The organism is Rhodopseudomonas palustris BisB18, from assembly GCF_000013745.1.
Lineage (GTDB): Bacteria > Pseudomonadota > Alphaproteobacteria > Rhizobiales > Xanthobacteraceae > Rhodopseudomonas_A > Rhodopseudomonas_A palustris_F.
In genome coordinates this window covers 113,483-169,409 of the sequence record NC_007925.1, presented here as the reverse complement: position 1 = coordinate 169,409, position 55,927 = coordinate 113,483, and the positions used below count along the sequence as shown (strand labels likewise).

The window sequence follows — 55,927 nt, the reverse complement described above, 5'->3', positions numbered from 1 at the left end:
TCGGAGACCATGATACCGCGGTGCTGATGCACAATGACGGCGTCGCCCAGGGCCTCAGCGAAGTGCCGTTTATGCAGCAGTTCGAGCGCTGGGGCGTCCTGACCATCGGCACCGGGCTCGGCAACGCCCGATTCACCAACCGCAAACCCAAGGTCAAGAAAGACAAGGACGTCGAAAAGGCCAAGGAGAAGGACAAAGAGGCCGACAAGGGGAAGAGCAAGGATAACGAAAAAGACAAAGACAAAGAGAAAAAGGACAAGAAAGACAAGGACTGAGGCCGGCCGCCCGCCGGCCGGCACGTTCGGCAACTGCGCTCGCCGGCCGCTCTCCCGCCACCGCGGCGTGCGGGACCACGGTGCGAGACCAGCCGGTGGCGACTCGGCGGAGGCCTGGTCGGGCCACTTATATCGCAGCGCTTCGGCGACCCGGCCACCGGCGCGGACCGGTTTCGGGCACGATGCACCGCCCGGCAGAGGACCTGCGAATTCCGTGGCCAGCAACGCGCCGTGAACTCGGTCCCGATCGACCCTCGCGCCGCGGGGCGGCAAGTTGGCACCGAAAACCGGCCGGATGAAAATATCCGGCTCACCCCGCCTTGTCTGTTCGGCTCCGCTCGCCTAGAACTCCGCGCGACTGCAGGCGTTCGCGCCTGCCCCTGCACCGCGGAGAGGTGGCAGAGTGGTCGAATGCACCGCACTCGAAATGCGGCATAGGTGCAAGCCTATCGGGGGTTCGAATCCCTCCCTCTCCGCCAGAACGCTATTTCAGCACATTCCATTTAATCCCAATTTCCGACACAAATCGCAGTAATAACAGCTATATACTAGAGCTTTGGCGTGCCACTCCGCTCCAGCGTGTATCGCCAAATCTCACGCCTAAGTGTATGTAGGGGTGTATGTAGATCTAAGGTGCCGGCTTATGGCGCGGGGATTCGGAAAACTGACCGTCAAGACGGTCGAGCATTTGTCTCGGCGAGGTATGCACGCTGACGGCGGCGGGCTTTATCTGCAGATCGCCGAGGGCGGCTCAAAGAGCTGGCTGTTTCGATACAAGCTCCACGGCCGCACACATTGGCATGGCTTAGGTTCGCTGCGTGACGTGGGCCTTGAAGAGGCGCGAGAGAAGGCGACCGGAGCGCGCAAGGTCCGCCGCAATGGCGGTGACCCCATCCAGGCAAAGCGCCAAGCGGAAGCCGCCGCCCGCATCGAAGCGGCCAAGGCGATCACGTTCGGCGAGGCGGCCAAGCGGTTCATCAAAGCCAATCGGGCCGGCTGGAAGAATGCCAAGCACGCCGACCAATGGGTGATGACGTTGCTAGGCGTCGACCAAAAGGGCAAGCCAAGCAAGAACGACTACTGCAAGACGATCCGTGATCTTCCCATCGGCGCGATTGATACGACGCTGGTCCTGCGGATCATCGAGCCGATCTGGGCAAGCAAGACCGAAACGGCCACCCGCATTCGCAGTCGCATCGAGCAGGTGATCGATGCCGCCAAGGCGAAGGGCGAGTTCAACGGCGAAAACCCGGCACGCTGGAAGGGGCATCTCGATAACCTGCTCCCGGCCACGTCGAAGGTTCGCAAGGTCCGCAATCATCCGGCGCTGCCTTACAGGCAATTGCCCGACTTCATGCGCAAGCTGCGCGAGCGTGATGGTGCCGCTGCGGCGGCTCTTGAGTTTCAAATCTTGACGGCCGTCAGGCCGGGCAACGCAGTGGCGGCAAAATGGGACCAGATCGATCGGCAGACATCAGTCTGGACCATTCCGGCCGCACTCATGAAGAGCGATGCCGAACACAGAGTGCCATTGAGCAAGGCGGCCCTCGCCGTGCTTGATCGCATGGAAGCCACGAAGGATGACAGCGAGTACATCTTCCCCAACACCAAGGGTAAGCCACTGAGTGACGCTTCGATGGCCGCGGTGATCGACAGGATGAATGAGCTGGAGCGGCGCTGGATCGATCCCAAGCTCGACCGCGAAATCGTTCCGCACGGCTTCAGGTCGTCGTTCCGCGATTGGGCTGCAGAACACGGCTATGACGATCCCGTCGCCGAAGCTGCGCTTGCGCACAAGGTCAGCGACGAAGTGGTCGCGGCCTATCGGCGCACGACGTTTCTCGACCTGCGCAACCGGATGATGGAGGACTGGGCCGACTATTGCGCCCGACCTTCCAGCAGCGGTGACACCGTCGTGGCGTTCCGAGCGTAGTCATGAAACCGGGGAAGCAGGGCGTCAGATAAAACGGGGCTATCCGAAGGTCGTCTACGTCGGCCACACGCCGGTTGTGTCCCGCGCTGAGGCCGTCCTGGCCGAAAGCGGTAGGAGATGAAGCCTCGGCATCATCGCGCTGCCCTACGTTTCGAACACGCCCGGTGGCGTGGAAAGACGGTTCTGGAAGTGGCAGAGATCCTGTCGATGGTGGCTGGCGCGCCGCTGCAAGGCCCGCGGACTTCCGAGCTTCGGGTTTGGTTGTGGAGCCTGACGGACCAGCGAGAAAATGGTACAATCACCGACCTCACCGGGCATTATCGAACTCGTGTTTCGGACGCCATGAGACGGGATCTGCGATCCAGCGATTGATTTCAGATTCATGCCAGCCTGCGCCGTTGACGCTGATCCTGATCTGGGCCGGGAATGTCCCCTCGGTGATCTTGCGGTAGATGGTGGATCGGGACAGTCCGGTCCGGGAAAGGACAGTTTTCAGACGGATGATACGATCTGGTTCGCGCATGGCCGCGCGGCCTCCTGCTGACTATTCCTGACCCAGACAGAGCAAGCGGTGACGCGCATGCAAGAGTATTTTGCGCGTCGCCGAAGCCGGGCGTAGAATCGGCGGCAAATACTTCTGATCGGCGTGATCGATGCACGCCGGCCAAAAGTGTGGCGGTGTTCTGGGACAACGACATGCATCAGATCAGAGCCCGATCCCTCGTCCTCTGCCGAGATCGATGCCGTGGGTGAACGCCAGTTCCTGGCCGAGCCGGCGGCCTGTTTCGAACGCGATGCCGAGTTGTTGCTTGCGGCCCGCGAGAATGGATTCAAGCTGCGGATCGCGCTCTAAGTTCTTGGCCATGTCACCCATCGCCGCCCGCGTTGATTTGTAGCCCGACATGTCGCCCGCCTGATACTGGTGCTGGCTGGTCTGATCGAGCTTCTGCCAACGCTCTACGAAGCGGTCGGCGCGGCGGCTTGGATCGGTCCGCAGCTCGGTTTCAAGTTGCAGGGCGCGGATCGCGCGGGCGGGATTGCCCGAAGCGGCTTGCTCTGCGAGATCCGGGTTCGTCTTGTAGGCGGCTTCGGCGTCGTGCGATCCATAGGGCCGCACCGCCTCGAACTCCTTGCGGGCCTCCTGCAATTCCTTCACCTGCTCCGAGCTGGCCTTGCCGCCCTGCTGCTGCATCTCGAAGATCGCATTCACGGCGCGGGCGTGGCGGATGAGCGCCTTGGTGCGAGCTTGACGCAGCGCCACGTCCGTGTCCGCTGCCACGGTCCTTTCCGGCGCATCCGTCGTTCGCCGGACCGCCGCCGTGGCGCTTTCCCTTTCCGGCGTTTCCCGCTCTGGCCTCCGTCCACCATCGTGGCCGGACACATCTCCAGGAAAGCGCAGGCCGTCAAACATACCGCGTAGCTTCTCCGGCACGAGTTTCTGGACGATCTCGGCGACACGCTCGCGGAAAGTGATGCCGCGCCGCTCGGCGTAGCCCTGAATCGGTTCGGCGCGCTCGTAATCCGACGCCATGTCCTTGGCCCGGGCGCGCGACAGGGCACGAACCAGCCGGTCCTGGCTGGCGAAGTCGTCACGGCCATAATGCAGGTCCGTGCTGTCGCGGTGACGCGATAGGGCGACATAGCTGCCGTGGGCATCCATGCCCGGCGTTGCCAGCACATGGGTCCGGTCCACCGTCATGCCCTGCGCCTTGTGGATGGTCGCGGCATAGCCGTGGTCGATGCGGTTGTAATCCTTCAGGTCGAATTCAACGGAACGGCCATCGTCGATGCGCGCCGACATGGACAGCGCGCTGACCTGTTCGACGGTTCCGAGCGTTCCGTTCTTCACGCCAAGGCCGCGTTCGTTTTGCAGGAACATGATGCGATCCCCGGTGGCGAAGCAGCGCGCGCCGCGTTCGACCGTGACACGCACATCCTCGCCGAGATCGCCCGCTGCTCGCATCCGCTCTCGCGCCCCCTCGTTGAGCGCGCGCACCTCGTCGTTGGTGTGGGTGAGGATAATGCGGCTGCGGTCCGGTGATGCCTGCCGGTCGCGGTCCCAGCGGTCGATCAAATCGTCGCGCGCCTGCTCGCGGGACGCCGCAGGATGCGCCATGCCGTTCTTGTCATAGGCATCGATCGCTGCGCCGGTCTTGCCAGTCGCCAGGTCGCGCGTGGCGTCGCGCTGCCAATCCTCGCGTTGGCGGCGCACCTCGCCGATCTCGACGCCGCCGTGGCGCTCATGAATCGAGCGGAAGGCCGCGCCCGCTTCGATGGATTGCAGCTGTTGCGGATCGCCGACCAGCACTACCTTTGCGCCAGCCTCGGCGGCATGGGACAGCACGCGCTCCAGCTGGCGCGTGCCGACCATGCCGGCCTCGTCGATCACCAACACATCGCGCGCGCTGAGCAGGTCGCGGCCCTGGCCCCAGCCATGTTCCATGCTGGCGATGGTGCGTGACGCAATGCCCGATCCGCCTTCGAGATTCTCGGCGGCGATACCCGAAAGCGCCACGCCCCGGACCTCGTAACCCGCCGCCTCCCATGCCTCCCGCGCCATGCCCAGCATCGTGCTCTTTCCCGTTCCGGCATGGCCGACCACGATCCCGAGATCGCGCCCGTCCGTGACATGCGCCAGCGCATCGGCCTGCTCGCCGGACAGGACAAGGCCGCGCGCTTCCGCACGCACGAGCGCCGCCTGCCTGTCCGCGTCGTTCACCTCATGGCGTTCCCGCTCGGCCATGAGTTCGGCAGCGCGGTGCAGGCGCTGTTCGGCCTCGATCATGTCGCGGGTGGTGAAACGGTCCTCACCGCGCCCGTCCTGTCCGAGTTCGACCAGATCGGGCGCGCCGCGCATCGCGCCCATCACTGCGTTGAACTGGTCGATCCCGTCGCTGTGCCGATGCGCAAACTTTGCCATGTCGCGCGGCGTGAAGGTCGATTGCTGATGCGTGATCGCGTCCAGTGCGATGGACGGATCGGCAATAATGCGCTCGCCGTTGCCGCGCGCGATCTCGCGGTGCATCTCCGCGCGGTCGGCGGCCTCGACCCCTTCGCCTTCGATCCGCTGCGCGGACGCGCCGATCTGGCTTTGCGGCTCCAGCCCGATCCCCTGCGCCTCGAAGCTGCGATGGTCGATGCGGGCGTCGATGTCGAGCTCGGCCAGACGTTTGTTGGCAAGCTCGGCCCACCGTTCGCGCCAACGCTCGACCATCTCCGTGCGGTTCCAATCCCGCACCTTCGGGCCGAAGCCATTCTCGTCCCCGTTGACGTTGATTTGCCGCATCGTCAGCATGACATGGGCATGAGGTTTGGGCATGCCGTCCTCGCCGATGTCCCAATGCACATTGAGATCGGCGATCATGCCAAAACCGACGAACTCCGACTGCACGAAGTCGCGGGCCAGTTCGATGCCTTGCGCTTGCGTCATCTCGCGCGGAATGGCGAACTCGACCTCGCGGGCAAGCTGCGCATCCTTGCGAACTTCGAAGGCTTCGACATCGTTCCAGAGCCGCTCGCGGTCGCTCCATGCCGCCGGCGCATTGTCCGGCAGCATCACCTCGGAATGGACGACGCCGCGCTTGGCGGAAAAGTCTTGGCTGCGGTCCAGGCGCTCGTCGCGCAAACGCGAGCCCGAGCGGTAGGCGGCCGACGCCACCGCGCTGGAGCCAGACTTGCGGCCAATGACCTTGACGTGAAGATGATAGATCGCCATCGCGACCAGATCATTGCCACGGCGGAGCGTACGTCGGAACGACGTATAAGCGCGCCCTCCCTCGAAAAAATCTCGTACGGGACTACGCCGTCTCAAACCGTCCCGGCAACATTAGAGCATTCTGCAGGCTGCTCAACTATCCTCGCTCCATCAACATTGCCGGAGAACATGATGCGCAAGCCGCGGGATTTTGACGGGGAACTGAAAGCACTTCATGACAAGGCGCGAGAACTGAAAACTCGCAAGGTGCAGCAACTCGGCGAACTGGTGATCGCCACCGGAGCCGACGTCCTCAGCGCCGACGAACTGGCGGGAGAACTAATCGTCCTGACTGAGACGAAGGACACCGGAAAGAGGGAGGCATGGGCCAAGCGCGGGTCCGCGTTCTTTCAGAGCCGGGCACGGCGAACTGCACCGGCAACTGACCACGACACGGACGGCGCTTCTGCGCAACCAAGCCGCGCACAATCGTCAACAAGCAGCAAGGGCGCGGCATGATATGCGCGCGTGGCAAGTCGAGCGCCGCAAGCGCACGCGGAATCTCATTGAACTCGGCGGTCTCGTCGTCAAAGCCGGCATCGTGGAGCTGACCGGCGATGATCGCGCCATCATCCTCGGCGCGCTGCTCTGGATGGCCAACAAGCTCAAAAGCGATCAGGCCGAACAAGCCCGAGTGCTGTGGGCCGCGAAGGGGAAGGAGGCATTCGCTGTGGACCGCCACAGATGCGCCACCATCTCCGATGAAATGCCACAGGACTGATCAGGCTGATCTCAGTGTGTTTCGGCGTGGAATAAGGGGTCTGACTCACATTTGGTGAAATCGCGGATTCAGCTCGGCTTCATTTTCGATTCGGAGCGGGGCCATGACTTCCTTCGATTTCGCCCGACTTGTGCCACCCGGACTCGCCGTCGAGGGTGTCGAGTATGGAGAGGCGGGCATGACCATTCTGACGCATCGGGAGCCCGCGCGAGGCCAGTGTCCAGACTGCGGAGCTGGCAGCGGGCGGGTTCATAGCCAGTACATCCGAAAATTGGATGACCTGCCTATCGGGGGGCGAGGCGTGCGACTTTTCGTTCGCGTCAGGCGCTTCTTTTGCGACACCGCCTCGTGCTGCCTAATGACGTTCGCGGAGCGATTGGACGGCGCTGTCTCACCGAAGGCTCGCCAAACTGCCGGCTGGAGGAGGTCGTGTTCTGTCTCGCCATTGCGTTGGGCGGCCGCCCCGCAGCCGCGTTGGCGAGACGAATCGAGATCAGGGTCAGCAACTATACATTGCTCCGAACCGTGCGACGTCGTGGTTCGTCGCCGCCAGTGATCAGCATCGACGACTGGGCTTATACTTACACTGAACCATAGAAGTAGTGTAGCATGCCACCTGAAGGCGAGAGATGAACGGGGCTGGGGATAGATGGCGACGCTTGGCGAGGGGTACATTCACTTAAACCCGTATCTGGCGTCCCGTGGCCGTCTGATAGACATCGGCGAATCAAGCCAAGCTGCTGCTGTTGAGATTGCCCAGCGGGTTTACGGCGGCGATGTCTGGCTCCAGGTACGGATCGAGGAAGGATCCGCTAAGGCGTGGTTTACGGTTGCCGCGAGCCTAGCCGCTGCCATTGCAGCGTACCCGAACCTACGAACCGGCACGATCGCACTGGTAAGTGACGCTCGGGAATTTGGCGGGTACGTCAATACGACCTTCCTGGAGAAGTCGAAGGCGAAGCCGGAACAGACCTTCCGAGCCGAACGACGGACGAAAACGCCGGGCAAGATCGCCCGCGTCATCAAGCACCTTGATGAGTTGAACGAGACTCCGGCCAAACCCGAAAAGCGGCGCCTGGAATTGGCAATGGTGCGGCTCGAACTCGAAGCGATCGAGCGGGACTTGCAACAGCAAGAAATCCAAGTGTTGCATGCCGGGCTCGTATTCGAGAATATTCCTCCGTTGTGGCCACAGCCGAATAAGACCGGGGCGTTTGGCCCGACGATAGGACTACCTCCGCGTCAGACCGGTGAACAGGAGGACTTTCTTGAAGGCCTCACGTTCGATGCGAATGCCCGAATGGCCGGAACTTCAAACAACCCCGTTGTGTACATAAAGACCGTGTTCGTTCCCCCGCGGGGTATTCGACTGACAGAGAACCAGACTCAGCCGGCGCTCAAAATGGAACCACCGTTAGAGCACTAACGCAAAGCGGCGCCAATTCAGCGCCGCTTCTCCACCAGGAGGATACCCAATGTCAGACAGCGACCAAGCCGGGGTTGGCGGGTACGACCAGGGATACGCGAATTGCCCGTGCTTCTGGGGCACGGAAGCGGGGTCGCTTGTTCGCGAGTTTTTGTCGGTCAACCCGAACGTCTCGAATCTCCGCGTCCTCGATCTTGGATGCGGCGAAGGCAAGAATGCTGTGGCTTTTGCCGGGCGCGGAGCTTCAGTCGTTGCAGTTGATTGTTCAGCGCAAGCACTGGCAAACGGCAAGAGCGCATTCCCGCACGACTATATCGAATGGGTTCAATCCGACGCGCTTGAATATCTGAACGACTGTAGCTTGTTCGACGTGGTCATCATGTATGGGCTTCCGCATTGCATGAAATCAGATAGCGCGGTTCAGAAATTGATCGAACTTGCGCTGGAGAAGACAAGACAAGATGGAATACACATTCTTGTCGCTTTCAATGACGGACCGCACGATCTCTCGGCGCATCCAGAGTTTCGCCCGACGTTGGTTTCGCATGAATTTTATTTGCAGTGCTATTCAACGTCCGAGATAAAGAAGCAGAGCAGTTCGTTGCTCCACGAAACTCACCCGCACAATAACATTCCGCATTTCCACAGTGTCACGCGATTGCTTGCGAGCAAGAAAACATGACGTGTCCCACAGAGCTTCGAAGGCTTTACCGCGAACGACGGGTTATTCCTTTCGTGGGTGCAGGAGCATCCATGTCAGTGTCTTGGGACGGCGGGAAGAAGCGCGGCCCATCTTGGGCAGCGATGGTGGACGAAGCGGCGAAGCTCCTAGGTTGCGACGAGCCCGAACTTTTGCGCCACCGAGGAAGCGACCTTCAGATTCTTGAGTATTTTAAAATCAGGAATCACACGCTCGCCCCGTTGACGAATTGGTTGTCGCAACAATTTTCAACCGCCACCGATGATGAAATCTTGGCGTCGCCTATTCAAGCCGCGCTGGTCGAGCTTGAAAAATGCAGCATTTACTACACTACTAATTACGACAACTTCATTGAACGCGCGCTGAATAAACGTGGCAGACCCTGTCAAATCGTCACAGCCGAACACACCATGAGCCACGATAGAAGCATGGTTGAAGTCGTAAAATTCCACGGTGACTTCAACAATCCGGATGACATGGTTGTTACTGAATCGCATTACATGGACCGAATGCGACTTGAGAGTCCGATGGACTTCAAACTACGCGGCGACCTTCTGGGACGCGCTGTTCTTTTCATAGGGTACAGTTTTCGCGACCCTAACGTGAATTACATTTTCCACGTCATCAATCACATCCTGTCTCACCTACCAAACTCCGCGACAGGTAGGCGCGCTTACATTATTTTGCCCGACCCATCCGAATTCGAACGGCAGCTATTCCAGCAGCGCAATATCGAAGTCGTCGCAATCGGCTCCGAAGACATTTCCAATAATGTGGCGAACATCATTTGCGAAATGGCGGCATAATTACATGGCAACCGGACCGATTAAGATCGTTTACTGCTCGTGGAGCTCCTTCAAGAAGGAAGAGTGGGCTATCGCCAAAGACCAAATTGCACTTCCAAGCGCAGGAAAACCGCTTGGCCATTTGTTTGATTGTCAATTTCGAGATGTCCACACCACCGAGCCGCTGTTGTGCGATTTGGAAGCGATGGTCCGTTTCAAAATCGCTTCCGCGTATCGAGCCGTGCAGGTCCCGTGCATCGTGGAGCACGCCGGACTTATTCTTGAAGGGTACGAGGACAAATCTTATCCGGGCGGCTTAACCCAACCGATGTGGGATTCACTCGGAGCCGAAAAGCTCGTTGCAAGTTGCTCGACGCTTTCTACGAAAGCAATTGCGCGAGCCGTCGTCGGATATTGCGACGGGCTTAACACCTACACCTTTGTCGGGGAAACTAAGGGCACGTTGTCCGCAACACCGCGCGGAGATCGGGACTTCTATTGGGATACGGTATTTTGTCCGGATGGCTTCGGCGGCAAGACGTACGCGGAAATCGTCGGCTCGGATCGAAAGGGCTTGATCGAAAAGTTGAAAGTATCTCAGTCCATTCGCGCGCTCCAAAAATTCATGGAGCACCGACTTAAGAACGAACCTTCACTCTTCCCGGCTCTATGACATGAACCGGCGCGATAGGCGTCTTTAGATTTAGTGAGACGAAGTCGTCGAGAGTTCGCCGGAACGCTTCCATGCCGAACGAATTGTAGACAATCGCGTGCGCCTTGCGGCCCAGACTTGTGATCTCCGATTCAACCGGAGCGTCATAAACCTTCAAGAAGTCTCGGTAGCTAAATGACAACGTGCCTTGTGCTTCTCGCGCGCGGTACATGTCAAACGCAACGTCAGGCGGCGTCTGGATATAGATCAATCCAATATCGCCGCCGTGATAAAGTGATTCAAGCTTCTCGAATGTTTGCAAATTTCGGACGCCGTCAACGATGCAAGGTCGGCCGCCGTTGTTCGTAACCTGCCTAAGGATCGCTTGCGCGAGTCTATTAGGACCGTTCGGCCCGGTGATGAATTCAAAAGCGCGCTTCTGAAATTCTTCGCGTCCAATTTCGGTAATCGATGGGGCGTTCATCAACGTGCGTACGAGTTCGCCAGTGCGGATTACTGGATGCGACAGACGCTCGCCCAGATACGTCGAGGTTTCGGATTTTCCTGAACCAACGCGCCCTGCCACGACAAGGAGGTGATCCTTGGTCAAGCGCGAGCTATTGAGAACTTGAAGACGCGCCTTCGCAATGAGCGTTGATGGATAAAACTTCCGCAAACACAACTGCGACCAATACTCAAAATCCGCAATGTCCAAAGTGTCTTTAGACAAGTCGATCCAGCTAATGCCCTTGATCGAAGAATCACCCTTCATCAACTTCTTGGCGACGTTCCAATCAGAAATCCAAGCGCGATAGACTACAGCGACGTGTCGGCGTCCAACCTCCGACGAGTCGTCGTTCAAGATACCGAGCCGCTCAAGAGGAACGTCTTGGAAGAGGCGTATGGTCGCGCGATTGTTTGCCACTTGGTTTGCAGAACGATCTTGCAACGAAATTTCTTCTGCCAACTCGCGACGCGCACATGCCGCAAGACCATAGTCTTCGCGCGACCACATATCGACATCGGCCGCGCTCACGTGACCGCCAAAGCCAATGCATTTCGAACCGCGCAGAAATTCGGCGGCGCGGCTTAGGTAAGATCGCCTAAAGAATAAAAGCCGCTCACCGCACTGAACGAGCACGTAAGTGATGAATTGCTTTGCGTCGTCGCGCGTCTCAGCCTCAGTTCGCGCAATGTATGTGGGTTCGTGCGAGGTCAATATGCGTTTGAGAATTGAAGCCGAGTCCGGATCGATACCTTGGAACGTCAGAACATCGCGGAAATTCGCTTCAGGCGCGCAAAGCACTTCTTCTTTGGGTAAATTCAGGACACGCTTTTCAGCGACGTATTCTTCCGCTGATTCTGACTCACTGTTCGCCGATGCACGCAATGCGAAGCGGCCGCGAGCGGTTCTGAAAAATCTGGAGAATCCTGCGCGGGTAAGGATATCGATGCTAAGCCGAGCTTGCATCGATTTCTCCGGCGTCCGGCCCATCACGTGATCGCCGAATAACCCTTGTTCGATTCCGCGTTCCACGATTTCGCGCGCCTTCAGAGGAGATAACGCCTTGGCTAAGACGGTCTCGGCGACGCGCAGATATGTCTGCCCATCGACATCGACTTGGTCGGGTCGATTGTCCTCCGAAACAGTTTGCTTTTCGTAAGTGACCATCAAGCAACCTTGGGCGCGCGGGCGCAGTCGCGGCGCACCCGGACCGATTCTACGCCAATCTTCGGGTTATGACAGTGGCCTAGACCAGTTGTCCGGACTGCCCACAGGGTCACTTTCTCCACCGTCCCCGGTCCGTCCCCGAGCGATTTTAACACTCTGTTAAAGGGATCTAAGTGGTTGTGCGACCTACAGGATTCGAACCTACGACCCCGGCATTACGAGTAATGGGTTGGCTTGGGACTGTCTGGTCCGGGCGCCACTCGTGATCGAGCCGGTCTCCGCCCATTGTCTCTCCAAAACGAGAATATTCGCGGGGAAGACCGGAGACTTTCGCCTATTTCCTGTAAATCAGCACCGAAGTGGGACCCCTCTCGTAGGTCCGACTAAGTAGCTGATTTCTGAGTGACAATTCGTTTGAGCAGGGGTCCCGATCGGCGTCGATCGGGCCCCCTGCCAAATGCGATCTCTCTCAGTTAAATAAACGATTTATGCTGAGGAATTGCGGGGTCCCACTTCGGTGCTGATCCACACCCTGAAAGCGGCTAAGCGCTGAAGAGTGGGGAAATTGAGCGGGGAGGCTCACATCCACCCCGCCGACTTCAACATCCCGAACAACGCAGCAGCGAGATTCGCGAGCAGCGTCAGCAGTTCAAGTGCCTTCTTCGGGAGCCCCCCTTTCCGGGTCGGTGTGGTGGGCTTTCGTTTGGTCGGCTTCCGGCGCGTCTTCGACATGGTTGCCTCCGCGTTGCGTCGGCTCCCCATTCTGAGCAGAATCCTGCAAACGCAAATAGCCTCCCCGAAAGAAATCACACCGCAACTCGGTTGACGGGCTGATTCCTGGTGACGTCTGCGAAAAGCCTCTCTCTCGTGCGGCGCGGATAGCGGGGCTCTGAGGGCGTCTCGCCGACTGTCGTCCGAATAAAGCACAATATTACAACGGGTTAACAGTAATTTTTTGTTGTAACCATTCGATGGGCATGGTGGTCCTGCCGGGAATACGTCCCGTGGAGCGGTTGACGCGCTTCGCCTGTGAATAGGGTGCGCAGGCCAGCCGGTGCATTGCAGGGCACTGTGTGAATCGGCAACGCTCGATACGACCGATGAGAGGACCTACCATGCCACCCGGACGCCACCGCCTTGCCGTGAGATTGTTCAATGTTATCGAGGGAGAGGCAGAAGGCCCGCTTGGGATCCTGGTCTTTCTGCTCGTCATCGTCCTGGCGATGGGATTGGTGATATGGCGGCTTTGGTAGTGCGGTGTCGATCTATTCTCCGGCGGCGGAGGGTCTCTGCTTAGGGTCCAAAGTGGGAGAACGCCGCTGAAAAGAGAAAAGCTGACAGGTCTGCTGCTGAATAGGGGTGGCAGCCCAAGGCTGCTATTCTGTGAGCAGGTCATATGCCGAACGCGCTGCCATGAGGTGGATTGATGCTGGGGTTGGAGCTAAAGGACTACATCGGCGTCGCGGGCCTCGTGCTGTCGGTGGCGATCTGGATGAGGACCATCTGGCGGGAGTGGCGTCGCATCGAAGTGAGTGTGTCGCCCGCCTTCCATGTTTACGCGGACGGCGAAGTAAGCACGCAAAATGCCTCCATTGACATCGTGAATCGTGGAAACCGGCCTGTGTATGTCAAGGCGCCGACATTGCTGGCTCCTGACGGCAAGCACTTGTCATTTGTTGGCGTTGTTGATTTCAAGAAATTTCCGAAGAAACTCGAAGAAGGCGAATCGGCATCCCTTTGCGTGAGCTACTCTGAAATCTCCCGGACGTTAAGGAAGCAGGGGCATAGCGGGAAGGTGAAGCTCCGCCCATGCTGTCTGGACGCAACCGGCAAGCGGCACGTCGGAAAGCGATGGACGCTGGACATCTCAAAGGAGTGGGACAGGGGCGCGTAATTCCCAAACGTCTTGCCTTAACGCCACTGCTCCCGAATGCGGCAAGGCGAGTGCTCCTCACTGGGTTTGAAAGTAACCTGCTGTTTGAATCGTGACGATTTCGGCATCGTCGGGATATCGCTGGGCCAAGAAGGAAAGAAATTGAATGGGTGACGCTGCGGCCAAGGATTGGGTGCTTCCCGCGTCGATTCCGTTCGCGACCCTGAAAGGGTGCGATCTGGAGGAATGTGTCTACTGGCTCCTCGATGCCATGGGAGCCAAAGACCTGGAGTGGAGAACGGGAGGGGCAGGCGGCGGGGCTGCGGACGGCGGACGTGATCTCGAAGCGACCTTCTATGCGCCTGGCGCAGATGGCGAAATGGAATCCCAAAGGTGGTGGATTGAGTGCAAGGGGCGCGCTGGAACGGTTGAGCCGGATGAGGTGAAAGCGGCCGTGAACAACACACTGGCAACCGGAAACCTCGACTACGTCGTCATTGCCACAAACACGCAATTCTCCAATCCGACCCGTGACTGGATCAAGCAATGGCAGTCCTCCCACCCAAGGCCCAAGGTCAAGCTCTGGGATCATCACCAGCTGGAGCGGTTTCTCTCGAAGCATCCGGATGTCGTGCTCCGCCTCTTTTCGGAAGCGCTCAGCCCGGACGGCCAGTTCCATGCACTCCAGGAGAAATTCTGGAACAGGCTTGAGTTTGTTCAGCCGGGTGTGTTGGAGAAGCTCTGGGCGACTCGGTCAGACCTGGCACTGACGGAGCTCGGTCTCTTTGCCGTGATTGCGAATGAATTTGCCAATGGAAGCATTGTGAAGCGGCCATGGGGTGGCGCGATTGACCGGGAAGCGCTGTTAAACGTGCTGCACTTCGGGCTTGTGAATACGTCGTTTCTCGTCATGCGCTCTGTCAAAGCCGGTGTGGATCAGCATCAAATGATCCGGACGCTGGCGTACGTGATACTCGTAGCAGCTACGTATAGTGAGCCGGAGCCTCTGGCGAGGTTTATCCTTGAGTCCTTGTGCCGGGGAAGGCCGGATGAGTATCCGGAGGATGTAAAGAACTACCTGATCCGTCCAATCGTTGGCCAATTGCTGTCCGAAATGCAAAACGTGTGCAGTGCTGACTGCGCGCGGTTCGGGAGTCATGAGCGAATGGGTCTCAGCAGTGGCACGGATGAACTCAAGGACTATTGGGTCCGCCTCGACGCAGAGGGAGTTCCGGAAGATGAGGATAATCGGGTCCTGCTTCTGATAAGGACGTCTGGCCCGTGCGATGCCGGCTTTGGCAATGAGCGGAGCTGTCCGCTATTCGATATTCAGCCTGACGTCGGGAATCTCGCCGAGATTTTGCAGCTTGTTCAGCAGGTCGCGAAGGTGCGTAGCCTACAGGCGGCTGAAAAGCGCAAGGATGAGATTGCGAAGCAGAAGAAGCCGATCTAGGGCACGTCGTTCTGCCCGGCTGACTCCGAAACTGTACCTTCGCTACCTTTTCAAATTTCGCGGCGTCCTGAAGAGCCGCCAACCGTGTCCCCAAAGTAACGCCACTGCACGGAGTTTTGGCAGGGGCGGGTGCCTGCCGCGCACTTTGAGCGTATGATGCCCGCGTGGTCCGGTTTGGTGCCCGTGCGTCTTTCCTCGCAACCGTGGTTGCGGCCTTGGGCTGTAAATCGGCGTGGCCTTTGCCCCCCCGTATTGCCTCATCCGATAGCGACGGATCGGTCGCGCGAACTGGCTTTCCCGACTTGCTCGGTGGGAGGGGCTGTGGGCGGGTTGGGCCCTCCATAGCCCCGGGCCATGGGGCCGCGATCGGGGTGTCGCCGAGTTCGGCGACAAGCTGCCTGGCCGCTTTGCTCCTAAGCGCCCTCAGCAGACGCTGCACGATCGAATGCTGTTTCGTCCCGAACTCATCGGGATATTTCTCGCTCAGCCGGCGGACAATTTCGATAGCGGTGAGCTGCGGCCGCTCGGCAAACCAGCCTTCGATCGCAGCAATATGCGGGTCGAGCTTCGACGGCATGCGAACCCTGGTCTTATAGGGCCGTCGGAGGCGCCGGTACGTGGCACGCGGCTCGCCGCCGCAACCGTCTTGCCGAGCGTCTTGGCGAACGTCGCTGCGGTTGCCGATGCGGTCGTGCAAGCAGGTTGCAAGCCCCGCACTTGCCCGGCACGCCGACCCGCATCGCTTGATGACCTTAAAGCTAGACTTAAGGTCACACGCTTCGCGAAATCCCTCGCATCAGACAAGACGGCGCTCGTCGGATGCGTACTTAGAATGGATACAGTGGATAGTGCTATCACCAAGCCGGTTCGCCGGCCGGAGGTGTTTACCGGCGCCGGTCGGCGGCGGGCATGGAGCGACGAGGACAAGGCCCGGTTGGTCGCGGAGATCGAGATCAGCGGCGACTCGGTTTCGGGCGTCGCTCGGCGGCACGGATTGTCGCCGCAGCAATTATTCGGCTGGGAAGGTCACCACCGCAGTACCGGCGCTATCAGCAAACGTAATGCGCTCATCCTTGGGACAAATTCACCGTCAGGGATACGCATGTCCCACGTCCGACAGGGATTCGAACCGTCAGCGAGATCGCAGCTGGAAACACCTTAATTGGCTGTCTTCCTAAACCGTACCAAATCGCCGCAGTACTAAGCTTTAGAGAAAATCGCCGTCTCCAGCCTCAAATCTCCGAAATCAGCTGTTCTCTCGTACGGCGCTGTTCCCAATAAAGGCTCTTTTCATTAGGCTTTTTGGAGGCTTTGGCCACAGAGTCCGTCGGGAGCGCAGCGGTGGTGGCGGTGGATAGGAAACCGGATGCGAGTGTTCTGCTCGGGTTTGAACGTGCCGCTGCGCGCTTGCAGGAAGCTGGTCGGCTGGCTGGAATGGTTATGCAGATCAAGGTTGATATTGCCTGAGAATGATGCGGCGTTGAAGAGAACCTTCCTGTTCGCTACCGGCCAAGATCAGCCTGCCTTCCGATTGACGTTTCAACATTCTCTGGGTATCGGGTATCCGTCAGATGATGCGGCGTCCAGCTCTGCGGGACCCGAACGCCGATTTTTTAACTAACGTGCGGGGCATCTCCGCCGAGTAGTTCATTTGAGAGCGGAAAAACACCGATGCGCGTCACCTTTCCGATTGTTCTGCGCGACGGATTGAGCGAGCAGCTCACTAAACGCTGGAGCACTGAATATCTGGCACCCTCAGATCGCGACCGTACACGGGAAGACGGAATTTGGCGTCGGACGCAAACACCAGCTAATGCGACCGAATCCGGTTGGCGGGATACAAGCGATCAACGCAGGCGTATTGTCCATTACACTCATCATTACGACGTCGTCGCTGGAGAGCGAGGCGGCACCCTAGTCCTAAAGAGCGCTTACATTTATTTTTCCACATCACTACCGAAGCTAGAGCTCAATTTCTGTCAAAACCAGGTTGAAGCGTCACTATCTGCCGGCGGATGGAGACGCCGTGATTCCTTTGCAGCCCACCAAACTTGGATTTTAGGCGATCTCATCTGTTCCATGGAGCGAATTGATCGACACCCGGAAGATATTAAGGCACGGCGCGTCATGCCGGAGAATTACCAGACTTTAGATGTACGCATACGCTCGCAACCTTATGTTCCGGTGCCAGAGCGTTTGCCATGGGAAGTGCTAGCTAAGGGAATGCGTGTGAAAGACGTTCGGGGACGACCGGATATCGTTTCTGACCTATCCGGTCTAGCAGAGTATCTTCCCTTTCATGTCGAACTAGGTTGCGGTCCGTCACTAGAGTCCGGCATACCCGCGCTCCATCATCTTCACGATCTCTATTGCGTAACAGACCTGCAGACGGGCAAGTTCATCTTCGGCGGCACCGAAGACAATCTCATTGCGCGGATCCTGGAGCAGCCATTTGATGAACTTAAATCGCTCACCAAGCTCTTTCAGGCGTCCTTCTTAGCAGAACCCGCCCCAGCACATCATGCATTGGTGACGCTCAAAGAAGGCGGTGTTCTGGTAGCGCCCGTGATGACAAACAATTTCGACGGATTGGCGCATCGGGTCGGGCTGCCGGAACTGTTTCTCCGCCGTTACGATGAAACCATCCCACCTATCTCGATTTCTCCCGAAGCACGCAGCCTCTTGGTAATCGGTAGCCATGCGGACCGCCGACGAGTGCAGGCGCGAGCGAGGGCAGCCGGTCTAAAAGTATTTTATCTTGACCCTGAGGGCTATAACGTAGGTGATCGCTTCATCGAATATCCGCTCGAAAGCGTTACCGATCAGGATCTACTTTGTCGGAAAGGCGCCAGCGAGGGGTTGGTAGAACTTTGCGCCATACTCGGTGTAAGTCAGGCCCGCCGACTTTCGCCTGCCTAAGGCCGTCGAGCGACGAATACGGTTCTACGATCATCCTGCACAGGAGAGCCGTCGAAGCCACCAAATATTTCTATGTTCGCGTAGCCGGCGTTGCGCAGCATTGACGCTAAGACGGGCCTCTCATACAATCGAGTGACGCAAGTGCGCTCCCATCCTCCCCTTACGTAAGTGTTGACCGAAAGCCCAGCATTCCAGTCGAACTTCGCTCTCTCGGTCACACCGTTGTGGGTGACACGCTTGTACGTGACAGTTTCCGCACCCTTGCGATTGGATGCCTCAGCGTACTCCCGAGTGGTGAGCTCCATAACCAGCGCACCACCCACCTCCGTAATGCTGCACCAATGAGCCAAAGCGTCAGCATCATCCGACGCGCTCGGAAGACTCCCGAAACTGGTCCAGAGATTCAAGACAGCGCCATACGCAGTGCCCGGCGCGGCTCTCATGTCAGCAAGATGAAACTCGACTGAGGGCCATTTCTGGCGTGCTCGCGCTATCTGAGATGGCGACGCGTCGACTCCGACCACGTCGTATCCCAACCAATTCAGTACGCCTGAATGACGCCCCCATCCGCACGGCACATCAAGCACACGCGCACCGCGAGGCAAATCGACCAATTCGATCAGATTTGCTACATCTCGTTCGGTGCTGTCATACTTTCCCAGCAGGCGGAACGTTTCTTCGAAACCGGAATCAAAGAAGTCGATAGGCCACATTGTCCCAGGATTTTGCTCGTCACCCTGCATAGCTCTTCCCATTCAGCGCCCCCAGCAACAACAGCCCCATCGCTCTGTCCCTCGCGGCCACCACAAATTTACACGTCACTGTTGGATCGTTCATGTCCAGAGCAGCGCCACTTTCGTCGCATACAAAACCTCCGCTTGCCAACACTAGGTGTGTCGAAGCTGCAAGATCCCACGCCCCGTGTCCGCAAACTTGGATCACGGCGCCGCTGAGCTTCCCAGCGGCAAGATCGAACAAGGCACGCGTCGACTCCGTCGCATCCTGAACGCAAGCACCCCCAGTGCGTCTCTGCACATCACTTCGGAGGTTCTCGTCCGAGATGTAGCACAGCTGCGTCAGCACAGAAGGCGTCCCCGTCACCACACTACTCTCAAACCCAATCATCGCTTCGTGTGCCCATCCGAGTTCTCCCGTCGCCGGATAATGCACCACAGAGAAGACTGGACGCCTGTCACGCCATTCACTGAGCAGGATCGCATAGTCCAATCGCCCTTTGGCATAATGTGCTGTGCCGTCCAGAGGATCTAAGAACCAAAGCGAACCCTCAGTAGGGCGCGCAAATTCGCCTTCCTCTTCCGAAATGATGCTGAATGGAGAGGGTGCGAATTGTACGAGAGCATCGACGAGCAATGTTTGGCTCTCTAGATCAGCCGTTGTCACAATGGAATTGTCTGCTTTGGTGATGAATGAGTTACTTGACACAATACTCTGCTGCCGGCGTTTGAGCAGAACGCCAGAGCATGCAACCGCGTCCAACAAAGCGCGATATCTCGATTCAAGTTCTAATGCCCCCATCATATCCCCATCGCCGCTCCAGTGACGCAGGAGTGTACTCTCTTGGCCCATAACGACCACGCGAACTCCTCAATATATCCAGCTCGTTTATCGCCACGGCCTTCGTAGAGAGCCTGCATCAGGGCAAGCAGCTCCTCGTTGCCTGCATTTACGTTCAGGAAACGTGCATTCTTGCCGATACCGATCCCGCGCATCTCCGGAGTATCGCTGAGTACCACTGGTCGATTGTGAGCGCAGAAAGCTGCGGCCGGTCCCGATGTTTCTCCGAGACTTGGTTTCCGCAATTGGACGCCGCAGTCGGTGCGCTGAATAAGCGCGTTGAACGTCTGGCTGTCCAGCCAACCCGTTTCGATAACCCCTTCGAACTCTGTATTAATCGTAAACTGTCTTTCACCAGCAAGCAATAACACAACATTGGCAGGTTTGCCGCGCCAATTTTGCCAAGCATCCAATATAAGGGGGATGCACTTGTATTCGCCGATAAAGCCAAACGCTCCGAAGACAAACATATTCTTATGGATACCGAACTTTTCGGGAATCGATCTGTCGTAGTCACCCCACGGCCTCACCGGAAAAGGCACGGCTTCAATCTGACTTCGACGATACCGCTCTCTCAGGCGCTGCGCTACTCCGCTTGAATGGACCAAGCCGACCTTAGACGCTTCAACAACATATCGTTCTATGCCAATATCGATAGCGTAGGGATCGATACCTCGGGCGTTGGCCTGCTCAACGAAGTGCGATGCAGAGCGCGCCGATAGACCGCTCTTTCGCGCTAGTTCTGAAAGTATCTCCCGCTGTCGAGCTTCGCTGATATCTTCCCAAACCTGAAAATACAAGTCTAGGTGCAAATATTCGTGCAGAAGCGACACGCCCGGGCGAAGCATCGCCGCACGAAGTGAGCTTCGATGAAGTTCATTGTTGCCAATGTGATAGAGCGCATAGTCGAATTGATTGGGTGATATCCAAGTCTCGCCATTCGCCACCCAGTGCGTCCGGAAGAATGGTTGAAGATGCTCGAGACTTTCGGCGATGTATGTAGCAACGCCGGACCTATCGCGAGGACCCGGCCCGTATACCCCAAGGGACGGTGGCATCACTCGCATGAAAGGGCCTCAGCGTAAACACTGAGCGTTCGTACCGCCGCTTGTTCAATCGACAATTCCATACTTGCGCGCTGCTGCAATTGCCTACCAAGGGTCGCCCTCTCCTGTACGTTCACAACCAACTTATCTATCCGTCGCGCCAAATGCTCGACCGAGTTGGCATCGACCAGACACGTCGTATGCTCACCTACGACCTCACGAAGGCCTTCTATATCCGAGACCAGAATCGGGACGCCGGCCATCATAAATTCTATAGCCGCCAGCCCTAACCCTTCCTTGCTACTCGGCTGCAGACCGAGGTCAGTGGCATCTACAAGTAGATCTCGATCGGCGTCAGGGATATTTTCAAGCCAGATCACGCTAGGAGCTGCTGCCGCCGCAACCCGACGCAGCTGGCGCACGAACACGGGATCGGTGCTGTTGTCAGAACCAGCGAACAGCAATTGCACATTGTGACGCTGGTGCATACGCTCGAGGGCCAACAGCGCTTGCTCGTGTTGCTTCCTCGGCGTGAAGCGCCCTAACAGCGTGATCAGAATGCGTTCTGTGGATACGCCATACCGCATGCTCAGTTCTCGCCGCGCGACATCGCGATCCGTGTGATGTCTGTCGCGGATACCCATGCGCACCACTCTGATCAATTCATCTTCTATTCCAAACGAGCGCGCTTGCGCAGCAAAGGCCTCGCTACCGACCGCGTATCTGGCAGCCGGACACCGACGAACTATGAATTTTGTTCGTTGTTCGCCTAGTTTGTCGCGGAGAGGGTTGGTCTCGTGAAAGGACGCCACGATCGGAAACCTCTGAGAGAGTCCGCTTAAATGCGCAATCAAGAGTGATACTTGTGTATGGCAATGGACAACATCGAATTGCGCATCCGACGCAAAGTCTGCGATGTCGTTTAACAACGCAAAATATGATCTCTCCCACGGAACATAATTCTCGTGCCCGTGACCAGCCAGCAATGCCCTTGTCCGCCAGACTGTGTAACCGTATCGCTCCTCGACCGCGGGCTGTTCCTCAAGATCGCTGTTGGTAAGGACCACAATCGAGTGACCCTGGACGGCAAGGGCTTCCGCCAAATGAGCAACGTAAGTTTCTAGGCCGCCGGTACGCGGTGGGAAGCTGGGGACTATCAGTAACACCTTCATAGTTGCGCGATCATGCAGTTGAGAGCTTCCATCGACTCGACAACTTCGCAGGGCGGCGCGGTATAAACACCATATCGGTCCACAAGAATTTGATGCCCAATTCCCGCTCGCGCCGAGCCTAGAACGTCATTGATGAGACCGTCTCCGACATGCCAAGCACTTGCGGGATCCACTCCAATCGCATCCACCGCGGCATCGAACATGGCCCGATGTGGCTTTTCTGCGTATCCGTCATTGGATCCGATCGCTACATCGAAGAGGCAAAGCAAATCGTAAGAGGCCAATTCCTCTTTCAAGTCGTTCGACGCATTCGACACGGCCGCTGTTTTGATCCCTTTCCGCCTCAACTCTTGTAGGACAATCTTTGAGAACGGATCTATCTCCGAATACAGATCCCCGGCGTCAATCGCAGCCCGCCAGGCAGCCACGCCCAGGTCGCGATGGACGTTGAGGTGCGTGGCCATCGCCGCGCCCACGGCTTCAACAGAATCCGAGAAGCCGAAGTGATGCATCTCAGCCGACGCAGCTAAGGCACGTGCCGCATCGCGTGGATTAACAATCCATCCTTGCGAAAGTCTATTGAACTCCCGAGCTAAGACGCGACCATCGGGAAAGATGATTGTCATGCCAATGTCGAACAAAACCGCGTCTGGCCGATGGCTTGGCGAGGCCGGGGAGGCTTTAATCCTCATGACGGGTGCCCCGGGAAGAAGGCACTGCCGACCGGAGGCGTGGGATCGCCAACTCGGCAAGCGGCGAGGTACGTCGTCAGCAATGCGTTCGTTACAGGCGTCTCACCAGACCCGATGCTCTGCCCGTCGATGGATAAGACCCCGCGCACCTCGTCGAGCGTACCGGTGACAAAAACTTCATCCGCTGCGCACAAGTCTCTTGGGGCCAAATCCTCTTCAATCACCTCTATGTTCATTCGACGTTGCAAAATCTCAATAGCAGTCAGGCGCGTGATGCTCGGCAGGATTCCCATTTCGAGCCGTGGCGTGGAAATGCGCTCCGCCCTGACGACAAATATTGAGGCTCCCGGCGTCTCAGCGACACGCCCGTCAGTACTGAGCAAAATTGCCTCGTCGGCTCCGCGCTCCACGGCTTCTAAGCGGGCCAAGCGAAAGAAGGCATACATCGCACCAACTTTCGCCCCCCAGGGATATGCGCTGGCAGGAACATGGCGTTGCGTTGCTATTGAACAGCGAAGAGGTGCCCTATGATCCGCTGCGCTGCGTGCGAGCACTACAAGATCGGCATCTGCCACAGTCCCGTAGTAGCCGGACCTGAGATAGACGGTCGGGCGGATATATACCTCTGACCTTGTCTCAGCTTTCAACAGCGCTGAAATCCCTTCATTGACCCGGTCAGCCAAACTATCGACGCGCAACCTCATCAGCTCGCAGGAAACCTGGAGGCGCTGAATGTGCGAGTGAAGCGAGACTACGCAATAGCGATCCTGGTGCGGCGCTCGATAAGCTTTAATGCCCTCAAAAACGCTGATTCCTCGTAGGGACGCATCGCTCGCAAGCGACATCGATACGGACTCGGCAGGCCGCACTACCCCATCGATCCAACATAGCAGCTCAGTCATGCCACCGATCCCTGCTTAAGCCCCCCGCGACCGCCCCTAGATAGTCCACAAGCCGCTCTCCTGGATGCTGCCGATCAAGCGTTCCGACATCAAACTCCAACAGCTCTTGAAACTCGCTCTCTCTCTGAGCTCTGCGATCGGACTCCAGCAGGTTTTCGAACGTCGCCCGCAGCGCGGCCGGATTCTGACGAGGTGCCAGATAAACAACACCGACATCGAGAGGTGCGTCGCGAACGATAACGCCGAGCATACGCAATCGCTCTACATGCAACTCCAGACCGAGCTCCTCAGACGCCTCCTCTACCGCTGTCAGCCGCGGATCGCCTAAGTCGCTTACACCGCCGCCAGGCAATTGAACAATGCCCGGCGTCGCAGTGTGCGCGGCCATTCTTCCGGCGATAAACCTGGACGGCCCGATTGGCACCACTAAAGAGACAAAAATCGTACCCGGCGTTGATGCGCCGTCCGTGTGCGCGATAGATCTCGCATACAAATAGTGTGCGTAGTCCGATCGCTTGACGCGAAGTGTGGCGCAACCGTTCCGAACGGATACACCAACCGGCGATAACAATGGCCCATTAAAGAGCCGTGGATTTTCGCGCACTGATCTCGCCCAATGAAGAGCCACGCGACTGTCCATCTCCGCATTCGCATCTACCTCAGCGGCGTCCACTCTAAGATCCGTGGCGCGATCAAAACGGGCACCTTGCCCCATGTCATTCTCTCCCGATCAGTGTGGCACCCGATCGACAAGCTCATCAAGCATTGGATCGAATAGCACCGACATAGCCCATTGGAAATGCCCCGTGTCTTGTACGGCCACGCGATCGTCCGGGTAAGCAGTGCAAGTTAGAAACGCGGCGAGCTTGAGATACATCGCAACGAGCGCACCCGGCGGTGAACCCTCCATGCGCAACAAGCGCGCTACTAAACTTCGCCTCGTGGTCGCCTGGTCAGGTTCGTACATACTGAAGTATCCGCACGCCGTTGCAACGTCGAATGCCGCGTCGCCGAAAGTTGTAAAGGCGCCAAAGTCCACGAGAGAGAGCACGCGGCCGGTCGCACCAACTAGAACGTTGCCGGGATGAAAGTCGCCATGGATAAGGCACACTTTTCCGAGGAACGGTCGATCGAAATGCTGGCGGACGTCGGCAGTGGCATTGGCGAGGCGTTCCCAATACGCGGGTTGGAGCATTCTCGCCAGCGCGCGAGACTGGCTTTCGATTTGCCCGCGGACGTGCTGATGCCAATCGCCGTGCCTTTGCTCGCCGAACATCGTCCAGCTATTCCACTCCGGCTCGACTTGAATGCGCCCTACCCGCAACGCAGCGGCAAGATAGGCGTCGATCAGATCCGTGTCGGTCAAAAAGTGCGCGCGAGTTGAGAGCGGCTCTCCGAGAAGGCGTTTTTCTACTGAATAGGCACGCCCCCCTTCAACGCCGTGCGTAAGAATTCTGGGAACAGCGAACCCTGCCCTGTCTGAGTTCAGACGCGCGTAAAACGATGCGATCGTTGCGAAACGTTCAGCAGAACCGCCGGCGTGATACACTTTCAGTACGCGCGCATCGTCTAGCTCGTAAGCGACGGCTTCCGCGCCCGCGTGCAGCCTCTTAGGTCGAAGCACGCCCAGACCTCGCGCGATCAAAGTCGCCAGTTCATCCGTTGCGTCATCCATCGGTCCGGCCTTTGGCGTCGTGTTTTCCTATCCTGCGACCTATATCAGCGATGCCTCTGCGTTGCAGCATCCGATTGAAAGCGTCGAATTCGGTCAAGCTCCCAGCTTTCGGCGCGTTGACGTCTACACTTGCGTCCATGAACGGCGACGCAAGCTCGTGGTTACAGTTTACGAAAGCTCCGTCCGCGCGCTCATGTCGCTTCGAATACCGAAACTCCAACCTTCCGATGGCGAACCCCAGCGCGACGACGCCGATCGTTTGAATGGGCGCATCGCCCCAGCGGAGCAAATATTGGCCGCCGCTCTCGTCAATCCCGCTATAGAAGTCACGCAGCGGCTTACTCTCCCATACGCAGCGCCGAGCGACGTGAAAGTTGTTGTAATACATAATCGGCGCTTCCAGCCTATCAGTAGAGACCAAGCTCTTCAAATGAGAGGGCAGACCGGCGACGAACGACCTAAGCGCACAGTTTTCGGGTCCGTGCTCACCCGTCACAAAGAGCCCGCTCAAACGAGCGCTCTCGCCGATCAATCGTCGGCAAAGATCGGCGAGCCCCAATGCATTCATCGGATGTTCGATGTGTACGCAATTTGACGCGTAATCTACACCTGACTCTAGGACGGACGCGATTGGATCGCCGATTGCCTCATCCAGGTACGCATCGTCGTCGAGTCGCATGTAGACATCGTATTCCGAAAGATACTTAGGTAGATCGCGAAGCCACCAGCGGGTCATGGTTCTGTATTGCACACCTGGCGCGTCAGGAACGACGCGTTGATGCGCGCGAACGACTCCCTCAGATACCCAATCCGGCGCAAGGAAATCGTCCGGCTCCAGCTCAATGAACTGCAGAGCGTCGCCTCGGTCACCTCCGAGCGTTCGCCGCAAGTCGTCTTGCTCGTGAGCGGCGAAATCGCCTTCATGCAAGATAAGCACTGGATAGCCCGCACGTGCATTGAATGCTTCAAACAACCGCGTCAGCGACCCACGCAAAAAACTCACACGCGTCGGCGTATTCTGAGTGAGGCACACAATTGCTGCTTTAGCTGGCATCGTACCTACGAACATAGCATTTGATTGCCATTCGCGCGAGAGATCACGAGAACAATTGGTCGTCCTTATCCCTGACGGCTTCGTGGCGGATGGCCCATCATTTCGCCTACGCATCGCACTAAGTAATTGTAACTATTAGTTGAAGACACAATCCGAGGCGATCGGGCAGGAGATTGGGCCACATGACTTTCTCTCATCGGTGCGTGCAGGCGTTCAGCGAGAGCGTCGCGATCACGAGGAGCGGCAGCGCCCGCTTCGAGCATCCGGTCCTTGGCATCGGAAGCCTCGTTCTGAAAATGAGTTCGGCCTCGCGGGCTTTCGCGCCTCAGTGGCGGCGCCCGCCTTGCGGCCAGCGGCGAAGATCGCCGCGGTGGCGATGACCACCGCGACGATGAGGACAAGAGCGAACCAGCCGGTCACTTGCTCGCCCCGGTGATCCCAGCCCGCAAGGTGCCGAGGCCGAGCGCGGCGAGGATCTGGGTGAGCCAATCGGAACCGACATCGACGCCCGGCACATCGATGCCGAGGCCTTTTTCAACGACAACGACCAGCACGAGCACGGCGGCGATGATGAAGGCCGCGCCCGCCTCGATCGTGGCTTGTTCGCCGCCAGCCTTCAGGGCTTCGTCCGCAGCGCCGCGCGCGATCAGCATTGCGGCAACTGAAACAGGCCGGAATTGGATGCGCACGCCGGATAGCACGTCGAGCCAGAAGGGTTCGGCGGACACGGGTTCGAGCTTGAGCATGGTGGCTCCTTGGTTTGATGGCGATTTCGGGGAAAGGAAAGATCAGTAGGAGGCCACGTCGTTGGTCAGAACGACGGTGCAGGTCTTGGTCAGGACCGGATCGAGCGCGGCCTGCCAGGCGAAGGGCATCTGAATGCCGCCCGGCCCCTGAATTTGCCGGTTGCCGCGCGGCAGGAACACGCGATGCGCGGTGAAGAGCAACGAGCGGCTGGCGTCGATGGTCCAGCCGAAGGCGATCTCGCACGGCGTGCGGGCGGTCGCCTGATCGAGCAGGCTCGTGTCTTGAAACCGTGCAATGAGATTGCCGGAGCATTTGACGATGCCCGGATCGATATCGGCGATGCGCCCGTCGGAGCGGATGACCTCGATCTTTTCGAGGTTGTTCGAATACATCAGTTCCGCCGAGACGATATTGCCGAGCACCGCCCGTTACGGGTGATCGATCCCTGAAACTGGCTGAAGCGCTCGACATCGAGAACGGTCGGCGTGCCTGCCGCCGTCGCGATAGCTGTCGTCTCACCTTGGGCGATCACGTTGACCGTAGCTGAGAGAAGCCCGGAGCGCTGCGCCTGGATCGAAAGGCTGTTCGCCCGCGCGCCGTAGTTCATGCCGAAGAACGGCACGTCGGGAAGGCCGACCTCGATCGACATCGACGGCAGGGTCTGCGTGCCCGAAACAAAGGTGTGGCCGTTCGCGCCGCCGGTGAGCGTTGCGCCTGAGACCGTGCCGTTTGAAGCGGGCGTGGTAGAAGCCGCAATCGTGAAGCTGTTACCGCCAAGACCGAGCGTGTCATGCGTGATCGTCAGCGTGTTGCCGCCGGTCTGGGCATAGGTCGCAGCCGCGACTGCCGGCACGACACTGGCGTTGAGGGCGGTCACGGCATTGGTCAAAGTCGCGCCGAGATTCGCTCCGATCTGGATCTGGTTGCCGGTTGGCGCGGCGGATACAAATGTAAATGCGGTTCCGGCGATCGTGATCGTCGCGTTCACGGTGGGCTGCGCCGAGAACAAGATCGAACCCTTTGCGGCGACCGTCGCAACCGTGGTCGGATTGCCGAAGAGGCCCTTCAGCCAGAACCCGATGTTGCGGTGATCCATGGGAACGACGATGTCGCTCTCGTTCGACGCCACGTCATAGGCAGGCGTCAGCGGATCGCGGCCATAGCCGAGGAGATCGCTCTCGATCAAGGATTGCTCTTCGCCGAGGTTGGCCGAGACGAAGGGCAGCTTGCGAAAGCCCGTACCGGGCGTGACGCCATAGGTGGCTTCAAACACCGCAGCCATGACGGCGTTGGCGCCGCGTGCGCGTGCCATGGGAATACTCCTGTCGTTGTTGGTTCAGTTCAAAGGATCGGTCGTCGCGTAGACGGCGAGGATCGCGAGATCGGCGAAGCGTCCGGGCAAGGCGCCGAGCGCTTCGATATCGTCCGTCACCGGCGCTTCTGCTTCGATCCAGTCGCACAGTCCGCCGAGCGTCCGGTTCGCCATGACGGCCGCGCCGATCGCGCCGGTCATGGCGTCCATCACCTGCTCGCGGGTGAGCGTCGCGCTCTCCTAGGCGGCGATCTCAAGCGGGATGCGGTGCGAATAGAGATAGGTCAGCGGCGAGAGGCTGACCTCCGATTCGCCCGGATCGCCGTCGCGGATCACGACCAGCCCACCGGGCGGAATACGTTCGGCCTTGGCCAGATTGCGCTTCACTTCCGCGCCCGGCAGCGCAGCTGCGACAAGCGACTTCACTGCGGCAAGGACGGTTTCGCGTTTCGAAGCCATGGATGACGAGCCTTCAGGATTGCGGCCAGTGCCGCGCGATCAACGAGGGCACGCGCGCGGCTTGCCGCTTGGCAGCGCTCTCGACATCGAGCCGTTTTTTCAGGGCGACCTGTGGAACCAGAATGAACACGATCACGCTGGCCTGTCCGGTCTTGCGGCGATTGCGGGCTGCAAGCCCACGCGTGTTGATCCGGGCATCGTCCGCGACCAGCAGCGAGGGACGGCCACGGCGATAGACGAACCGAAGCTTCAGGCCGGTTCGCCGCTGCCAGCCTTCCGGCGTGATCTTTTCGCGCGAGCCAACGGCACTCCGTCCGCTCTTACCGGCGGCAGCGGTCGGGATCGCCAGGAACAGGCCACGCGTCGAACGGATCACCACGCCACGGTCAAAGGCATCGACGATCTTCGGCGCGCGCGACCAGACATAGGTTGCGGCTTCGGCGCTCTCGCCCACCTCGGGGAAGGTCTTTCCCCGCCATGTCCGAGACAGCCGTTCACCGAGCCCGGCCGCGACGACATCTTCGCGGAGATCCTGCTTCAGTCCATCAGCAGCGTCGCGCATCCCCGAGGTGACCGCGCGTTCGATATCCTTCTCGGTTTCAGCAAGGGCTTTGCCGAGATCGGGACGCTAGATATTGAAGCGCATTGAATCTCTCCGATGCTAGAGAGACCTGTCCGTCGACAATCGGGGCTCAAACCTATACAATTATGAACATGCACGAGCTTGACCCGAAAATCGTAAAGGCGGCCGATTTTTATGACCAGCATTATGCTGGCATCGAGCCTCTTTTTATCCGACCGGGCACAAAGATAGTCCTCGGTGATAAGAATAACCGTGTATGCCGCTTCTGCGGAAAGGGCGAGAACGAGGTTTCATTTAAGCTTGAAGCGCACGCCATCCCAGAATCACTGGGAAACAAGAGTGTGGTCACCAATTTTGAATGCGATAACTGCAATCAGCTATTCGGGCGCGGCATCGAAAACGATCTCGGAAATTGGTCGAAGCCTAGTCGAACGTTTGCCAGAATACGCGGCAAGAGTGGTGTCCCAACTTTAAAAAAGGGTGGCCCCGATCCCGGATGGCGAATTGAGTATGGCGAAACGGGCTTCGAGATGAAGCACTACGAAGACGATCCAATTTTTTACGTGGATGAGGAAAGCAAGCAACTCAGATTTGAACTCAAACGGGATTCTTACACACCCGTCGCTGTCCTGAAGGCATTCGTTAAAATTGGCCTCACGCTGATTCCGGCTGTGGAACTTCCGAATTTCGTCGAAGCGTTGGCATGGATTCGCGAGCAGGACCACACTAAGGGTCTCGTGAAGGAATTCCCGATTTTCCGGACCTTCCAGCCTGGACCGATGCCCAATGATCTTATCGTCGTTATGCTTATGCGGCGGCGGCCGACGGTAAGCGGTGTTCCCTATGCTTTTCTGGTAATTGCCTATGGGAATGAGGTGTTTCAGGTGTTTCTTCCATCTCCCAAGCAAGATGCCGCGATTGCAGGGCAGAAGTTGACTTTTCCTGCTTTTCCCACGCCTGGCGGTCCGGACCCCACTCGCTATGGTAGGGCCAAATTCTCTTTGTTGGACTTGACCGGGCGAGAGGTCATCCGAGGCGAAACGGTGCCAATTGTACTTGGGTTTGACCAAGTGACCCTGAACGCCGTTTCGGCATCGAAGTAGCCACGATCAGCAAGCCGAGCGAAGCCGACCTAAATCTTTACGGCCTCGCAAGCCAGCACAAGCCCGAGCGCATCGCCCATCGGTTCGCCGATGATCTTGAACGTCTCGGTCCCGATCATGATCAGATCACCCTCGGTGATTGTCGCGGACTGAGAGCGCCGGGATATCGATACCGACGGTCGGCAACACGGCGCGGCTGTCCCCGAATTACGCCATGCTGTCGGGCGACTTGCGGATGATGCGGACAGCGACGCCAGCGCCAACGCCGCCCGCCTTCCACAGCGTATCTTCGCCGATATTGGGATCGGCGAAGAGCGCATCGATGGCTGATGTGAAGGCGAACATCGTCATGCGGTGCCGTTGAGGCGTGCACGACCGATCGTCTCGCCAGCGCCATTGCCGACGGCTTCAACCGCAGCACCGATCAGCGTGTTGGTCCCGACCGTCTTGGTCGCTTCCTTGTTGGTGTTGTCCCAATAGATCTTGTCGCCGACGCTCCAGGCCTGCGACGCGGTCTTTTTCAGATCGAACACGCCGACGAGGCAGGCTTCCACCTGCTCGGCAAGGATTGCGGAAGCCGTCGCGACCCCGAAGATCGCGCCGACGAGAAGGCCGTCGCCGGAAGCAACGGCATAGGGAGCGGCGAGCGTGATCGTTCGCCCGGGCTGGACGTAACTCTTCATGGAACTGGCTCCGAGATGGTGGTGAAAATACTGGCGGGTTCGAAGATCAAGCGCCGGGGTTGCGGAAGAGACCGCGCCAATCGATCGCCTTCGCTCCGAAATCGAGACGGCACTTGATCTCGATGCCATCGACGTCGAAGCCGTTGCGGGTCTCGATGTAGGCTCCCTGCTGGCCTTCAAGATAGGCGAACTCGATCGTGTCGATCTGCGCCGGGTTGGCGGCGAGATACCAGGCCGTCGCGCTCGCCAAATCAAGGCGAGGTTCGGCGATGGGCGTCAGCGTGCGGATCGATTGCGGCACCACATCCCCGGTCTTCGCGGGAACGAGGTTCTGCGCGATGATTTGCTCGGCCGCGAGCTCGAGTGCAGCGGGCACCAGCAGATAGGCGGAGCGCACGTTGAGAACCGTCTTCTTGTCGAGCCCGGTCTGCTTGGCCATGGCGGTGCGCCCGTCGCCGATGGCCATCACGCTGGGCACGCCGGCGGGGGATGCGAGGTTCTTGTGGGTGGCATGGAATAGCGGCACCCCGTCCGCCATGTTAGCGTTGGCGGTGACGATGCCCCAGACGAGGTCGCTTTCGAGCGTGGCGATGGCCGTGCCGTACATGGCCGGGATGCGGGTGAAAGCATCGAGATCGTCATTGATCAGCACCTGGCGGGTGATGCCCACCACACGCCCATAGGTCTCGATGCGGTAGCTTTCCTTCGATTCGGCGATCGTGCCGCGCTTGAATTCGCCACCTTCGCCGACTTTGAGAAGCTGGGGAGCTTCGCCGATCTGTACCCGCTGCATCGCCTTGAAGTCGGTGGCGAGCACCTGACGGCAGAAGGGAATGAACGTTCGCGGATAGGCCTCGTAGGCCTGTCGCAGCGTCTTGTTCGTGACGGCCGAGAGGACTTCGGGGAAATCCGATGTCGAATGCAGGGCGCGGGTGGCGATCTCGTCGCGTGACATGCCCCGGACATTGACGCCGGCACTGCCCAGAAACTCACGGGCGTGTTCGAGCAGCGTCATGCCGCGATATTCCCGCGCCGGTTCGCTCAGCGGGAAGAGCGTCGGCGAATATCGGTGCAGCAGGGCGTTCGACACGGCGTCGCGACGGGTGACGCGTTCATCGCGGCCGCCGAGCGGAACGCTGACCTGGGGCGAAACCCGCGTCTTCTCGGCATCGGTGGCGACCTTGTCGAGGATCTCGCTGCGCGCTGCATCGAGCGTGACGCCGCGCTTGACGAGATCGTCGGCGAAACTGCGCTCAAGGTGCAGGCGACCTGCAAGATCGTGGATGGTTCCGACACGTTCGCGTTCGGAATCGCGCGCGCGGGCCGCAATCGCCTCTGCATCGATCAGCGGCGTGTTCGATACGCGATCCTGTGCTTCAGGCGCGGCCTGGCGGGTATGCGTTTCGGCATTGTCGGTCACAGCGTCGTCCATGGCTGCTTTCTCCTAAGTTGGAGCGTCGGCACGATGGACGAAGCTGGGGTTAAGGGGTTCGTCGGAGCGGAAACCCGCTGCCGGATCAGCGCCGATGGGCACTGCGGAAATCTCGAAGGGCGTCCAATCGACCGCGCGCCACAACTCGGGCGCGCCCGCCTGCTTGGTCACCTCGAAGCGATGGACCTGGTAGCCGATCGAGACCGCACGGATATGCCCCGGCCTCGACGTCCTTCCAGAGCGGTTCGACTTCCGTCCGGTCGGAGAAGCGGACACGGGCGATGCCGCGTCCGTTCTCGACGCGGGCGCTGCCCGGCACGACCGAACCGATGATGCTGTCGAGCACGGAGGCATCGTAAACCCTCAAGAGCGGTGCGCCCGCGTTCAGGCGATCAAGACGAACGGCGCGTGGATCCATCGCCAGTTCCTCGTCGAAGGGATCGCCGAAGAACGGATTTCGGCGCACGCGCGCGCCCGTCGACCAGACCACGTCGATGGTGCGCTCGGCCGCGTCGATCGACGCACGCAACAGGTCCGCCGCCCGCGTCAGCGGTGGCAGGTCGATGTTTCGGGTCATGGTGCAAAAGCTCAGTTGTCGGGATTGTAAGGTTGGCCGGTGGCGTCCGCCTGCATCACGCCGCTCTTCGTCACGCGCCGCGGATCGCTGTCTAGAATGAGCCCGAGGGCGTGATCTTGGCGTTCATGGTGGCGATCTCGGCGAGCACGGCGTCGGGGTTGTGGCCCTGGCGGGCAATGGCCTGCGCCAGCGACATGGTGCCCGAGCGCAACGCCAGGAGATCGGCCATCGCGTCCTTCAGCGGGTCCACGGCTTCGAAACGTGGCGGAGACCATTCGACCGCGATGTCCGGCCGAGGCAACTTCCCGGCTGCCCATGCAGCCTGACAGAACCAGACCCACATGGGCTGGCACAGCACGGGGATGACGATCTGCCATTGAACGGCATCGATCAGGCGGCGAAACTCCACGAGTCCTGCCCGGATCGATGAGTAGTTGACCTGACTGAGGTCTCCGGTCAGCAGCTCATAGGGCATGCGGAACCCCGCTGCCACGATGTGAAGCTGCGCGCGGAGCCACTCGCCGACGCCTGCCGTCGTGGCAGGCTGATTGAAGCGGATGTCCTTGCCGCCTCGCGCGTAGGCGATCAGCCCGGGCTCGAACTGCTCGACGCGATTGCCATCGGCGTCGACCACCGACGGAGCAATCCCTTGATCGGCTTCGTCGGCGCCAAGCACGATGCCGACGACACAGGCTTCCGTCTTCTTGCGGACCAGCTCGGCCTGCGTCCAGTCGTCGAGATCGCGCAACGCCCGCATCACTGGCGTGCCCCACGGGACACCACGAACCTGCGTGCGCTGTTTCTCGTAGAGATGCAGCACATCGTTCGCCGGAATGGCGAGACTTTCGAGGCGTGCGTGAAGGTGTGCTTCTTCCGGCGAAGAGTGACGGTGGGCGCAAATCCGGATCGGGCGTTCGAATCCCTCTCGTCCCGCCATTACATTTTTTTGAAGCGTCTCCCCGAGCGCTACGCGGCAGCAGATAGCGCAACCTTTCAAAGGCTTTGCCGGTGCGACCTCTGCACTGCACAGCCAACAAATTCACGGCCGCATTCTCCGAATGGCCAGTTTCTCTCCCGACCTGTGGACTGAAGCAGAACCGATACGGTCAGAAAGTCCTCGCTACTTCATGTGGTTAGCCGTTTGAACCGAGCCGGAAGTTCGAGTTTTCAATGGTTAACGAAGCCTCAATCGCTTCCAAATAGGCTATTGAATCGAAGCAGCATTTTCTTAATGACCTCCCGCTCAGACCGGGACGGATATTGATTTATCGATGGACCGGTTGCGGAACGGGGGTTCAAATCCTCACGATCAGCATACGTCTGTCTCGGTCAAAACCCGCCGCATTTTGACCGAGATCGACAATCGGGATGAGGCGATGGCGGCCGCGGGTGTTTGGCTCTGGCTTTCTGGTCTGTTTCGTCCAATCGGGGATGGTGACGCACGGTGTATGCGTAGGTGTATGTAGCCAAAAAGGCATGCAGTTTCGATATCGTTAAAACGGGCGTTTCTCTCATTTCTGGGCGGACTCCCTCTCCGCCAGTCCCGAAAAGTCGACCGCCTTTCAGTCGCAAGAACCAGACCCCAAGCCCCGAACTATGCGACTGAGAATGCGACGAGAATCACGCCGCCCGTGACACCTCCGCGGCCTTCCGCTGCACCAGCGCCCAGATATGGCCGAAGGGATCGAAGATCGAGGCGACGCGGCGGCCGGTCGTGTCCGTCTGAATGTCGTCGCGGATCACGGCCCCGGCCGCCAGGGCGCGTTGCATGGCCCCGTCAATGCTGCCGACCTTGAGCTGGAAAATCGTGCTGACGGCTCCGGGTGCCTTCGGGAAGAACGGGCCGCCGTAGGACGGCGCGGTCTCGCGCTTCGGATGCGCCCCGGCCACCCATACCGGCAGATTTCCGAACCGCATTTCGACAGCCCCCAGAACGCCGTCGATGTCGTAGGTGCCCACTTCCCGCGCACCAAAGGCGGCCGCATAGAAGTTCGCGGCCTCTCGCTCCCGCCCATGTTCGACGAACAGGGAAAATTCGACGCTGATATCTTCGGTCATTTTGGCCCTCTCTCGCCTGATCCGATCGACATCTCCAAATTGGCTTAGTGTAACAGGATTCTGAATTTCCGCGACACCCGCGCCAAGTCGGCGGGGCGAGCTGCCGATAGCAGGCAAGGCGTTCGCGATCTGGCGCGCGCCGCTTCGTGTGGCGCCGTCCAGTTCTCGCCGGCATTGGCAACCTTAAGGACCAGGCCGGCATGGCATGGGCCGCATGGCGGGCGCTATTAAACCCCGGCCGTCCGAGGCCGCCGCTTCGCCGCGGTGGGCGGCTCGCCGCTGCGGTTGCCGTGGCCGAGCTTGCGGGAGATTTGCCGTGCGGTTTCGATCAGTTGGGTGACGTCGGAGGGGCGGGGCTTTTCCGGCAGAAATTGGATCGAACCGACCAGCGCGACCGCCGCGATGCAGGCATCGTGGGCATCGAAGATCGGCGCGGCCACTGCGTTGAGCCCCAGCATGTTCTCTTCCGGCGCTGAGGCAAACCCAAGGCTGGTGATTTTCACCAGTTCCTTCTCCAGCCGACGCGTCGTGATCATGGTCTTGTCGGTGTAGCGCTGCAGCGGCCGCGCCAGCACCCTGGCCTGGAACGGCGCCGGCGCGAAGGCCAGCATCACCTTGCCCTGCGCCGAGGCGTGGAAGGTGAGTTCGCTGCCGGAGCGCACCCCGATCTCGATCGGCGCGGTGCCGGAGAGGGTGTGTAGCACCAGCGCGCCGCGCGGCGTCATCTCCGACAGCACCACCGGATGGCCGAGCGCGTCGCGCAACTGCCGCATCGGCCCCTCGGCAAGATGCACCAGGTCGGCCTCGGGCGCGTGCCGCGCCAACAGCCGGCTCTTCGGCCCGATCGCGTAGCGCGACGTCGTCGGGTTCTGCGTCAGGTAACCGCGGTCGACGAAGGTCTGCAGATGCCGGAACACCGAGCCCTTGGTCATGCTCAGTCGCTCGGCGATCTGCGTCACGCCGAGCTCCTCGTCGGCGAAGGCGACGGCTTCCAGCACGTCGATCGCAAGCTGCACCGAGTGGACGCCGCCGGATCCTTGCTCGCTCATGATGGTCGCATTTCGTGTTCTCGAGGGCAAAACGTCAATCTAGCCGATTGCGGTCGCCGCGCAACCCAGTGCTTGGTCGAGCGCGGCTCGGGGCAGCGCTTTCGAGCTCTATTGACAGGGCGTTCGGAAGTCCCTTATGTTTTGTGAAACAGCGTTTCGCCCTGGCGAACAAAGAGCGACGGCCGAACCAAGGCCGCGGAACAGCGCATCGGTGAGGAAATGACAGGTTCTACAGACGTCAAGGACGAGCAGCGCGTCGCGGCTTTGCTGCGGGGCGCGATCGATCCGCACGTGCACAGCGGTCCGTCGATCGCCGCGCGTTCGCTCGATCACATCGAGTTGCTCGAAGCGGCCTCGCAAGCCGGCTTCGCCGCGGTGGTGACCAAGGATCACGACTACAGCGGCGTGATGACCGCGGCGTTGATCAAGAAGCACCGCCCCGACCTGACGACCAAGCTGTATTCCAGCATCGTGCTCAACAACGTGGTCGGCGGTCTCAATCCTTACGCGGTCGAGCACACCGCCGCGCTCGGCGGCCGCATCGTCTGGCTGCCGACCCTGGCGGCCGCCAACCACCTGCGTTGGCAGGCCGCGGCGAAATGGGTGCACCCGGCATCGACGGAGAGGATGCGCCCGGTCACCGCGATCCCGGTGCTGAACGACGACAAGTCGGTCCGCGACGATCTCAAAGAGGTGCTGGATATCGTCGCCAAGAACGACATGGTGCTGGCCAGCGGCCACCTCCATGTCAGCGAGACCTGGCTGGTGTTCGAAGAGGCGCAACGCCGCGGCGTCAAACGGCTGGTGTTCACGCATCCGGAAGACATCGTCGACGCTTCGCTGAACGACGTGAAGGGCATCGCGGCGATGGGTGCGTTTGTCGAGCATTCGTTGTGCATGTTTCTCGACGGCTGCAAGTTCAAGAGCCGCGAGCCCGAGGATCTGCGCAATCAGATCGACGCCGCCGGCGTCGGGCAGACCATGCTGTGCTCCGATCTCGGTCAGGTCGGCACCTTCAGTCCGCTCGAAGGGTTCGGCCGCGGCATCCAGCTCTGCATCGATCTTGGTTACGACGACGACGAGATCCGCAAGATGGTCTCGACCAATACGGCGCGCGCGCTCGGCATCGAAGCCGATGTCGCCGCGGCCGGCGCCGCCTGAACTTCCGATCCGATCGTAGCGACGGCCGCGAAGCCGCGCGCTGCGTTCCAAAAACAAAGTCTAGGGAGCTGCGTATGTACGATCCCACCGATCCCCGCGCTAAGCTCGCGCCGGCGACCGCCCAGGCCGCGCCCACCGGGCCGTTCGGCCAAGCCGAGTATTTGCGCTTCTACGACGAACCGCCGCAGGACGATGGCCCCGACGGCAAGAGCTGGTACGGCCGCGGCCAGAACTTCGTGCTGGTGCACACCGAGGCCAACAAGGGCGGCGTGCTGGCGCGCGACGAGCAGCCCGACGAATATGCCGTGCTGCTGTCCGATCCGCATGTCGTGGTCGACATCACCACGGCGGACGGCACCCAGCGCGTCAACGGCCGCTCGCTGGCGTTCGTGCCGCCGGGCCCCTCCAGCATCAAGATCCTCGAGCCGGGGCGGGTCTACCGCATCTTCACCACGCGATCGGCCGATCTCGCGGCGAAGAGCGCTAACGCCGCGTCCTATGCGACGGCGAAGCCTTACGTGGCGCCGCTGCGGGATTGGCCGCTGCCGAAGGACGGCTTTCGGCTGCGCGTCTACAGCCTCGACGTGGCGCCGGAGCCCGGCCGGTTCGGCCGCATCTGGCGCTGCAGCACCATCATGGTGAACTACCTCGACGGCTTTCAGGGTCCGCGCGACGCCGCCAAGCTGTCGCCGCACCATCACGACGATTTCGAGCAGTGCTCGCTCGCGGTGGAAGGCGAGTTCCTGCATCACCTGCGCTGGCCCTGGACGGTCGACAAGCACAACTGGCGCAACGACGATCACGAGTTGTGCAAGACGCCCTCGATCGCGGTGATTCCGCCGCCTTCGATTCACACCACGGAGGCCTGCGGCAGCGACTTCAATCAGCTGGTCGACATCTTCTGTCCGCCGCGGCTGGATTTCTCGCAGAAACCCGGCTGGATCTTGAACGCCGACGACTATCCGATGCCGTGATCGGCAGCCTAACAGCAAACGGCAAGGGGAGTTTCAAGATGAATGCGGCTTCGACATTCCGGCAGCGTATGATGGCCGGCGACAAGTTGGTCGGCACCTTTGTCAAGACGCCGACCGGGCACGCCACCGAGATCGTCGGCGACCTCGGCTATGACTTCGTGGTGATCGATCAGGAACACGCGCCGTTCGATCGCACCTCCAGCGACATCGCCCTGATGGCCGCGCGCGTCACCGACACGCCGGCCTTGGTCCGCGTTCCGGGACCGGACTGGATTCTCTCGGTGCTCGACGGCGGCGCCTGCGGCGTGCTGGTGCCGCATGTGAAGACCGCCGCCGAGGCCCGTGAGATCGCCGCGTTGTTTCGCTATCGCGGCGGCGGCCGCGGCTTCGCCACCAGCACGCGGGCCGGGCGCTACACCAGCGTGCCGATGTGGCAGCACATCGCGGAGGCGGATGCCAACATGGTGTTCGTGGCGCAGATCGAAGACCCGGTCGCGCTCGACGAGGTCGACGCCATCGCCGCGGTCGACGGCGTCGACGCGCTGTTCATCGGCCGCGGCGATCTCACCGCCGCATTCGGCGACGACGCGAAAGATCCGCCCGAGGTGCGTCGCGCGGTGGAGCGAATCATCAAAGCGGCCCGCAACAGCAACAAGCCGGTGAGCGTGTTCGTCGGCAACGCTACCGAAGCCGCGTGGCTGGGTTCGCTGGGTGCGACGGTGTTCGTGCTGTCGTCGGACCAGGGGTTCATGCGCCAGGCCGCAGCCGCAGGCTTGCGCGACCTGCGCGACACGGTATGCCAGGAGCGCGTCGGACTCGACGTCTCGTGAAGATCACCTAAGCTGATCTAGAAAACAACAACTGCTCAAAGAGCAGAAAGATTGGGAGGATAGGATGGGATCGCATAAGGCGCTCGTTGTCGCCATCATGCTGGCGGCGACACCGATACTCGCGGCCGCCGCGCAGGAGACGATCAAGATCGGTTCCTCGCTCGGGCTGACCGGCTACGGCTCGGCGACCGACGCGCACTGGCGCGACGGCATGCAGATCGCCATCGAGCAGGTCAACGCGCAAGGCGGCGTGCTCGGCAAGCAGCTGGAGCTGGTGTTCGAAGACAACAAGTCGACGCCGCAGCAGGCGGTGGTCGGCTATCGCAAGATGATCACCGACGACAAGGTGGTCGCCTTCGCCAGCGGCTGCATCTCCGCCGGCAACTTCGCCGCCGCCAGCTTCGTCGCCAAGGCCAAGCTGCCGATGTTCCTGTGCTCGATCCTGCCGCGCCAGCCGGCGGAGCAGAAATGGGCGTTCCAATTCCTGCCGCCGCCGAAGTTCGAGGTCGATGCGCGCTACCAGTATCTGAAGGAAAAGACCGACATCCGCAAAGTCGGGATTCTGTCGGACCCGAGCCCCTACAGCCTGTTGATGCGCGATCTCGCGGTCAAGGGCGCCGAGGAATTCGGCCTCACCGTGGTGGCCAACGAATCCTATCAGCAGGACGACGCCGATTTCAGCGTGCAGATCGGCCGCGTCAACGCGGCGGGCGCCGGCGCGCTGATCATGCTCGGCCAGGGCAACGCGGTGGTGACCGTGGCCAACAACATCCGCAGCCTCGGCCTCACCAAGCTGTTGATGCTGGGCAGCGTCAACGAACTCGACATCCTGCTGGCGACCGGCAAGGTGTTGAACGAGCAATATCTGTTCCCCTCGCCGCTGATCCAGGTGGCCTCCGACGACATCAGCGTGATCAGCGACCCGGCGGCGCGGCAGGCCGCCGAACCGTTCGTCAAGGCGATGAAGGCCAAGTATGGCCGGACCGACAACGCGCAGGCGTCGCGGGGCTGGGATTCCATCCTGATGATGGCCGCGGCGATGACCAAGGCCAAGAGTGTCGATGGCACCGCGGTGCGCGACGCGATGGAGCAACTCGGGCATTTCGTCGGCGCCGGCGCGTCCTACGAGTTCACCGCCGACAACCACATCGGCATCTCCCACAACCCTTACGTGATCGCCCAGGTGAAGGACGGCGCCCTGGTTCTAAAGAAATGACGGCGGCCGCAGACTACACCCCGCTGCTCGCGGTGCGCGATCTCGCCGCCCGCTACGGCCACATCGAGGCGCTGCGCCCGACGAGTCTGCACGTCGCGCCGGGCGAGTTCGTCACCATTCTGGGGCCGAACGGCGCCGGCAAGACCACGCTGCTCCGCGCCATGACCCGGTTGATCGCATCGACCGGCAAGGTGGCGTTCAAGGGCCGCGACGTCACCGGCCTGCGCACCCATGAGCTCGCCGACCTCGGCATCATCATGGTGCAGGAAGGCCGCGGGCTGTTCGGCGACATGAGCGTGCGGGAAAACCTGCAGCTCGGCGGTTACAGCCGTGGCGGCTCGCATCACGAAGCGGAACAGCGGCTCGACAAGGTGTTCCGCTTGTTTCCGCGGTTGCGCGAACGGGTCGAGCAGACCGCGTCGTCGATGTCCGGCGGCGAACAGCAGATGCTCGCGGTCGGCCGCGCGCTGATGGCCGATCCGAAACTCTTGATCCTCGACGAGCCTTCGCTCGGCCTCGCGCCGCGCGTGGCCTCGGAGATTCTCTCGACGCTCGGCGCCCTCAACCAAGAGGGGCTGGGCATCCTGTTGGTCGAACAGAAGGCGCCGCTCGCGCTCAAGCTCGCGCAGCGGGTCTACATCCTTTCCTCTGGCCGCGCGCGAGCCGAGTTGCCGACGCACGAGATCAAGTCGCATCATGACCTTGCCAGCTATTACTTCGCCTAGACCGATCGTGATCGCGAATCGGTTCTCCATCGGCCTGCTTGGATTAGCGGGGCTGCTGTTCGTCGCCGTGCTGATTTACGGCGGCTACCTGCTCACGGTGATGCAGCTCGCGATGATCTACGGGATCTTCTGCCTCGGGCTGAATTTCTTCATGGGCTACACCGGGCAGGCTTCGTTCGGTCAAAACGCCTTCGCCTGCATCGGCGGCTACGGCAGCGCGATCCTCAGCGTGCAATACAATTGGGAACCTGGGCTCGCGCTGCTCGCCTCGATGGCGGTCGCCGGCGTTGCCGCGCTGCTGATCGGCTATCCGACGCTGCGGCTGCGCGGCCACTATCTGGCGATGGCGACTTTCGCGCTCGGACTGATCACCTACGACATCACCGTGCAATGGACCAGCCTGACGCAGGGCTACATGGGCTATGCTGGCATCCCGCCGCTCGGCGTCGGCAGCTTCACCGTCGAGGACGAGCGGATGAAGTTAATTTGTCTTGGGCTGCTGCTGCTGTTCGCGTTCTGGATTTCGCAGCGGCTGCGCGATTCGCGGTTCGGGCGGGGATTGCGGGCGATCGCCGGCAGCGAGGACGGCGCCTCCGCGCTTGGCATCCGGATCTCGCGGTTCAAGCTGATCGCCTTCGTGATCGCAGCCCTCTACGCCTCGGCCGCCGGCTCGCTGTTCGCCCACACCGTCGGCTTCATCAGCCCCGAGGTGTTCGGCCCGCAGATGGTGATCGTCACCTTCACCATGCTCTATGTCGGCGGCGTCGGCACGATGATCGGCCCGGTGATCGGCGCCATCGTGGCGTCGCTGCTGCCGGAATTGTTCCGCAGCACCGGCCGGTTCCAGGACATCGCCTATGCGCTGGTGCTGCTGGTGATGCTGATCTACGCGCCGAAGGGGCTGTCGGCGCTGGGCAGCCTGTTCCGGCCGCGCGCCGACAAGGACGAGGTGTGACGATGGCGCTGCTCAAGGTCAAAGGCCTCACCAAACGGTTCGGTGGACTGTTCGCCAACAACGAAATCGATCTCGAGGTGCCGCAAGGCAGCCTGTTTGCGGTGATCGGTCCGAATGGCGCCGGCAAGACCACGTTCTTCAGCATGATCTCCGGCTTTCTCGGCTCGACTTCCGGATCGATCGAGTTCGACGGCCGCGATATCACCCATGTTCGGCAGGACGAGATCGCCGCGATGGGGTTGGTGCGCACCTTCCAATTGGTGCAGCTGTTCAAGGGCATGTCGGTGGCCGAGAACGTCGAGGTCGGCTGTCATTTGGCCACCAAGGGCGGGGTGGCGGCGGCGTTGCTGCGGCCGGCCTGGTTCCGACGCCAGGAAGCGGAGGTGGTGGAGCGCGCGCACGAATTGCTGCGCTTCGTCGGGCTCGACGCGCAGGCCGATCGCGATGCCGAATTGCTGCCTTATGGCCAGCAGCGCCTGCTCGAATTGGCACGCGCGCTGGCGTCGCGGCCGCGGTTGCTGTTGCTCGACGAGCCGGCCGCCGGGCTCAATACCAAAGAGACCGACGGCCTCGCGCATATCATTCAGAAGATCAACGACCAGGGCACCACCGTGCTGCTGATCGAGCACGACGTCGGGCTGGTGACGCGGATCGCCCATCGGATTGCCGTGCTGGATTTCGGCCGCAAGATCGCCGAAGGCACGCCCGACGAAATCAAGGCCCATCCCGAAGTGATCGCTGCGTATCTCGGCGTAGAGGAGGTTGAAAATGCCTAGCGGCGTCGAACTTATTCAGAGTCTGGTCAATGGTGTGGGGATCGGCCTGATTTATGGTCTGGTGGCGATCGGCTTCTGCGTCATCTACAACGCCAGCGGCATCGTCAATTTCGCCCAGGGCGTGTTCGTGATGCTCGGCGGCATGTTCGCGCATGCGCTGCTGACGCAGTTCGGCCTGCCGATGTATCTGGCGGCGGCGCTGTCGATCGTGCTGGTGGCCGGGGTCGGCGTGCTGGTGCAGATCTTCGTCATCAATCCGATGTGGCGGCGCAAGGCGCCGCTGTTCGCCATCATCCTGGCGACGCTGGCGATCCAGCTGCTGATCGAGCAGGTGGTGATCCTCACGCTCGGCGACCAGCCGCGCACCTATCCGGAATTCACCTCCGGCGGCCCGCTGAAGATCGGCCCGATCGCGATCGGCTATCAGTTGTTCTGGGTGCTCGGCTGCGGCGCCGTGATGGTGTTCGCGCTGACGCAGTTCTTCAACCGCACGCGGATCGGCCGCGCGCTGCGCGCCTGCTCGCAGAACCGCGAGGCGGCGGCGCTGCTCGGCATTCCGGTGGAGCGCATGCTGATCCTGGCCTTCGCGCTGTCCTCGGCGCTCGGTGCCGCGGCCGGCATCCTGATCACGCCGACGCAATACACCGCCTACAGCGTCGGCGCGCCGTTCGGCATCAACGGCTTCATCGCGGCGATCATCGGCGGCTTCGGCAGCGCCTCGGCCGGGCTGGTCGGCGGCATCCTGCTCGGCGTCATCCAGTCCGGCGCGATCGTGTTCTTCGGCGCCGGCTTCAAGAACGTCATCGCCCTGACGATCCTTCTCGTCGTGCTGCTGTTCTTCCCGAACGGGCTGTTCGGCGGCCGGGCCAAGAAGGCGTAGCGGAGATGAACGTCATGGCTCTTCGACGCCCCGAGGCCGCCCGATGAACGTGCTGTTCGTCTACGCGCATCCGGAACCTAGCTCCTTCACCGGCGCGTTGAAAGATGCCGGCGCCGCGGCGCTGCGGCGGGCCGGCCACCATGTGGAGATCTCGGATCTTTACGCCGAGAAGTTCGATCCGGTGGCCGGACGGCACGATTTCACATCCGCGGCGGATCCCGAGCGGTTTCATTACCAGACCGAACAGGCGCTGGCGCATGAAACGAATGGCTTTGCGCCCGACCTGATGCGCGAGCAACGACGCTTCCTGAACGCCGATCTGGTGGTCTGGCTTTATCCGATCTGGTGGGGCGGTATGCCGGCCATCCTGAAGGGCTGGTTCGACCGCGTGCTCGCCTTCGGTTTCGCCTATGCGGACGGCCGCCGCTTCGACAGCGGCTTCTTTCCGGACAAGCGCGGCCTGTTGTGCCTCAGCACCGGCGGCACGCAGCGACGATTCTCCAAAGGCGACGCCTATGGCGACATCGAGACGGTGCTGTGGCCGGCGCAGCGGTTGATGATCTCCTATCTTGGGATGCAGGCGCTGCAGCCGTTCGTCGCGTACGCAGCACCCCGCGTCGATGCGGACGGCCGCGCCGCCTATCTGCAGCAATGGTGCGCGCGGTTGCTGCAAGCCGCCGAGCAAATGACCGAAGCTGAAGCGCCGCCGAACTAACGCCTCGCAAGGAGAATACGACATGAGCGGCGAGCAGAATGAGCCGGGCGATCGCCCGGGCGGCAAGGTGGTCCTGGTCACCGGCGGCGCGCGCGGCATCGGCGCCGGCGTCGCCCGCCGCTTCGCCGGCGCGGGCTGCCGCGTGGCGATCGCCTCGCGTAGCGCCAGCCCCGCCGCCGCAGCGGTGCTGGCAGAGATCGAAGCGCTCGGCGCGCAAGGCATCGCGGTGGCGGGGGATATTTCGAATAGCGAGGATGCGCGCGCCATGGTGGGCGAGGTGGTCGCGCGATTCGGCCGGATCGATGTGCTGGTGAATTGCGCCGGCGTCGCCGAGTATCGGGCATTCGAGGCGACTGACCTCGCGATGTTCCGTGCGACGTTCGACACCAACGTGTTCGGAACCGTGGCGATGATTCAGGCCGCACTTCCTCACCTGACCGCGCCCGGCGGCCGCATCATCAATTTCTCATCGGCACTCGCGACCCGGCCGATTCCCACCGCCTCGATCTACGCGGCCTCCAAGGCCGCGGTGTCGGCGCTGACCCATGCGCTGGCGAAGGAATTCGGACCGCGCGGCATCACCGTCAATGCGATCGCGCCGGGCGTGATCGAGACCGAGATGACCGCGGCGATTCTGGCCGAGCGCGGCGCTGCTATCAAGGCGATGACGCCGCTCGGCCGCATCGGCCAGACCGACGACGTCGCCGGCCTGGCGTTGTTCCTGGCGTCGCACGACGCGGGCTGGCTGACCGGGCGCACCATCATCGCCGATGGCGGCGTGAGCTGACGCGCGTCGCGGCCGTGCGGCACGCATGCGGACATAGCGCTGTGCCATCGATGTGCTTGCGGTCGTCGATCACGTAGCCGGCGCGCTAACAGGCAAGTGTCCTTCAACGATTCCGCAGACGTCGCGAGTGCGATCGTCCCGCGCCCGACGCTGATGTCGGGCTATGCGGAGCCAGGCGCAGCGCCGGCCGTGCGCATCGGTTGACGATTCGCCGCGCTCCGCCGCGGCGCGTCCCATCGCGATCCAGATAGTTGACGTTCGCGAGCGCAGAACGCGGGCTGCATTCTTTGGCGTCGCCGCACTGCAACCGTTCGCCCAAGCGTGTAGCTCGCGCGAGCGCAGTTGACATCCCGCTTAGCACTCGATTAGTTTGTAAAAAATATAAAACGCCGTTTCGGCCTCGCGAACACGCGAGATCGAGGGACGCCCGGTCTTACGGAAGGTCGATGCCGCCCGCGGGCCGACGTTGCTGTTGTGAGTGCAGTGCGACCGCAACGCCAAACGACATTGCACAGAGAGCCGTTTCAAAATGGCCAATGAGGGGGAAGACGCAATGACAGACGGAACCAGCGGGAACCCGCAACGCGCGGACGCTGCCGCGCTCACAACGGCGAGGCCGGCCGCAGCGCTGTCGCGACATTGGGGGAGGGGGATCGCAAGAAGCCTGGCGTTCGCCGCCGCGTCGATCGGGCTGGTCGCGAGCGCTGCCGCCGCCGACCTCCCCGCCTTCGTCAAAGCGCCGCCGGTGATGCCCGACCTGACCTGGCATGGCATCACCATCTTCGGCGCTTACGACATCGCCGGGCAATACGAATCGAACGGCGCGCCCTACAACGGTAGCGCTTATTCGTCGGCCGGCATCATCTCGCCGTTCAATCGCGGCCCGCAATGGGTGCTGGCGCCGAACCAATCGATCCAGTCCTTCATCGGCGTGAAGGTCGACGAGAAGATCACCGATCAGTTGCACGTCATCGCCCGGCTGGAAATGGGCTTCAACCCGACCACCGGCGAAATTTCCGACACGCTGAAGAGCATGCAGAAGGCCAACGGCATTCCGTTGAACCAGCAATACGTCAACGGCGACGGTCCGCGCGCCGGCCAGGTGCTCAACGGCGAAGCTTGGGCGGGCTTCGAAGAGAAGACCTGGGGCACGCTGCACGTCGGACGCAACAACGCGGTCTCGGCCGACATGCTGTTCGCCTACGACCCGCTGTCGTCGTACGGGTTCTCGCTGTTCGGCTATGTGGGCATTCTCGGCGGCGGCGGCAGCTCGGAAACCGTGCGCGTCGACCAGTCGATCAAGTATCTCAACAAATGGGGCCCGATCCGCGTCGAGGCGATGTACGGCAATCCCAATACCAATACCAAAGAGTTCTACCAGGGCTCGATCGGCCTGGTCGATCTGAATTACTCCGTCGATGTCGTCGCCGGGCACGCCTCCGATCTGGTGTCGTCGAGCGCGTTGGCGGGGCCGGCCAATCTCGGCTCGCAATTCCTCGGCGCTCGGGTGTCGGACGCCGACACGGTCGGCGTCTTCGGAAAATATGTCTTCGACCTCGGTCGCAACGGTCTGCGCGATCCGAACGAGTCGCGCTTCACTCTGAGCGGCGGCGTCAGCCGGATCGAATTTTCCAACCCGAGCGACGGCGGCTGGGCGCCGGGGCACACGACGATCGGCGGTTACCAGATCGGGCCGGCGTTCGCGACCAACGGCTCCAGCGCCGCCGGCATCGTGAATTACGCATACACCGGCGGCAACCGCGTGCTGATCGCGAGCTTCATCGCCGGCAAATATCAGTACGACGCGCAATGGTCCGCCGCGCTGGCGTATTATCGCTACGACCAGAAATCCTACGGGCTCGGCGTCAACGGGCTTCCCGGCATCGTCGCGCCGTCGTTCTCGACACAGGCCTGTTCCAGCTCCAGCTATATCAACTGTGCCGGCGGCGAGCAGGTGGTGTCGTTCCGCGTCGACTACGATTGGACCAAGAACCTGAAACTGTACGGCGGGCTTGCGTATTCCAAGGTCGATGGCGGCTTTGCGTTCTCCTATCTGAAAACCTCGGAGTTCGCGCCGACCGTGGGCATGAGGTTGACGTTCTAAGCCCTCGAGGGGGCGGTCGCGTCGCGGCGCCCCCTTGTTCCACTCAGGGAGCGGTGGTCGATCGGCCTAGCGCCGCACCTCGGCGGCGCCCGTCCCGTTATCCGATAGGAATCTCATGATCGTCGAAGCCGAGCGCGTTCGCAGCTGCGCCGTCGATGCGCTGATGGCGGCGGGCGTGCTGCGGCAGGACGCCGACCAGCAGGTCGATCTGCTGCTGGAAGCGGAGTTGCGCGGCCGGCCGTCGCACGGTTTGCTGCGCCTGGCGCGCATTGTCGAGCGGATCGACAACGGCGTGATCGATCCGCGCGCCAGCGGCTGCCATCACTGGAAGGCCGCGGGCTTTCTCGAGGTGGACGGGCAGAACGGCCTCGGCCCGGTGGTCGCGCTCAGCGCGCTTGAGGCGATCAGCCTGCGCGCCCGCGAGACCGGGGTGGCGGTCGCAACAATCGTCAACGCCAATCATCTCGGCATGCTGGCCTGGTACGCCGAGACGATCGCGCGGCGCGGATTGACCATCATCGCGCTGTCGATCAGCGAAGCGCTGGTGCATCCGTGGGGCGGCCGACGCGCGATGCTCGGCACCAATCCGGTGGCAATCGGCGTGCCGGCCTCGCCGCGTCCCTTCGTGTTGGACATGGCGAGCAGCCTGGTCTCGATGGGACAAATCCACGACCACGCCAATCGCGGCGCGCCGATCCCCGGCCACTGGGCGCTGGATGCGCAAGGCAACGCCACCACCGACGCCGCCGCGGCGAAGGCCGGTTCGATCGCGCCGTTCGGCGAGGCCAAGGGTTATGCGCTCGGTCTCGCCTTCGAAGTGCTGGTCGCCAGCCTGACCGGATCGGCGCTGGGCCGGCAGGTTCGCGGCACGCTGGACTCCACTGAGGTCTGCAACAAGGGCGACGTGTTCATCGTGATCGACGGAGCTTCGTCGGCGGCGATGGCGCAAGTGATCGGCGGCTATCTTGAGGCGATTCGCGCCGAGCCGCCGGCCGACGGCTTTGCGGCGGTGGCGATCCCCGGCGATCGCTCGATCGCCGCGCGGCAGCGTGCGCTCGCCGATGGCATCAGCATCGCCGACCAGGTCTGGGCCGGCCTGGTTCGGCTGGCGCAACGAAACCCAAAAAATCCCGCAGCAAAGGTCGCGCAATCATGACTGCTTTCGGCGTTTCACGTTCGCCCCGCAACATCGTGTTCGGCAAAGGCCAGCGCGGCGCGTTGGGCCTCAGCGCCAAGGCGCTCGGGTCGCGCGCGCTGATCTGCACCGACGAACGGCTCGGCGGCGAGCCTTGGTTCCGCGCCATGGTCGACGATCTCACGGCCAACGGCGTTGGCGTCCAGGTCTACGACCGCACCATCGCCGAACTGCCGCTGAGCTGCCTCGACGAATGCACCGCGGCGGCGCGGCCGTTCGGCCCCGACCTCGTGATCGGCATCGGCGGCGGATCGTGCATGGATCTGGCCAAGGTTGCGGCGCTGATGCTGACGCATGGCGGCGACATCAGGAGCTACTACGGCGAGTTCAAGGTGCCCGGGCCGGTGTTGCCGCTGATCTGCGTGCCGACCACCTCGGGCACCGGATCGGAGGTCACCCCGGTGGCGGTGCTCGGCGATCCGGAGCGCGCCATGAAGGTCGGCGTCGCCAGTCCGCGTTTGATTTCGCATACCGCGATTTGCGATCCCGAACTGACCTATAGCTGCCCGCCGGGGCTGACGGCGATTTCCGGCGCCGACGCGCTGACCCACGCCATCGAGGCGTTCACCGCGATGCAGCGCCCGGCCACGCCGCAATTGCCGCACCAGCACGTGTTCATCGGCAAGAATCTGTTTTCCGATCGTTATGCGTTGTACGCCATCGAACTGATCGCACGAAGCCTGCCGCGCGCGGTGGCCAACGGCGACGACGAGGCGGCGCGGGAAGACCTGATGCTCGGCGCGTTGTCGGCGGGGCTGGCGTTCGGTACCGCCGGCACCGCCGCGGCCCACGCGATCCAGTATCCGGTCGGCGCCATGACCCATACGCCGCACGGCACCGGCGTCGCGCTGTTGATGCCCTATGTGATGGACTTCAACCGCGGTGCTTGCCGCGATGAGTTCGCCGCGATCGCGGTGGCGATGGGCGCCAAGCACAGCGGCCAGAGCGCCGACGCCTTGGCCGCCGACGCCATCGACCGGGTGCGCCGCTTGTTCAAGGAGATCGGCCTGCCGGCCACTCTGGCGGAGCTTTCGGTGCCGGCCGATCGGCTCGACTGGATCGCCGAAAACGCAATGTCGTCGCAGCGTCTGATCAAGAACAACCCGGTGTCGCTCGACGTCGCGGGCCTGCGCCGGATCATCGACGCCGCCTACCACGGCAGCCCCATGCAGGACGCCGCCTGAGCCCAAGGAGATCCCCATGAACGTCGTCACCCCCATCGCATCGCGCACCGTCGATGTCAGCACGATCCCCACCGATTTGTTCATCGCCGGCGCATGGCGGGCGTCGGCGTCGGGGCAGCGCATCGAGGTGATCAATCCGTCCACCGAAGAGCTGCTCGCCACGATCGCCGACGCCAGCGTCGAGGATGGCCTCGCCGCGGTCGATGCCGCGGCGGCGGCGGCGCGGGGATGGGCCGCGACCGCGCCGCGGCAGCGCGCGCAAATCCTGCTGCGGGCGTTCGAGCTGATGATCGAGAAGGCCGATTGGTTGGCCGAGCTGATTTCGCTGGAAAACGGCAAAGCGCTGGCGGATGCGATGGGCGAGGTCAAATACGCCGCCGAGTTTTTCCGCTGGTACGCCGAGGAAGCGGTGCGCATCCAGGGCGACATCTCGATGGCGCCGGGCGGCGGCAATCGCATCCTGGTGCAGTATCAGCCGGTCGGGGTGTCGGTGCTGGTGACGCCGTGGAATTTTCCCGCCGCGATGGCGACCCGCAAGATCGCTCCGGCGCTGGCGGCCGGCTGCAGCTGCATCTTGAAGCCGGCGAGCGAAACCCCGCTGACCGCCTTCGCGCTGGTGGAGATACTTTGCGCCGCCGGCGTGCCCGCCGGCGTCGTCAACGTCGTCACCACCTCGCAGCCGGGCCCGCTGATCAGCGCGATGCTGCACGATTCCAGGGTGCGCAAACTGTCGTTCACCGGATCCACCGCGGTCGGCCGGCTGCTGCTGCGCGAGGCCTCGGATTGCGTGATCAATTGCTCGATGGAATTGGGCGGCAACGCGCCGTTCCTGGTGTTCGACGACGCCGATCTCGATGCCGCGGTCGACGGCGCGATGATTGCCAAGATGCGCAACGGCGGCGAGGCCTGCACCGCGGCGAACCGCTTCTACATCCAGCGCGGCATCTTCCATGCCTTCGCGCATAAGCTCGCGGCGAAGATGGCCGCGATGCAGCTCGGTGACGGATGGCTCGCTTCCACCGCGTGCGGTCCGCTGGTCAATGAAAAGAGCCGCGACAAGGTCGCCGCCTTCGTCGACGATGCTATGGCCCGCGGCGCCAAGGCGCTGACCGGGGGCAAGCCGCTCGACCGCAAGGGCTACTTCTATGAGCCGACGGTGCTGATCGATGTGGCGCCGGACAGCAAGCTGTTGCACGACGAGATTTTTGGGCCGGTGGCGGCGCTGGTTCCGTTCGACAGTGAGGACGACGTCATCGAGCTATCGAATGCGTCCGAATACGGCCTGGTCTGCTACGTCTACACCCGGGATCTCGCCAAGGGCTTGCGCGTTTCCGAACGGCTCGACAGCGGCATGGTCGCGCTCAATCGCGGGCTGGTGTCCGATCCAGCGGCGCCGTTCGGCGGCACCAAGCAGAGCGGCATCGGCCGCGAAGGCGCGCATCACGGCCTGTTGGAATTCACCGAAGCAAAATACATCGCCACAAATTGGTGATCCACCCACAAAGGATCCGGATAGCGTGCTCGCGTTTCGGGTCTTCAGCAGCGACGTCGCGAGCGATATCCGGGAGAGATAGGAACAGCAGTGTCGAAGAAGCAGAACAAGATCATCATCACCTGCGCCGTGACCGGCGGAATTCACACCCCGACGATGTCGGATGCGTTGCCCTACACGCCCGACGACATCGCGACGCAGGCGATCGCCGCGGCCGAGGCGGGGGCTTCGATCCTGCATCTGCACGCGCGCGATCCGGACAATGGCAGCCCGACGCCGGCGCACGAGGCCTATATGCGGTTTCTGCCGCGCATCAAGCAGGCCACCGACGCGGTGCTCAACATCACCACCGGCGGCTCGCTCAACATGACCGTCGAGCAGCGGCTCGCCGCGCCGTTGCTGCTGAAGCCGGAAATGTGCTCGCTCAACATGGGCTCGATGAATTTCGGAATCTTTCCGCTCGCCGAGCGCTACAAGAGCTGGAAATTCGATTGGGAAGAACCCTATCTGCGGAGCACCGAGGACTTCATCTTCCGCAACACGTTTCGCGATATCGAGCGGATGCTGAAGCTGCTCGGCGAGGAGCACGGTACAAGGTTCGAACACGAGTGCTACGACATCGGCCATCTGTACAATCTCGCGCATTTCGTCGACCGCGGGCTGGTCAAGCCGCCGTTCTTCGTCCAGTCGATCTTCGGCATTCTCGGCGGCATCGGCCCCGAGCTGCGCAATCTGGCGTTCATGAAGGAGACCGCCGACCGGCTGTTCGGCGACGATTACCAATGGTCGGTGCTGGGCGCGGGTCGCTTCCAGATGCCGTTTGCCACGCAGTCGCTGCTGCTCGGCGGCAACGTGCGGGTCGGGCTCGAGGACAGCCTTTATATCGGGCGCGGCGAGCTGGCGTCGTCGAACGCCCAGCAGGTCGCGAAAATCCGCAACATCGCCGAAGAGCTCGGCCTCGGCATCGCGACGCCGGCGGAAGCCCGCGAAATGCTGGCGTTGAAGGGCGGCGATCGCACCGGATTCTAGCACGCATCAGCGTCGCCGAGCGGCCTGCTTCAGACGACCAGCCAATCAGCGAGCAAGAGCATCAGCCGACCAAACGAGGGTGAATGGCCGGCTGCGTGGTGGTGTGCTGCCGCGGGCGGTGGCCCGCGGCGCGTTCCGATCAGCGGGAGTCGGCTGTTACGCTCGGCAAGGCGGCCGTTTCCGATGTGGTCTCGGTTTCGCTTCGCGAGCCGGCCTGCACCGGCAATTGCAGCACCGTGGCGAGCTGCCCGGTGACCAGATGCGTCACCAGGACGTTGCTGCCATCGGGAAATTCGATCGCGTCGTGATGGGTGGCCGGAGTGCCCTTGTCGATCTGGCCGAATTTGCCGACTTTGAATTGGCTGGCCCGCGTCCAGATCCAGCGCTGGTCGTAACGGACTTCATCCTGAAAGCTGAGCTCGGTTCCGGGCAACAGGCAGACCGCGACATCGGGCTCGTCGACCGCGGCAAAGCCGCGCGTCGAGGTGCCGCGGAACGTGGTGGTAATCAGGGTCTCTCCGACCTTGGCCGGTCGGGTCGCAACGGCGTGTAGACTGTAGTCACACATCGGATTTGCTCCTCTTCCGAAAGGGCGCGCCCGTGCGCTGGTTTGGCACGGGGCGGATCTCACCGCCCGGCGATCATACTACTCTCTCCCCGGTTGTGGACGTTTATGGTGCGTGCTCACGCGAAACTGATTCCGGCGGCGGCGCGCTCTGGCCGAACTAAGCCGGAGGAGCGATGCGGGCCTGAATGATCCGGCCGACTGCGTAGCGTTGTATGCATTGCCGGAATGAGTGGAACACGATTGCAAATCGACGTCTTGACGTTGCGCGTGGGCGTGCAATGATTTGCACCGTCCAAGGACAACATAGAAAGGATGTTTCTCGCGGCTGCAGCATTTTCCCGCGATGCTGCCAGGGACAGGCTCGTGAGCGATCACTGTTGCGGCGCAACCTCGCGATGACGCGTCTTTATCGCACGTCGTTCTTCAACGGGTGGCGTCGTGCCATCGACGTTATGTCAGGGCTGATCTCAAATCACATTCGCGGTTCCCCCGCGGCGCGGTTTCTGCAATACCGGAGCCAATCCGGACACGCTAAATGCTTGAGAGGAAACGACAGGATGAAAACCCGCGCCGCAGTTGCGTTCGAGGCGAAGAAGCCGCTTGAGATCGTCGAAGTCGACTTGGAAGGACCGAAGACCGGCGAAGTGCTGGTCGAAATCAAAGCCACCGGGATTTGCCACACCGACGCCTACACGCTGGACGGTTTCGACAGCGAAGGAATCTTCCCCTCGATCCTCGGCCATGAGGGCGCCGGCATCGTCCGCGAGGTCGGCCCCGGCGTCAGCTCGGTGAAGCCCGGCGACCATGTGATTCCGCTGTACACGCCGGAATGCCGGCAGTGCAAAAGCTGCCTCAGCCAGAAGACCAATCTGTGCACCGCGATCCGCGCCACCCAGGGCAAGGGCGTGATGCCGGACGGCACCTCGCGGTTTAGCTACAAGGGCCAGCAGATCTTTCACTACATGGGCTGCTCGACGTTCTCGAATTTCACCGTGTTGCCGGAGATCGCGGTGGCGAAGATCCGCGACGACGCGCCGTTCGACAAGAGCTGCTACATCGGCTGCGGCGTCACCACCGGGGTCGGCGCCGTGGTCAACACCGCCAAGGTGACGCCCGGGTCCAACGTCGTGGTGTTCGGGCTCGGCGGCATCGGGCTCAACGTGATCCAGGGCGCCCGGCTGGTCGGCGCCGACAAGATCATCGGCGTCGATCTCAATGACGACAAGGAAGAATGGGGCCGCCGCTTCGGCATGACGCATTTCGTCAATCCGAAAAAAATCGACGGCGACATCGTGCAGCATCTGGTCGGGCTGACCGACGGCGGCGCCGACTACACCTTCGACTGCACCGGCAACACCACGGTGATGCGCCAGGCGCTGGAAGCCTGCCATCGCGGCTGGGGCGTCTCGGTGGTGATCGGGGTGGCGGAGGCCGGCAAGGAGATTTCCACCCGCCCGTTCCAATTGGTGACCGGACGGGTCTGGAAAGGCACGGCGTTCGGCGGCGCTCGCGGCCGCACCGACGTGCCGAAGATCGTCGACTGGTACATGAACGGCAAGATCGAGATCGACCCGATGATCACCCACGTCCTCAAATTGGACGAGATCAACAAGGGCTTCGATCTCATGCATGAGGGCAAGTCGATCCGCTCGGTCGTCGTGTTCTGATCTTCGACCCAAGCCGTCCGTCCAGCCAGGAGACGATGACAGACTGAATAATCAACAACACAACAAGGAGGAATGACTCATGACTGTTCATATCCATCCCGCGGTCGATCAAGGCGTGAAGCAGGGCTCGGGCAGCTTTGCCGGCGGAACCCTGGTGTGCAAATGCCAGGACCGGCCGGTCAAGGTCGGCATCAAGGGCGACGTCGCCCACAATCACGCCTGCGGCTGCACCAAATGCTGGAAGCCGGACGGCGCCACCTTCTCGGTGGTCGCGGTGGTGCCGCGCGACAACGTCACCGTGCTGGAGAACGGCGACAAGCTGCACGTGGTCGACGCCTCGGCGACCATCCAGCGCCATGCCTGCAAGGTCTGCGGCACCCATATGTACGGCCGCATCGAAAACAAATCGCATCCGTTCTACGGGCTCGATTTCATCCATCCCGAGCTGTTCCAGGAGGGCGGTTCGGCGGCGCCGGAATTCGCCGCGTTCGTCTCCTCGGTGATCGAATCCGGCGTCGATCCGTCGGAGATGCCTGGCATCCGCGCCCGGCTGAAGGAGCTCGGGCTGGAGCCCTATGATTGCCTGTCGCCGGGACTGATGGACGCGATCGCCACCTCGGTGGCCAAGTCGCAGCAAAAAGCCGCCTGATTACCGGCCACAGCGGGCGCGCTCGTGTTAGCAGCGTGCCCCGGACGCACTGCAGGACGCCGCCTTGGCGGCGTGCTGGAGTGCGAGCCGGGGCCGTTACGGCGGCAGCGCTTGGAACGGTCCCGGCTCGCGTCGCAGCGCTGCGCGCTGCTCGCGTCCGGGACACCAGGCCTTGATAGGCAGCGCATTTTCGTCGAAGGAATCCCACACTCATGACGTTCGAAACGGTCTCGCTCAATCAGGCGCATGGCGGCACCCAAGGGGTCTACAAACACCAAAGCCGCGAGACCGGCACGGCGATGACCTTTTCGGTGTTCGTGCCGCGGCGGCGCGACGACGCCCCGCTGCCGGTGGTGTGGTATCTGTCCGGCCTGACCTGCACCCACGCCAACGTCACCGAAAAGGGCGAGTTTCGCAAAGCCTGCGCCGAACTCGGGCTGATCTTCGTTGCCCCCGACACCAGCCCGCGCGGCGATGGCGTGCCGGGCGATCCGGACGGCGCTTACGATTTCGGGCTCGGCGCCGGGTTCTACGTCGACGCCACGCAGCAGCCGTTCGCCAAGAATTACCGGATGTGGAGCTATCTCACCACCGAACTGCCGGCGCTGATCGCCGCGCATTTTCCCGCCGATCTCGATCGGCAATCGGTGCTCGGCCATTCGATGGGCGGCCACGGCGCGCTGACGCTGGCGCTGCGCCATCCGCAGCGGTTTCGCGCGGCCAGCGCGTTCGCGCCGA

At 61.4% G+C, this 55,927-nt stretch carries 58 protein-coding genes, 1 tRNA gene and 1 pseudogene (2 of these 60 cut by a window edge); 33 read left to right on the top strand and 27 right to left on the bottom strand.

The genetic code is table 11. The features are described 5' to 3' along the window. From RPC_RS00780 to RPC_RS00770, 3 genes are all read left to right on the top strand, one after another. A protein-coding gene (locus RPC_RS00780) for an ROK family protein (RefSeq protein ID WP_011470635.1) crosses the window boundary here: on the top strand, positions 1–275 show its 3' end. Its footprint begins 907 nt before the window's first position; only the last 275 of its 1,182 coding nucleotides appear in the window; the start codon falls outside the window, past its left edge; its stop codon occupies positions 273–275. Between the two features lie 389 nt (positions 276–664). After that, a tRNA-Ser gene (locus tag RPC_RS00775) sits at positions 665–754 on the top strand. 164 nt (positions 755–918) lie between these two features. Further along, complete coding sequence (locus tag RPC_RS00770; RefSeq protein WP_011470634.1) at positions 919–2,208, top strand: tyrosine-type recombinase/integrase; 1,290 nt, start codon at positions 919–921, stop codon at positions 2,206–2,208. Between the two features lie 307 nt (positions 2,209–2,515). On the opposite strand, the gene RPC_RS25310 is transcribed toward RPC_RS00770, so the two are convergent. Together RPC_RS25310 and traA are read right to left on the bottom strand one after the other, a co-directional pair. Further along, complete coding sequence (locus RPC_RS25310; RefSeq protein ID WP_011470633.1) at positions 2,516–2,731, bottom strand: helix-turn-helix transcriptional regulator; 216 nt, start codon at positions 2,729–2,731, stop codon at positions 2,516–2,518. Between the two features lie 183 nt (positions 2,732–2,914). Further along, positions 2,915–5,923, bottom strand: coding sequence for a Ti-type conjugative transfer relaxase TraA (gene traA / locus RPC_RS00760; RefSeq protein WP_041801244.1), 3,009 nt, complete (start codon positions 5,921–5,923; stop codon positions 2,915–2,917). Positions 5,924–6,094: 171 nt separating this feature from the next. On the opposite strand from traA, the gene RPC_RS00755 reads away from it, so the two are divergent. From RPC_RS00755 to RPC_RS25300, 7 genes are all read left to right on the top strand, one after another. Beyond that, complete coding sequence (locus RPC_RS00755) at positions 6,095–6,421, top strand: conjugal transfer protein TraD (RefSeq protein WP_041802273.1); 327 nt, start codon at positions 6,095–6,097, stop codon at positions 6,419–6,421. A gap of 1 nt (position 6,422) precedes the next feature. Further along, on the top strand, positions 6,423–6,683 hold the full coding sequence (locus tag RPC_RS00750; RefSeq protein ID WP_011470630.1) for a conjugal transfer protein TraD: 261 nt from the start codon (positions 6,423–6,425) through the stop codon (positions 6,681–6,683). 103 nt (positions 6,684–6,786) lie between these two features. Next, the gene (locus RPC_RS25305; protein WP_080507291.1) at positions 6,787–7,239 is read left to right on the top strand and encodes a transposase family protein; all 453 of its coding nucleotides are present in this window, start codon (positions 6,787–6,789) and stop codon (positions 7,237–7,239) included. A 93-nt stretch (positions 7,240–7,332) separates the two neighbouring features. Then, positions 7,333–8,109: a hypothetical protein gene (locus RPC_RS00745; RefSeq protein ID WP_011470629.1), complete on the top strand. Its 777-nt coding sequence runs from the start codon at positions 7,333–7,335 to the stop codon at positions 8,107–8,109. Positions 8,110–8,158: 49 nt separating this feature from the next. Further along, positions 8,159–8,791, top strand: coding sequence for a class I SAM-dependent methyltransferase (locus RPC_RS00740; protein ID WP_011470628.1), 633 nt, complete (start codon positions 8,159–8,161; stop codon positions 8,789–8,791). Positions 8,792–8,862: 71 nt separating this feature from the next. Continuing rightward, positions 8,863–9,615 (top strand): SIR2 family NAD-dependent protein deacylase, encoded by a 753-nt coding sequence (locus tag RPC_RS00735; protein WP_041801242.1) that lies wholly within the window; start codon positions 8,863–8,865, stop codon positions 9,613–9,615. Between the two features lie 4 nt (positions 9,616–9,619). Continuing rightward, positions 9,620–10,267: a non-canonical purine NTP pyrophosphatase gene (locus RPC_RS25300; RefSeq protein WP_011470626.1), complete on the top strand. Its 648-nt coding sequence runs from the start codon at positions 9,620–9,622 to the stop codon at positions 10,265–10,267. On the opposite strand, the gene RPC_RS00730 is transcribed toward RPC_RS25300, so the two are convergent. Both RPC_RS00730 and RPC_RS00725 read right to left on the bottom strand, forming a co-directional pair. Further along, positions 10,233–11,918 carry an HTH domain-containing protein gene (locus RPC_RS00730; protein WP_041801240.1) on the bottom strand — a complete coding sequence of 562 codons (1,686 nt, stop codon included), beginning with the start codon at positions 11,916–11,918 and terminating at the stop codon, positions 10,233–10,235. The two genes, RPC_RS25300 and RPC_RS00730, sit on opposite strands and share 35 nt — an antisense overlap. A gap of 579 nt (positions 11,919–12,497) precedes the next feature. After that, complete coding sequence (locus RPC_RS00725; RefSeq protein WP_157043108.1) at positions 12,498–12,650, bottom strand: hypothetical protein; 153 nt, start codon at positions 12,648–12,650, stop codon at positions 12,498–12,500. 694 nt (positions 12,651–13,344) lie between these two features. Here RPC_RS00725 and RPC_RS00720 point away from each other — a divergent pair. The 4 genes from RPC_RS00720 (at position 13,345) to RPC_RS25865 (ending at position 18,163) form a co-directional block, all read left to right on the top strand. Beyond that, on the top strand, positions 13,345–13,812 hold the full coding sequence (locus RPC_RS00720; RefSeq protein WP_041801235.1) for a hypothetical protein: 468 nt from the start codon (positions 13,345–13,347) through the stop codon (positions 13,810–13,812). A gap of 145 nt (positions 13,813–13,957) precedes the next feature. Next, the gene (locus RPC_RS00715; RefSeq protein WP_011470623.1) at positions 13,958–15,244 is read left to right on the top strand and encodes a restriction endonuclease; all 1,287 of its coding nucleotides are present in this window, start codon (positions 13,958–13,960) and stop codon (positions 15,242–15,244) included. A 445-nt stretch (positions 15,245–15,689) separates the two neighbouring features. Then, positions 15,690–16,406 (top strand): transposase, encoded by a 717-nt coding sequence (locus RPC_RS26675; RefSeq protein WP_415914783.1) that lies wholly within the window; start codon positions 15,690–15,692, stop codon positions 16,404–16,406. Between the two features lie 509 nt (positions 16,407–16,915). Beyond that, positions 16,916–18,163 carry a hypothetical protein gene (locus RPC_RS25865; RefSeq protein ID WP_011470621.1) on the top strand — a complete coding sequence of 416 codons (1,248 nt, stop codon included), beginning with the start codon at positions 16,916–16,918 and terminating at the stop codon, positions 18,161–18,163. Here RPC_RS25865 and RPC_RS25290 read toward each other — a convergent pair. From RPC_RS25290 to RPC_RS00650, 15 genes and pseudogenes are all read right to left on the bottom strand, one after another. Then, a complete protein-coding gene (locus RPC_RS25290; RefSeq protein WP_011470620.1) occupies positions 18,160–18,906 on the bottom strand; it encodes a class I SAM-dependent methyltransferase in 747 nt (248 codons plus the stop codon). The genes RPC_RS25865 and RPC_RS25290 overlap by 4 nt on opposite strands. Next, positions 18,896–19,702, bottom strand: a complete 807-nt coding sequence (locus tag RPC_RS00705) for an inositol monophosphatase family protein (protein WP_011470619.1) — start codon at positions 19,700–19,702, stop codon at positions 18,896–18,898. Before RPC_RS00705 ends, RPC_RS25290 begins: the two co-directional genes overlap by 11 nt. Further along, positions 19,699–20,685: a hypothetical protein gene (locus tag RPC_RS25860; protein ID WP_157043106.1), complete on the bottom strand. Its 987-nt coding sequence runs from the start codon at positions 20,683–20,685 to the stop codon at positions 19,699–19,701. The genes RPC_RS00705 and RPC_RS25860 overlap by 4 nt, the downstream gene beginning before the upstream one ends. A gap of 110 nt (positions 20,686–20,795) precedes the next feature. Continuing rightward, entirely contained in the window at positions 20,796–21,956 is a 1,161-nt protein-coding gene (locus RPC_RS00695) for a glycosyltransferase family 4 protein (RefSeq protein ID WP_011470617.1), read from the bottom strand. Next, positions 21,953–22,648 (bottom strand): HAD family hydrolase, encoded by a 696-nt coding sequence (locus tag RPC_RS24890; RefSeq protein ID WP_011470616.1) that lies wholly within the window; start codon positions 22,646–22,648, stop codon positions 21,953–21,955. The genes RPC_RS00695 and RPC_RS24890 overlap by 4 nt, the downstream gene beginning before the upstream one ends. Beyond that, complete coding sequence (locus tag RPC_RS25285) at positions 22,645–23,550, bottom strand: aminotransferase class IV (protein WP_011470615.1); 906 nt, start codon at positions 23,548–23,550, stop codon at positions 22,645–22,647. Before RPC_RS25285 ends, RPC_RS24890 begins: the two co-directional genes overlap by 4 nt. Next, positions 23,543–24,265: an NUDIX hydrolase gene (locus RPC_RS25855; protein ID WP_011470614.1), complete on the bottom strand. Its 723-nt coding sequence runs from the start codon at positions 24,263–24,265 to the stop codon at positions 23,543–23,545. The genes RPC_RS25285 and RPC_RS25855 overlap by 8 nt, the downstream gene beginning before the upstream one ends. Positions 24,266–24,280: 15 nt before the next feature. Then, positions 24,281–25,225, bottom strand: coding sequence for a phosphotransferase family protein (locus RPC_RS00675; protein ID WP_011470613.1), 945 nt, complete (start codon positions 25,223–25,225; stop codon positions 24,281–24,283). After that, positions 25,218–26,294, bottom strand: a complete 1,077-nt coding sequence (locus tag RPC_RS00670) for a hypothetical protein (RefSeq protein WP_167532047.1) — start codon at positions 26,292–26,294, stop codon at positions 25,218–25,220. Before RPC_RS00670 ends, RPC_RS00675 begins: the two co-directional genes overlap by 8 nt. Positions 26,295–26,695: 401 nt before the next feature. After that, positions 26,696–27,025, bottom strand: a complete 330-nt coding sequence (locus RPC_RS24885) for a hypothetical protein (RefSeq protein ID WP_011470611.1) — start codon at positions 27,023–27,025, stop codon at positions 26,696–26,698. A gap of 42 nt (positions 27,026–27,067) precedes the next feature. After that, positions 27,068–27,448, bottom strand: coding sequence for a phage tail tube protein (locus RPC_RS26595; protein ID WP_208855630.1), 381 nt, complete (start codon positions 27,446–27,448; stop codon positions 27,068–27,070). Then, the gene (locus RPC_RS26670) at positions 27,418–28,338 is read right to left on the bottom strand and encodes a phage tail tube protein (RefSeq protein WP_415914782.1); all 921 of its coding nucleotides are present in this window, start codon (positions 28,336–28,338) and stop codon (positions 27,418–27,420) included. The genes RPC_RS26595 and RPC_RS26670 overlap by 31 nt, the downstream gene beginning before the upstream one ends. Positions 28,339–28,362: 24 nt before the next feature. After that, entirely contained in the window at positions 28,363–28,548 is a 186-nt protein-coding gene (locus RPC_RS26665) for a hypothetical protein (protein WP_415914781.1), read from the bottom strand. A gap of 30 nt (positions 28,549–28,578) precedes the next feature. Continuing rightward, the gene (locus RPC_RS26660; RefSeq protein WP_415914780.1) at positions 28,579–28,797 is read right to left on the bottom strand and encodes a hypothetical protein; all 219 of its coding nucleotides are present in this window, start codon (positions 28,795–28,797) and stop codon (positions 28,579–28,581) included. A gap of 13 nt (positions 28,798–28,810) precedes the next feature. Continuing rightward, positions 28,811–29,401, bottom strand: a pseudogene (locus RPC_RS00650) (DUF6441 family protein); the annotation flags it as partial. A gap of 110 nt (positions 29,402–29,511) precedes the next feature. Here RPC_RS00650 and RPC_RS00645 point away from each other — a divergent pair. Next, positions 29,512–30,483 (top strand): HNH endonuclease, encoded by a 972-nt coding sequence (locus RPC_RS00645; protein ID WP_157043105.1) that lies wholly within the window; start codon positions 29,512–29,514, stop codon positions 30,481–30,483. Positions 30,484–30,690: 207 nt separating this feature from the next. Here RPC_RS00645 and RPC_RS26655 read toward each other — a convergent pair whose 3' ends face one another. The 7 genes from RPC_RS26655 to RPC_RS00615 all read right to left on the bottom strand — a co-directional run bounded on the left by RPC_RS26655 (position 30,691) and on the right by RPC_RS00615 (position 36,282). Next, entirely contained in the window at positions 30,691–30,834 is a 144-nt protein-coding gene (locus RPC_RS26655) for a head-tail joining protein (protein WP_415914779.1), read from the bottom strand. Beyond that, positions 30,831–31,166, bottom strand: a complete 336-nt coding sequence (locus tag RPC_RS00635) for a DUF2190 family protein (RefSeq protein ID WP_011470608.1) — start codon at positions 31,164–31,166, stop codon at positions 30,831–30,833. Before RPC_RS00635 ends, RPC_RS26655 begins: the two co-directional genes overlap by 4 nt. A gap of 46 nt (positions 31,167–31,212) precedes the next feature. Further along, positions 31,213–32,598 carry a prohead protease/major capsid protein fusion protein gene (locus tag RPC_RS00630; RefSeq protein WP_415914778.1) on the bottom strand — a complete coding sequence of 462 codons (1,386 nt, stop codon included), beginning with the start codon at positions 32,596–32,598 and terminating at the stop codon, positions 31,213–31,215. 85 nt (positions 32,599–32,683) lie between these two features. Beyond that, positions 32,684–33,175 carry a hypothetical protein gene (locus RPC_RS26650; protein WP_415914777.1) on the bottom strand — a complete coding sequence of 164 codons (492 nt, stop codon included), beginning with the start codon at positions 33,173–33,175 and terminating at the stop codon, positions 32,684–32,686. A gap of 91 nt (positions 33,176–33,266) precedes the next feature. Then, entirely contained in the window at positions 33,267–34,112 is an 846-nt protein-coding gene (locus RPC_RS00625; protein ID WP_011470607.1) for a phage portal protein, read from the bottom strand. Between the two features lie 683 nt (positions 34,113–34,795). Continuing rightward, positions 34,796–35,233, bottom strand: a complete 438-nt coding sequence (locus RPC_RS00620) for a VOC family protein (RefSeq protein WP_011470606.1) — start codon at positions 35,231–35,233, stop codon at positions 34,796–34,798. 227 nt (positions 35,234–35,460) lie between these two features. After that, positions 35,461–36,282 carry an IclR family transcriptional regulator gene (locus tag RPC_RS00615; protein WP_011470605.1) on the bottom strand — a complete coding sequence of 274 codons (822 nt, stop codon included), beginning with the start codon at positions 36,280–36,282 and terminating at the stop codon, positions 35,461–35,463. Positions 36,283–36,501: 219 nt separating this feature from the next. On the opposite strand from RPC_RS00615, the gene RPC_RS00610 reads away from it, so the two are divergent. From RPC_RS00610 to RPC_RS00540, 15 genes are all read left to right on the top strand, one after another. After that, a complete protein-coding gene (locus tag RPC_RS00610; RefSeq protein ID WP_011470604.1) occupies positions 36,502–37,443 on the top strand; it encodes a DUF6282 family protein in 942 nt (313 codons plus the stop codon). 74 nt (positions 37,444–37,517) lie between these two features. Beyond that, a complete protein-coding gene (locus RPC_RS00605) occupies positions 37,518–38,417 on the top strand; it encodes a hypothetical protein (RefSeq protein WP_011470603.1) in 900 nt (299 codons plus the stop codon). A gap of 71 nt (positions 38,418–38,488) precedes the next feature. Continuing rightward, positions 38,489–39,247, top strand: a complete 759-nt coding sequence (locus tag RPC_RS00600; protein WP_208855629.1) for an HpcH/HpaI aldolase family protein — start codon at positions 38,489–38,491, stop codon at positions 39,245–39,247. A 64-nt stretch (positions 39,248–39,311) separates the two neighbouring features. Next, a complete protein-coding gene (locus RPC_RS00595) occupies positions 39,312–40,463 on the top strand; it encodes an ABC transporter substrate-binding protein (protein WP_011470601.1) in 1,152 nt (383 codons plus the stop codon). After that, on the top strand, positions 40,460–41,188 hold the full coding sequence (locus tag RPC_RS00590; RefSeq protein WP_011470600.1) for an ABC transporter ATP-binding protein: 729 nt from the start codon (positions 40,460–40,462) through the stop codon (positions 41,186–41,188). Before RPC_RS00595 ends, RPC_RS00590 begins: the two co-directional genes overlap by 4 nt. A gap of 7 nt (positions 41,189–41,195) precedes the next feature. Continuing rightward, positions 41,196–42,143, top strand: coding sequence for a branched-chain amino acid ABC transporter permease (locus RPC_RS00585; protein WP_049766037.1), 948 nt, complete (start codon positions 41,196–41,198; stop codon positions 42,141–42,143). A gap of 2 nt (positions 42,144–42,145) precedes the next feature. After that, positions 42,146–42,919, top strand: coding sequence for an ABC transporter ATP-binding protein (locus RPC_RS00580; protein WP_011470598.1), 774 nt, complete (start codon positions 42,146–42,148; stop codon positions 42,917–42,919). Further along, complete coding sequence (locus RPC_RS00575; RefSeq protein ID WP_011470597.1) at positions 42,912–43,799, top strand: branched-chain amino acid ABC transporter permease; 888 nt, start codon at positions 42,912–42,914, stop codon at positions 43,797–43,799. The genes RPC_RS00580 and RPC_RS00575 overlap by 8 nt, the downstream gene beginning before the upstream one ends. A 43-nt stretch (positions 43,800–43,842) precedes the next feature. Then, positions 43,843–44,514 carry an NAD(P)H-dependent oxidoreductase gene (locus RPC_RS00570; RefSeq protein WP_011470596.1) on the top strand — a complete coding sequence of 224 codons (672 nt, stop codon included), beginning with the start codon at positions 43,843–43,845 and terminating at the stop codon, positions 44,512–44,514. A 22-nt stretch (positions 44,515–44,536) separates the two neighbouring features. Beyond that, entirely contained in the window at positions 44,537–45,301 is a 765-nt protein-coding gene (locus tag RPC_RS00565; RefSeq protein WP_011470595.1) for an SDR family NAD(P)-dependent oxidoreductase, read from the top strand. A gap of 553 nt (positions 45,302–45,854) precedes the next feature. Continuing rightward, positions 45,855–47,405: a porin gene (locus tag RPC_RS00560; RefSeq protein ID WP_011470594.1), complete on the top strand. Its 1,551-nt coding sequence runs from the start codon at positions 45,855–45,857 to the stop codon at positions 47,403–47,405. A 115-nt stretch (positions 47,406–47,520) separates the two neighbouring features. Next, the gene (locus RPC_RS00555; RefSeq protein ID WP_011470593.1) at positions 47,521–48,561 is read left to right on the top strand and encodes an Ldh family oxidoreductase; all 1,041 of its coding nucleotides are present in this window, start codon (positions 47,521–47,523) and stop codon (positions 48,559–48,561) included. Then, a complete protein-coding gene (locus tag RPC_RS00550) occupies positions 48,558–49,784 on the top strand; it encodes an iron-containing alcohol dehydrogenase (RefSeq protein ID WP_011470592.1) in 1,227 nt (408 codons plus the stop codon). The genes RPC_RS00555 and RPC_RS00550 overlap by 4 nt, the downstream gene beginning before the upstream one ends. Positions 49,785–49,800: 16 nt before the next feature. Beyond that, entirely contained in the window at positions 49,801–51,276 is a 1,476-nt protein-coding gene (locus RPC_RS00545) for an NAD-dependent succinate-semialdehyde dehydrogenase (RefSeq protein WP_011470591.1), read from the top strand. A gap of 90 nt (positions 51,277–51,366) precedes the next feature. Next, the gene (locus RPC_RS00540) at positions 51,367–52,305 is read left to right on the top strand and encodes a 3-keto-5-aminohexanoate cleavage protein (RefSeq protein ID WP_011470590.1); all 939 of its coding nucleotides are present in this window, start codon (positions 51,367–51,369) and stop codon (positions 52,303–52,305) included. 139 nt (positions 52,306–52,444) lie between these two features. Here RPC_RS00540 and RPC_RS00535 read toward each other — a convergent pair whose 3' ends face one another. Then, complete coding sequence (locus tag RPC_RS00535; RefSeq protein WP_011470589.1) at positions 52,445–52,873, bottom strand: hypothetical protein; 429 nt, start codon at positions 52,871–52,873, stop codon at positions 52,445–52,447. A gap of 557 nt (positions 52,874–53,430) precedes the next feature. On the opposite strand from RPC_RS00535, the gene RPC_RS00530 reads away from it, so the two are divergent. The 3 genes from RPC_RS00530 to fghA all read left to right on the top strand — a co-directional run. Beyond that, positions 53,431–54,540, top strand: coding sequence for an S-(hydroxymethyl)glutathione dehydrogenase/class III alcohol dehydrogenase (locus RPC_RS00530; protein ID WP_011470588.1), 1,110 nt, complete (start codon positions 53,431–53,433; stop codon positions 54,538–54,540). A 79-nt stretch (positions 54,541–54,619) separates the two neighbouring features. Next, positions 54,620–55,189 (top strand): S-(hydroxymethyl)glutathione synthase, encoded by a 570-nt coding sequence (gfa, locus tag RPC_RS00525; protein ID WP_011470587.1) that lies wholly within the window; start codon positions 54,620–54,622, stop codon positions 55,187–55,189. A 212-nt stretch (positions 55,190–55,401) separates the two neighbouring features. Then, positions 55,402–55,927, top strand: partial view of an S-formylglutathione hydrolase gene (gene fghA, locus RPC_RS00520; protein ID WP_011470586.1) — the 5' portion only. The gene runs 320 nt beyond the window's last position; only the first 526 of its 846 coding nucleotides appear in the window; its start codon is at positions 55,402–55,404; the stop codon falls past the right edge of the window.

Coding starts and splice junctions, on each gene's coding strand:
- RPC_RS00615 (WP_011470605.1), bottom strand. CDS start 36,282: ATGAGCGAGCAAGGATCCGGCGGCGTCCACTCGGTGCAGCTTGCGATC.
- RPC_RS00705 (WP_011470619.1), bottom strand. CDS start 19,702: ATGATGGGGGCATTAGAACTTGAATCGAGATATCGCGCTTTGTTGGAC.
- RPC_RS00610 (WP_011470604.1), top strand. CDS start 36,502: ATGACAGGTTCTACAGACGTCAAGGACGAGCAGCGCGTCGCGGCTTTG.
- RPC_RS26675 (WP_415914783.1), top strand. CDS start 15,690: ATGCTGTTTCGTCCCGAACTCATCGGGATATTTCTCGCTCAGCCGGCG.
- RPC_RS26665 (WP_415914781.1), bottom strand. CDS start 28,548: ATGGACGCCATGACCGGCGCGATCGGCGCGGCCGTCATGGCGAACCGG.
- RPC_RS00590 (WP_011470600.1), top strand. CDS start 40,460: ATGACGGCGGCCGCAGACTACACCCCGCTGCTCGCGGTGCGCGATCTC.
- RPC_RS00745 (WP_011470629.1), top strand. CDS start 7,333: ATGGCGACGCTTGGCGAGGGGTACATTCACTTAAACCCGTATCTGGCG.
- RPC_RS26655 (WP_415914779.1), bottom strand. CDS start 30,834: ATGACGATGTTCGCCTTCACATCAGCCATCGATGCGCTCTTCGCCGAT.
- RPC_RS00645 (WP_157043105.1), top strand. CDS start 29,512: ATGCACGAGCTTGACCCGAAAATCGTAAAGGCGGCCGATTTTTATGAC.
- RPC_RS00535 (WP_011470589.1), bottom strand. CDS start 52,873: ATGTGTGACTACAGTCTACACGCCGTTGCGACCCGACCGGCCAAGGTC.
- RPC_RS00675 (WP_011470613.1), bottom strand. CDS start 25,225: ATGGATGACGCAACGGATGAACTGGCGACTTTGATCGCGCGAGGTCTG.
- RPC_RS00625 (WP_011470607.1), bottom strand. CDS start 34,112: ATGGCGGGACGAGAGGGATTCGAACGCCCGATCCGGATTTGCGCCCAC.
- gfa (WP_011470587.1), top strand. CDS start 54,620: ATGACTGTTCATATCCATCCCGCGGTCGATCAAGGCGTGAAGCAGGGC.
- RPC_RS00770 (WP_011470634.1), top strand. CDS start 919: ATGGCGCGGGGATTCGGAAAACTGACCGTCAAGACGGTCGAGCATTTG.
- RPC_RS00740 (WP_011470628.1), top strand. CDS start 8,159: ATGTCAGACAGCGACCAAGCCGGGGTTGGCGGGTACGACCAGGGATAC.
- RPC_RS00620 (WP_011470606.1), bottom strand. CDS start 35,233: ATGACCGAAGATATCAGCGTCGAATTTTCCCTGTTCGTCGAACATGGG.
- RPC_RS00580 (WP_011470598.1), top strand. CDS start 42,146: ATGGCGCTGCTCAAGGTCAAAGGCCTCACCAAACGGTTCGGTGGACTG.
- RPC_RS00605 (WP_011470603.1), top strand. CDS start 37,518: ATGTACGATCCCACCGATCCCCGCGCTAAGCTCGCGCCGGCGACCGCC.
- RPC_RS24890 (WP_011470616.1), bottom strand. CDS start 22,648: ATGAGGATTAAAGCCTCCCCGGCCTCGCCAAGCCATCGGCCAGACGCG.
- RPC_RS00595 (WP_011470601.1), top strand. CDS start 39,312: ATGGGATCGCATAAGGCGCTCGTTGTCGCCATCATGCTGGCGGCGACA.
- RPC_RS24885 (WP_011470611.1), bottom strand. CDS start 27,025: ATGCTCAAGCTCGAACCCGTGTCCGCCGAACCCTTCTGGCTCGACGTG.
- RPC_RS00695 (WP_011470617.1), bottom strand. CDS start 21,956: ATGAAGGTGTTACTGATAGTCCCCAGCTTCCCACCGCGTACCGGCGGC.
- RPC_RS00735 (WP_041801242.1), top strand. CDS start 8,863: ATGTCAGTGTCTTGGGACGGCGGGAAGAAGCGCGGCCCATCTTGGGCA.
- RPC_RS26670 (WP_415914782.1), bottom strand. CDS start 28,338: ATGGCACGCGCACGCGGCGCCAACGCCGTCATGGCTGCGGTGTTTGAA.
- traA (WP_041801244.1), bottom strand. CDS start 5,923: ATGGCGATCTATCATCTTCACGTCAAGGTCATTGGCCGCAAGTCTGGC.
- RPC_RS00555 (WP_011470593.1), top strand. CDS start 47,521: ATGATCGTCGAAGCCGAGCGCGTTCGCAGCTGCGCCGTCGATGCGCTG.
- RPC_RS00570 (WP_011470596.1), top strand. CDS start 43,843: ATGAACGTGCTGTTCGTCTACGCGCATCCGGAACCTAGCTCCTTCACC.
- RPC_RS00545 (WP_011470591.1), top strand. CDS start 49,801: ATGAACGTCGTCACCCCCATCGCATCGCGCACCGTCGATGTCAGCACG.
- RPC_RS00715 (WP_011470623.1), top strand. CDS start 13,958: ATGGGTGACGCTGCGGCCAAGGATTGGGTGCTTCCCGCGTCGATTCCG.
- RPC_RS00670 (WP_167532047.1), bottom strand. CDS start 26,294: ATGTTCGTAGGTACGATGCCAGCTAAAGCAGCAATTGTGTGCCTCACT.
- RPC_RS00575 (WP_011470597.1), top strand. CDS start 42,912: ATGCCTAGCGGCGTCGAACTTATTCAGAGTCTGGTCAATGGTGTGGGG.
- RPC_RS25300 (WP_011470626.1), top strand. CDS start 9,620: ATGGCAACCGGACCGATTAAGATCGTTTACTGCTCGTGGAGCTCCTTC.
- RPC_RS00730 (WP_041801240.1), bottom strand. CDS start 11,918: ATGGTCACTTACGAAAAGCAAACTGTTTCGGAGGACAATCGACCCGAC.
- RPC_RS00530 (WP_011470588.1), top strand. CDS start 53,431: ATGAAAACCCGCGCCGCAGTTGCGTTCGAGGCGAAGAAGCCGCTTGAG.
- RPC_RS25305 (WP_080507291.1), top strand. CDS start 6,787: ATGACTTCCTTCGATTTCGCCCGACTTGTGCCACCCGGACTCGCCGTC.
- RPC_RS00630 (WP_415914778.1), bottom strand. CDS start 32,598: ATGGACGACGCTGTGACCGACAATGCCGAAACGCATACCCGCCAGGCC.
- RPC_RS00600 (WP_208855629.1), top strand. CDS start 38,489: ATGGCCGGCGACAAGTTGGTCGGCACCTTTGTCAAGACGCCGACCGGG.
- RPC_RS00755 (WP_041802273.1), top strand. CDS start 6,095: ATGCGCAAGCCGCGGGATTTTGACGGGGAACTGAAAGCACTTCATGAC.
- RPC_RS00635 (WP_011470608.1), bottom strand. CDS start 31,166: ATGAAGAGTTACGTCCAGCCCGGGCGAACGATCACGCTCGCCGCTCCC.
- RPC_RS00560 (WP_011470594.1), top strand. CDS start 45,855: ATGACAGACGGAACCAGCGGGAACCCGCAACGCGCGGACGCTGCCGCG.
- RPC_RS00725 (WP_157043108.1), bottom strand. CDS start 12,650: ATGTCGAAGACGCGCCGGAAGCCGACCAAACGAAAGCCCACCACACCG.
- RPC_RS25865 (WP_011470621.1), top strand. CDS start 16,916: ATGCGCGTCACCTTTCCGATTGTTCTGCGCGACGGATTGAGCGAGCAG.
- RPC_RS25855 (WP_011470614.1), bottom strand. CDS start 24,265: ATGGGGCAAGGTGCCCGTTTTGATCGCGCCACGGATCTTAGAGTGGAC.
- RPC_RS00550 (WP_011470592.1), top strand. CDS start 48,558: ATGACTGCTTTCGGCGTTTCACGTTCGCCCCGCAACATCGTGTTCGGC.
- RPC_RS25310 (WP_011470633.1), bottom strand. CDS start 2,731: ATGCGCGAACCAGATCGTATCATCCGTCTGAAAACTGTCCTTTCCCGG.
- RPC_RS26660 (WP_415914780.1), bottom strand. CDS start 28,797: ATGGCTTCGAAACGCGAAACCGTCCTTGCCGCAGTGAAGTCGCTTGTC.
- RPC_RS25290 (WP_011470620.1), bottom strand. CDS start 18,906: ATGCAGGGTGACGAGCAAAATCCTGGGACAATGTGGCCTATCGACTTC.
- RPC_RS00720 (WP_041801235.1), top strand. CDS start 13,345: ATGCTGGGGTTGGAGCTAAAGGACTACATCGGCGTCGCGGGCCTCGTG.
- RPC_RS26650 (WP_415914777.1), bottom strand. CDS start 33,175: ATGACCCGAAACATCGACCTGCCACCGCTGACGCGGGCGGCGGACCTG.
- RPC_RS00565 (WP_011470595.1), top strand. CDS start 44,537: ATGAGCGGCGAGCAGAATGAGCCGGGCGATCGCCCGGGCGGCAAGGTG.
- RPC_RS25285 (WP_011470615.1), bottom strand. CDS start 23,550: ATGACTGAGCTGCTATGTTGGATCGATGGGGTAGTGCGGCCTGCCGAG.
- RPC_RS00750 (WP_011470630.1), top strand. CDS start 6,423: ATGCGCGCGTGGCAAGTCGAGCGCCGCAAGCGCACGCGGAATCTCATT.